The organism is Streptomyces acidiscabies, assembly GCF_020010905.1.
Lineage (GTDB): Bacteria > Actinomycetota > Actinomycetes > Streptomycetales > Streptomycetaceae > Streptomyces > Streptomyces acidiscabies.
Genome location: NZ_JAGJBY010000002.1, coordinates 2,475,459 through 2,533,129 on the forward strand (window position 1 = coordinate 2,475,459; position 57,671 = coordinate 2,533,129).

43 protein-coding genes and 1 pseudogene (2 of these 44 cut by a window edge) are annotated in these 57,671 nt (G+C 72.9%); 29 read left to right on the forward strand and 15 right to left on the reverse strand.

All coding sequences use genetic code 11. The features are described 5' to 3' along the window. A protein-coding gene (locus J8M50_RS37845) for a hypothetical protein (RefSeq protein WP_029184058.1) crosses the window boundary here: on the forward strand, positions 1-782 show its 3' portion. 331 nt of this gene lie to the left of the window's left edge; 782 of the gene's 1,113 nt are visible here — the last part of the coding sequence; its start codon lies off the left edge, out of view; the stop codon is at positions 780-782. Here the strand turns inward: J8M50_RS37845 and J8M50_RS37850 are convergent. Then, positions 763-1,971, reverse strand: a complete 1,209-nt coding sequence (locus tag J8M50_RS37850) for a pyridoxal phosphate-dependent aminotransferase (protein WP_010355152.1) — start codon at positions 1,969-1,971, stop codon at positions 763-765. The two genes, J8M50_RS37845 and J8M50_RS37850, sit on opposite strands and share 20 nt — an antisense overlap. A gap of 81 nt (positions 1,972-2,052) precedes the next feature. Between J8M50_RS37850 and J8M50_RS37855 the strand changes: the two genes are divergently transcribed. Continuing rightward, positions 2,053-2,679: a winged helix-turn-helix transcriptional regulator gene (locus J8M50_RS37855; RefSeq protein WP_010355151.1), complete on the forward strand. Its 627-nt coding sequence runs from the start codon at positions 2,053-2,055 to the stop codon at positions 2,677-2,679. A 58-nt stretch (positions 2,680-2,737) separates the two neighbouring features. On the opposite strand, the gene J8M50_RS37860 is transcribed toward J8M50_RS37855, so the two are convergent. The 3 genes from J8M50_RS37860 to J8M50_RS37870 are packed head-to-tail and all read right to left on the reverse strand — an operon-like array spanning position 2,738 to position 6,334. Continuing rightward, complete coding sequence (locus J8M50_RS37860; protein ID WP_010355150.1) at positions 2,738-3,526, reverse strand: hypothetical protein; 789 nt, start codon at positions 3,524-3,526, stop codon at positions 2,738-2,740. Further along, the gene (locus J8M50_RS37865; RefSeq protein WP_010355149.1) at positions 3,526-4,788 is read right to left on the reverse strand and encodes a VWA domain-containing protein; all 1,263 of its coding nucleotides are present in this window, start codon (positions 4,786-4,788) and stop codon (positions 3,526-3,528) included. The genes J8M50_RS37860 and J8M50_RS37865 overlap by 1 nt, the downstream gene beginning before the upstream one ends. Before the next feature lie 55 nt (positions 4,789-4,843). Beyond that, positions 4,844-6,334: an IucA/IucC family protein gene (locus J8M50_RS37870; protein WP_010355148.1), complete on the reverse strand. Its 1,491-nt coding sequence runs from the start codon at positions 6,332-6,334 to the stop codon at positions 4,844-4,846. Between the two features lie 109 nt (positions 6,335-6,443). Here J8M50_RS37870 and J8M50_RS50455 point away from each other — a divergent pair. From J8M50_RS50455 to J8M50_RS37890, 4 genes and pseudogenes are all read left to right on the forward strand, one after another. Then, positions 6,444-6,656: pseudogene (locus J8M50_RS50455) on the forward strand (IucA/IucC family siderophore biosynthesis protein); the annotation flags it as partial. Positions 6,657-7,178: 522 nt separating this feature from the next. Continuing rightward, a complete protein-coding gene (locus J8M50_RS37880; protein ID WP_373865703.1) occupies positions 7,179-8,675 on the forward strand; it encodes an IucA/IucC family protein in 1,497 nt (498 codons plus the stop codon). A 20-nt stretch (positions 8,676-8,695) separates the two neighbouring features. Then, on the forward strand, positions 8,696-9,604 hold the full coding sequence (locus tag J8M50_RS37885) for a HipA family kinase (protein WP_029184057.1): 909 nt from the start codon (positions 8,696-8,698) through the stop codon (positions 9,602-9,604). Continuing rightward, the gene (locus J8M50_RS37890; protein ID WP_010355144.1) at positions 9,601-9,882 is read left to right on the forward strand and encodes an Rdx family protein; all 282 of its coding nucleotides are present in this window, start codon (positions 9,601-9,603) and stop codon (positions 9,880-9,882) included. Before J8M50_RS37885 ends, J8M50_RS37890 begins: the two co-directional genes overlap by 4 nt. 3 nt (positions 9,883-9,885) lie before the next feature. Here the strand turns inward: J8M50_RS37890 and aceB are convergent, their stop codons facing one another. Together aceB and J8M50_RS37900 are read right to left on the reverse strand one after the other, a co-directional pair. Then, entirely contained in the window at positions 9,886-11,511 is a 1,626-nt protein-coding gene (gene aceB / locus J8M50_RS37895) for a malate synthase A (RefSeq protein WP_010355143.1), read from the reverse strand. Positions 11,512-11,593: 82 nt separating this feature from the next. Continuing rightward, complete coding sequence (locus J8M50_RS37900; RefSeq protein ID WP_010355141.1) at positions 11,594-12,199, reverse strand: nucleotidyltransferase family protein; 606 nt, start codon at positions 12,197-12,199, stop codon at positions 11,594-11,596. A gap of 162 nt (positions 12,200-12,361) precedes the next feature. Here J8M50_RS37900 and J8M50_RS37905 point away from each other — a divergent pair, with 162 nt between their 5' ends. Continuing rightward, on the forward strand, positions 12,362-12,670 hold the full coding sequence (locus J8M50_RS37905; RefSeq protein ID WP_010355139.1) for a DUF5955 family protein: 309 nt from the start codon (positions 12,362-12,364) through the stop codon (positions 12,668-12,670). 4 nt (positions 12,671-12,674) lie between these two features. Here J8M50_RS37905 and J8M50_RS37910 read toward each other — a convergent pair whose 3' ends face one another. Next, complete coding sequence (locus J8M50_RS37910) at positions 12,675-13,088, reverse strand: DUF6304 family protein (protein ID WP_010355138.1); 414 nt, start codon at positions 13,086-13,088, stop codon at positions 12,675-12,677. 92 nt (positions 13,089-13,180) lie between these two features. After that, positions 13,181-13,975, reverse strand: a complete 795-nt coding sequence (locus J8M50_RS37915; protein ID WP_010355137.1) for an IclR family transcriptional regulator — start codon at positions 13,973-13,975, stop codon at positions 13,181-13,183. 228 nt (positions 13,976-14,203) lie between these two features. Between J8M50_RS37915 and allB the strand changes: the two genes are divergently transcribed. The 3 genes from allB to J8M50_RS37930 all read left to right on the forward strand — a co-directional run bounded on the left by allB (position 14,204) and on the right by J8M50_RS37930 (position 17,308). Next, the gene (gene allB / locus J8M50_RS37920) at positions 14,204-15,544 is read left to right on the forward strand and encodes an allantoinase AllB (protein ID WP_010355136.1); all 1,341 of its coding nucleotides are present in this window, start codon (positions 14,204-14,206) and stop codon (positions 15,542-15,544) included. A 33-nt stretch (positions 15,545-15,577) separates the two neighbouring features. Further along, complete coding sequence (gene alc, locus J8M50_RS37925; RefSeq protein ID WP_010355135.1) at positions 15,578-16,693, forward strand: allantoicase; 1,116 nt, start codon at positions 15,578-15,580, stop codon at positions 16,691-16,693. Between the two features lie 225 nt (positions 16,694-16,918). Continuing rightward, positions 16,919-17,308 (forward strand): ribonuclease domain-containing protein, encoded by a 390-nt coding sequence (locus tag J8M50_RS37930; protein WP_010355134.1) that lies wholly within the window; start codon positions 16,919-16,921, stop codon positions 17,306-17,308. A gap of 56 nt (positions 17,309-17,364) precedes the next feature. Here J8M50_RS37930 and J8M50_RS37935 read toward each other — a convergent pair whose 3' ends face one another. Then, a complete protein-coding gene (locus J8M50_RS37935; protein WP_010355133.1) occupies positions 17,365-17,565 on the reverse strand; it encodes a hypothetical protein in 201 nt (66 codons plus the stop codon). Between the two features lie 180 nt (positions 17,566-17,745). Here J8M50_RS37935 and J8M50_RS37940 point away from each other — a divergent pair, with 180 nt between their 5' ends. From J8M50_RS37940 to J8M50_RS37950, 3 genes are all read left to right on the forward strand, one after another. Next, positions 17,746-19,041: a sensor histidine kinase gene (locus J8M50_RS37940; RefSeq protein ID WP_010355132.1), complete on the forward strand. Its 1,296-nt coding sequence runs from the start codon at positions 17,746-17,748 to the stop codon at positions 19,039-19,041. A 64-nt stretch (positions 19,042-19,105) separates the two neighbouring features. Continuing rightward, complete coding sequence (locus tag J8M50_RS37945; protein WP_010355131.1) at positions 19,106-19,777, forward strand: response regulator; 672 nt, start codon at positions 19,106-19,108, stop codon at positions 19,775-19,777. A gap of 66 nt (positions 19,778-19,843) precedes the next feature. Then, entirely contained in the window at positions 19,844-21,070 is a 1,227-nt protein-coding gene (locus J8M50_RS37950; protein WP_010355130.1) for a cytochrome P450 family protein, read from the forward strand. 113 nt (positions 21,071-21,183) lie between these two features. Here J8M50_RS37950 and J8M50_RS37955 read toward each other — a convergent pair whose 3' ends face one another. Then, entirely contained in the window at positions 21,184-22,194 is a 1,011-nt protein-coding gene (locus J8M50_RS37955; RefSeq protein ID WP_010355129.1) for a Gfo/Idh/MocA family protein, read from the reverse strand. A gap of 129 nt (positions 22,195-22,323) precedes the next feature. Between J8M50_RS37955 and J8M50_RS37960 the strand changes: the two genes are divergently transcribed. From J8M50_RS37960 to J8M50_RS38005, 10 genes are all read left to right on the forward strand, one after another. Beyond that, a complete protein-coding gene (locus J8M50_RS37960; RefSeq protein ID WP_086014018.1) occupies positions 22,324-23,061 on the forward strand; it encodes a GntR family transcriptional regulator in 738 nt (245 codons plus the stop codon). Between the two features lie 250 nt (positions 23,062-23,311). After that, the gene (locus J8M50_RS37965) at positions 23,312-24,316 is read left to right on the forward strand and encodes a sugar ABC transporter substrate-binding protein (protein ID WP_029184055.1); all 1,005 of its coding nucleotides are present in this window, start codon (positions 23,312-23,314) and stop codon (positions 24,314-24,316) included. Next, positions 24,313-25,341 (forward strand): ABC transporter permease, encoded by a 1,029-nt coding sequence (locus tag J8M50_RS37970; protein WP_010355126.1) that lies wholly within the window; start codon positions 24,313-24,315, stop codon positions 25,339-25,341. Before J8M50_RS37965 ends, J8M50_RS37970 begins: the two co-directional genes overlap by 4 nt. After that, positions 25,338-26,132 (forward strand): ATP-binding cassette domain-containing protein, encoded by a 795-nt coding sequence (locus tag J8M50_RS37975; RefSeq protein ID WP_010355125.1) that lies wholly within the window; start codon positions 25,338-25,340, stop codon positions 26,130-26,132. The genes J8M50_RS37970 and J8M50_RS37975 overlap by 4 nt, the downstream gene beginning before the upstream one ends. A gap of 91 nt (positions 26,133-26,223) precedes the next feature. Next, entirely contained in the window at positions 26,224-27,369 is a 1,146-nt protein-coding gene (locus J8M50_RS37980; RefSeq protein ID WP_010355124.1) for an ROK family glucokinase, read from the forward strand. After that, positions 27,366-27,959, forward strand: coding sequence for a hypothetical protein (locus tag J8M50_RS37985; RefSeq protein ID WP_010355123.1), 594 nt, complete (start codon positions 27,366-27,368; stop codon positions 27,957-27,959). Before J8M50_RS37980 ends, J8M50_RS37985 begins: the two co-directional genes overlap by 4 nt. Before the next feature lie 108 nt (positions 27,960-28,067). Further along, positions 28,068-30,857: an SCO1167/SCO6262 family helicase gene (locus J8M50_RS37990; RefSeq protein WP_059042553.1), complete on the forward strand. Its 2,790-nt coding sequence runs from the start codon at positions 28,068-28,070 to the stop codon at positions 30,855-30,857. 1,922 nt (positions 30,858-32,779) lie between these two features. Then, positions 32,780-34,873 (forward strand): SWIM zinc finger family protein, encoded by a 2,094-nt coding sequence (locus tag J8M50_RS50460; RefSeq protein ID WP_443729205.1) that lies wholly within the window; start codon positions 32,780-32,782, stop codon positions 34,871-34,873. Between the two features lie 160 nt (positions 34,874-35,033). Next, entirely contained in the window at positions 35,034-36,539 is a 1,506-nt protein-coding gene (locus J8M50_RS38000; protein ID WP_010354995.1) for an argininosuccinate lyase, read from the forward strand. Continuing rightward, entirely contained in the window at positions 36,536-38,812 is a 2,277-nt protein-coding gene (locus tag J8M50_RS38005) for a pyridoxal-phosphate dependent enzyme (RefSeq protein ID WP_010354996.1), read from the forward strand. Before J8M50_RS38000 ends, J8M50_RS38005 begins: the two co-directional genes overlap by 4 nt. 103 nt (positions 38,813-38,915) lie before the next feature. On the opposite strand, the gene J8M50_RS38010 is transcribed toward J8M50_RS38005, so the two are convergent. The 5 genes from J8M50_RS38010 to J8M50_RS38030 are packed head-to-tail and all read right to left on the reverse strand — an operon-like array spanning position 38,916 to position 44,200. Further along, positions 38,916-39,941, reverse strand: a complete 1,026-nt coding sequence (locus tag J8M50_RS38010; protein ID WP_010354997.1) for a MupA/Atu3671 family FMN-dependent luciferase-like monooxygenase — start codon at positions 39,939-39,941, stop codon at positions 38,916-38,918. Positions 39,942-39,976: 35 nt separating this feature from the next. Continuing rightward, positions 39,977-41,005, reverse strand: a complete 1,029-nt coding sequence (locus J8M50_RS38015) for an isocitrate/isopropylmalate dehydrogenase family protein (protein ID WP_010354999.1) — start codon at positions 41,003-41,005, stop codon at positions 39,977-39,979. Further along, entirely contained in the window at positions 41,002-41,601 is a 600-nt protein-coding gene (leuD, locus tag J8M50_RS38020) for a 3-isopropylmalate dehydratase small subunit (RefSeq protein WP_010355000.1), read from the reverse strand. Before leuD ends, J8M50_RS38015 begins: the two co-directional genes overlap by 4 nt. Before the next feature lie 14 nt (positions 41,602-41,615). After that, positions 41,616-43,016, reverse strand: a complete 1,401-nt coding sequence (leuC, locus tag J8M50_RS38025) for a 3-isopropylmalate dehydratase large subunit (RefSeq protein WP_010355001.1) — start codon at positions 43,014-43,016, stop codon at positions 41,616-41,618. Continuing rightward, positions 43,013-44,200 carry a LeuA family protein gene (locus J8M50_RS38030; protein ID WP_029184034.1) on the reverse strand — a complete coding sequence of 396 codons (1,188 nt, stop codon included), beginning with the start codon at positions 44,198-44,200 and terminating at the stop codon, positions 43,013-43,015. The genes leuC and J8M50_RS38030 overlap by 4 nt, the downstream gene beginning before the upstream one ends. 326 nt (positions 44,201-44,526) lie before the next feature. On the opposite strand from J8M50_RS38030, the gene J8M50_RS38035 reads away from it, so the two are divergent. From J8M50_RS38035 to J8M50_RS38060, 6 genes are all read left to right on the forward strand, one after another. Continuing rightward, positions 44,527-45,408: an ArsR/SmtB family transcription factor gene (locus J8M50_RS38035; protein WP_050987262.1), complete on the forward strand. Its 882-nt coding sequence runs from the start codon at positions 44,527-44,529 to the stop codon at positions 45,406-45,408. Between the two features lie 80 nt (positions 45,409-45,488). Further along, positions 45,489-47,276: a fatty acyl-AMP ligase gene (locus tag J8M50_RS38040; RefSeq protein ID WP_010355004.1), complete on the forward strand. Its 1,788-nt coding sequence runs from the start codon at positions 45,489-45,491 to the stop codon at positions 47,274-47,276. Then, on the forward strand, positions 47,273-48,970 hold the full coding sequence (locus J8M50_RS38045; protein ID WP_010355005.1) for an acyl-CoA dehydrogenase family protein: 1,698 nt from the start codon (positions 47,273-47,275) through the stop codon (positions 48,968-48,970). Before J8M50_RS38040 ends, J8M50_RS38045 begins: the two co-directional genes overlap by 4 nt. Continuing rightward, entirely contained in the window at positions 48,967-50,679 is a 1,713-nt protein-coding gene (locus tag J8M50_RS38050) for an acyl-CoA dehydrogenase family protein (protein ID WP_010355006.1), read from the forward strand. The genes J8M50_RS38045 and J8M50_RS38050 overlap by 4 nt, the downstream gene beginning before the upstream one ends. Before the next feature lie 25 nt (positions 50,680-50,704). Then, positions 50,705-50,983, forward strand: a complete 279-nt coding sequence (locus J8M50_RS38055) for an acyl carrier protein (RefSeq protein WP_010355007.1) — start codon at positions 50,705-50,707, stop codon at positions 50,981-50,983. Between the two features lie 33 nt (positions 50,984-51,016). Then, positions 51,017-57,671: the start of a non-ribosomal peptide synthase/polyketide synthase gene (locus tag J8M50_RS38060; RefSeq protein WP_010355008.1), read on the forward strand. 18,467 nt of this gene lie beyond the right edge of the window; 6,655 of the gene's 25,122 nt are visible here — the first part of the coding sequence; it begins with the start codon at positions 51,017-51,019; its stop codon lies beyond the right edge, outside the window.

Here is a 57,671-nt window from a genome sequence, read left to right on the forward strand (position 1 = left end):
TCCACCGGGACACGGTCACCCCTGCATGGATGGTCGCCGCAATTGGGGGTCTCTGTATCGTCTCCATCCTGCTCGTGGCTGCCGACCAGCGAGCCGTGATGGCCTCCGACCCCGCAGGAGAGGTCGCCGAAGATGCCTTCATCTTCCTGGAGTTGCTTCTTGTGACCGACCGGTCGACCCACGGATCCGCGCAGGAGAACCACCGTGCGGCATTCAGTCGGCTCTGCCGGTCGCTGCGAGCCCAGACGCGGCACATGAGCCGTGGAATGCCGCGCGAGGGCCGAAAGAAGCTGTCGGGCACCACGGATCGCCTGATCGCGGCGCTCTCCGATGCCGACCACCGCTACCTGTTCACGGAAGGGGGCGACCGCGAAGCCGCCGTGCAGGACCTGTCCCGGCTGGTGTCGGACGTCATGCGCCGTAGCTGCGAGTCACGCGCCACGCGCACCAGCCTGGTGATCGTTGATGACAGTCTCACCGCCGGCACCCCGGCCCCGGACCCGACGGAAACCGTAACCGAACCGCTCGTGCGCCGTCTGCTGGCTGGCGTGGGCAGACTCGTGGTCGCGGCGGGATTGTTCGCCGGGGCGTACGTTCTTCTCAACGGAGGTGTCGCGTCGGGGTTGTTGGCGACCGCAGGTCTGGTGGTGCTGGCCTCTGCCTACCGGCCCTTGTGGGATGCTCTGCCCTTGGTCGGGCGGTTGTTCTCGGCCGGAACCCAGCAGGCACCCGCCGAGGTTCCGGCTCCAACCGTCCCCACCCCTACTGCCGATACCCGCTGAGGAACCGCCCGATCCGCCCGATCGCCGCCTCCAGATCGTCCGCGTGCGGCAGCGTGAGGATGCGGAAGTGGTCGGGCGTGGGCCAGTTGAAGCCGGTGCCCTGGACCACCTGGATCTTCTCGCGGAGCAGGAGGTCGAGGACGAATTTTTCGTCGTCGTGGATGGGGTAGACCTTGGGGTCCAGGCGGGGGAAGGCGTAGAGGGAGCCCTTGGGGCGGACGCAGGAGACGCCGGGGATTTCGTTCAACTTGCGCCAGGCCACGTCGCGTTGCTCGTAGAGGCGGCCACCCGGCGCGGTGAGGTCGTTGATCGACTGGCGTCCGCCGAGGGCGGCCTGGATGGCGTACTGCGCGGGCGCGTTGGCGCACAGGCGCATGGACGCCAGCATCGTGAGGCCCTCAAGGTAGTTCTTCGCGTGCTGAGTTGGACCCGTCACCACCAGCCAGCCCGAACGGAATCCCGCGACGCGGTACGTCTTCGAGAGGCCGCAGAACGTCAGGACGACCAGGTCGGGCGCGAGCGCTGCGGCGGAGTGGTGGACGGCGTCGTCGTACAGGATCTGGTCGTAGATCTCATCGGCGAGGACCATCAGGCCGTGGCGCCGGGCGAGGTCGAGGATGCCCTCGATGATCTCCTTCGGATACACCGCGCCCGTCGGGTTGTTGGGGTTGATGATCACGACCGCTTTCGTACGGTCGGTGATCTTCGACGCCATGTCCGCGAGGTCGGGGTTCCAGTCGGACTCCTCGTCGCAGACGTAGTGCACGGCCTTGCCGCCCGCGAGGGTGGTGACGGCGGTCCAGAGGGGGAAGTCCGGTGCGGGGATGAGGATTTCGTCGCCGTCCTCGATCAGCGCCTGGACGGCCATCGAGATCAGCTCGGAGATGCCGTTGCCCAAGTAGACGTGGTCCACGTCGACTTCGAGGCCGAGGTTCTGGTACCGCTGCGCGACCGCGCGCCGCGCGGAGAGGACGCCGCGCGAGTCGGTGTAGCCGTGCGCCTGGGGGAGCATCCGGATCATGTCCTGGACGATCTCCTCGGGCGCCTCGAACCCGAAGAGCGCGGGGTTGCCGGTGTTGAGGCGCAGCACACTGTGCCCCGCCTCCTCCAGCGCGTTGGCGTGCTCGATCACCGGCCCGCGGATCTCGTAGCAGACCTCGCTGAGCTTGTTCGACTGCCGGAACTCCATGCGTCCCTCCGGGAACTTGTGTTGCTTGGTTTTACCAAGTGTGAGCTTGGAAAGTCCAACAACTTGTTTAGACTGCGTCGCATGTCACCTCGCCGAAGCTACGACCAGTACTGTTCCGCCGCTCGTGCGCTCGACGTCGTCGGCGACCGCTGGACCCTGCTGATCGTCCGGGAGCTGCTCGCCGGCCCGCGCCGCTACACCGACCTGCACGCCGACCTCCCCGGCGTCAGCACGGACGTCCTCGCCTCCCGGCTGAAGGACATGGAACGCGACGGCATCGCGGGCCGCCGCAAACTGCCTCCGCCCGGCGCGGCGTACGTGTACGAACTCACCCCGCGCGGACGGGAGTTGCTCCCGGTCCTCCAGGCACTCGGCGCGTGGGGGGAGCGGGAACTCCAGGACCGCCGCCCCACCGACGCGGTCCGCGCCCACTGGTTCGCCCTGCCCCTGGCCCGCGCCCTGGAGGGCGAGGGAGTCGTCCAAGTGCGGCTGGACGAAGGGGAGTTCCACCTGTACGTCGGTGAGGTGACGGGACCTGTGTACGGCGACGGCGTCGCCCCCGTCGAGGCGGACGCCGGTCTGGTCCTCGACACGTCGACGTGCATGGCCATAGCGCAAGGGGAGTTGAGTCTCCTCGACGCCGTACGCGCGGGCCGCGTCGAGGTGAGCGGCGAAGGAGCCATCGCGAAGGCGTTGCGGGAGGCGTAAAAGGAAGATGCTCACCGCCCTTGGGCAGTGAGCATCTTGACGATCCATCAGGCGGGCATCACGCCCCCGGCGGCACCCGGGAGGGCCGTCCCGTCCCCCGGGTCAGCGTATAGCCGCCGACCCCCGCGAGCGCGGCCAGGATCGCACCGACTCCGGTCCACACCCAGCGACTTGACCACCAGCCGGAGTCCCACCCGTCCTCGGGTTCCAGGCTGAACAGCGAAGCCTTGGAGTCGTCCTTCGACTTGGTGACCGCGATGCCGGGCACCAGCGGCTCGGAGAGCGAGCCGTCGACCGCCGCCGCACCGCCGATGTCCTTGGAATCCACGCGGAGTTCGGCCGAGACCGGCAGCCCGAGGTCGGCGGTCTTCACGCCGACGGCCGTGAGGCGGACGTAATACGTGCCGGGCAGCGGGTCGTTGGCCCACGGCTCCGACCAGGACCTCACCGTCCGCAGCACGCAGGCGAGTTCGAGGGAGCCGGTGCCCTGCGCGGCGGTGTGCGTCTGCGCGCCGTACTGGCAGGCCTGGCGGCGCCGCAGACCGTCGTACACGTCGAGCTGCCAGGTCTGGCCCGTGTGGGCCTGGGGGAGCTTCAACGTGGCCTTGACGGTGGGGCGTTGGCCCGCGTCGGCGGGGAACGACCAGTACATGTAGTCACCGGTCGAGCCGCTGGCCGTGGCCGTCTGCCCCTGCTCGATCTCGGCCGCCGTACGGAACGACGTGCCCGCCGAGGTCGGCACCTTGACGTCGCCGGACGGGCTCGGGGAGGGGGAGTCGGCGGCGGCCGGAGCCGCGGCGAGGCCCAGCGTCAGCAGGGCGGCACTCAACACTCGTACGACACGCATCAGTTGGTCCTCCAGACCGCGAGACGCCAGCGGGACAGCCAGCCCCAGAGCAGACCCGCCAGGAAGCCGACGAGCACCAGCACACCCAGCAGCCACCAGCCGCGGCCGAGACCGAACGAGGCGACGTCGCTCGCCTGCGACGGCGCGTCCACGACGTCCACCGTCAGCTCCAGCGGCAGACCGGGAGTCGTCTTCACCCCGGCGGCCGGGGAGAACGAGGTGGTGACCTGGACACACACCGTCTCGGCCGGTGCGTCGTCCTCGTCGCTGTCCTCCTTCGGATAGCGAAGTCCCGTGGACAGGACGTCCGTTCGGCCCGTGCCCGACGCCTCGCCGCGCACGATCTCCCGGCCGCTGCGCGTCACCGCCCGCACCAGCAGCCCGTAGTTGGGGTCCACGGCCCGGTCGGCCGAGACGCTCACCGAACTCCGCAGCTCCTGGCCCGGCTTGACCTCGACCTTGTACCAGCGCTGCTGCGCGAACTCCGTACGGTCCGTGTACAGACCGGACTTGAGGACCGGCGCGCTCGCACAGGTCGCCCCGCCCGTGGTGGCCACCGGCGTCACCACCGGCGCGGCGGCACGGTCCACCAACTGGTTGACCTTGTCGGTGAGTTCGGTGGTGTGCTCGACCGACGTGTACGTCCCGCCGGTCGCCTCCGCGATGCAGCTGAGCTGCTGGCGCATCTTCGTGTTGGGCACCAGGCCCAGCGTGTCGATGGTCAGCCCGATGCCCTTGGCCGCGATCTCCCGGGCCACCACACAGGGGTCGAGCGGCGCGCAGGTGTCCTCGCCGTCGCTGATCAGCACGATCCGCTTCGAACCGGTGCCGCCCTCCAGGTCGTCCGCCGCCGCGAGCAGCGCCGGGCCGATCGGCGTCCAGCCGGTCGGGGAGAGCGTCGCCACCGCCGTCTTCGCCTCGGTGCGGTCCAGCGGGCCGACCTTGTAGAGCTGCGAGGTGTCCTTGCAGCCCGTCTTCTGGTCGTCGCCGGGGTAGTTGGCCCCGAGGGTGCGGATACCGAGCAGGACGGTCTCCGGGGTCGCGTCGAGCACCTCGTTGAACGCCTGCTTGGCCGCGGCCATCCGCGTCCCGCCGTCCATGTCCTTCGTCCGCATGGAGCCGCTGACGTCGAGCACCAGGTCGACCTTGGGCGAGAGAGCGGTGGTTTCGTCGGCCGCCGCCGCGGTCGGGAACGTGAGCCCGACCGCGAACGAGGCGAGCAGGGCGCAGACTCCCGCCGCCAGCCGTTGTGTTCTGATCATCGACGGATCTTATGGACCGGGGACGCTCCGCTTCAAAACGAGCCCCGACAGGCGGTCAGTTCTTCAACGGGTTGGGCAGCAGCGCCCATTGGTCCCCGCTCACCCCCGGCGACAGCCGCATCAGCGTCAACGCCTTGGTGGGGAGCGGCTGTTCACGCAGTGCCGCGAGGTCCTCCGTCGGCGATACGTCGGGTACGGCCGCCTCCAGCGCCTCCGCCAGCGCCGTACGGCTCCCCGCCGTCGAGCCGAGCGCGCCCGCCACCAGCGAGCCGAACAGCTTGCTGCGCAGGGCCGTCACGTCGTCCGTGAGGATCCGCTCGGGGAGGTCCGGGAGGGGGATTCCGTGCCGGGCCAGGCGAGTTGGACTGACCCTGATGTCCGCGAGGTCCCGGTAGACCAGCCGCACGGGGGTGCCGTCCTGCGACAGGACGACCAGGAGGTTCTGGCCGTGCGCCTCCAACGCCACGCCCAGGTCGAGGAGTTGCAGGCCGACCGTCAGGCAGAGGCGGGCGAGGTCCGCCAACCAGCCCGGGCGGGACGGGAGTCCGGTGACCGGGAGCGCCGCCACCGGGACGATGCGCTCGCCGAGGGCCGCGTACCGCTGCGGCGACTCGCGCCAGACCGCCGCGAGGTCGGGGGAGTTGGCCGTCGCCGCGCCCGGGGTGCGGGTGACGTGCAGGAGGCCGTCCGTGCGTGCGGCGACCGTCTCCGCGAACGCCGAGAGGGTCGCCGAGGCGAGGACCGAGCCAATCGAGATGTCCCGCACGGAGGAGGTGAGGCGGGCGCTGAGCGCCGTCTTGACGTGCGGGCCGCCGTCGGGGAGGGCGAGGGTGCGCAGGGACATCAGGGGGTGCGCTGTCAGGCCCGCGTCGGTCGTGCGCTTCAGGACGTGCTGGGCCTGCCAGGGGTGTGCCGGGATCAACAGGCGTGCGCCGTCCCGCAATTCGTCCGGCCACTCGCCGGACACGAGGCACTCCTCGACCGGGACGGGGACCAGGCTCAGCCGTACGTCCGGGCGGTGCTCCGGGCCGTACGCGAGCTGCTCCGCCACCGAGAAGCCGGGCCGGGAACGGCAGTTGGGGTGGTACGGGTGACCGTCCACCACGCGCTGCTCCCACTCCCAGTCGGAGGCGGGCCAACCCTCGCCGGGCGCCTCCTGGTTGGCCCGGGACAGGGCCAACGACGCCGTGCTGTGCGCGAGTTCGGCCGCGAAGCCCGTTGCGTGCGGGACGCCCAGGTCCGTCATCAGGCGCGCGGGATCGTCGTATCCGGCACCGTCCAGATGCACGACAGTGACATATCCGTCCGTCGCGAACGGGTCCGGGGACGGGCCGTGCAGGCGGCGGCCGTCCGCGAGGCGCAGCGTCCCGGCCGGCTCGTGGGCGGTGATCCACGGGAGGGGCTCGTGGGTGAGGGCGCGCCACAGCCGGGTCAGGACGGCGGCGCGCGCACCGGGCAGCTCGGCCGCGTACCGGGGGCCGAGGTCCGGCCGGTGGACGGCCAGTTCGGCCGCGATCGCGGCCTCGGCGGCGGGGGGACGGTGCACGGACGGGCTCCTTGGGGCGAGTTCACCGGTGGCGGGCGATACGGACGGAAGCGTACGGAGGGTGTCATGGCAGGCTGTACCGACGGCGATACTGATCGCTCCCGCCCGCATGGACCGTAGAGAACGAGTGCACCGAGTGACTGCCCACCCCCCGACGGCCGACGCGTACGCCGCGACGCCACTGCTGAACTGCCTGCTGCGGGAGGTCGCGGAGCCGACGCCCGAACCCGGCGTGCACCGTCTGCCGAGCGGTCGGCTGCTGAGGGTGAGAGGCGAACGGAGGCCGACTGAGCCGGAGTTGGTGGGGGGCGGTGGCTCGCGGCTTGGGGAGGGCGCGGATTGTGAGCTGGGCGGTGGCTCGGAGTTGGTGGTGGGCGGGGAGTCGGACGGCGGCTCGCGGCTTGAGGAGGGCGCGGATCTGGAGCCGGGCGGCGCCCCCTGCCTCAGCAGGCGGGAGGATCTGGAGGAAGGCGGCGACTCCGGTCTCGGCAGGCCCGCCCCCGCTCTCGGCAGGCTCGCGGACCCCGGATCGGGTGGCGGTACTCATCTGGACCGGCCTGTCGGCCCCGAGCCGCATGCCGGTGGCCGTCTCGGTAGGCCCGTCGGCTCCGAGCCCGACGCCGGTCGCGGCCCCGGCAGGCGCGAGGATCTGGGGGAGGGCGGCGACTCCCGCTTCGGCGGGCCCGACGCTGGTAGTCGGCCCGGTGGGTGCGCGGTGCCCGGAGCGGGTGACGGTGCCCGCCTGGACCGGCCCACCGTTCCCGAGCCGCATGCCGGTGGCCGTCTCGGTAGGCCCGTCGGCTCCGAGCCCGACGCCGGTTGCTGCCCTGGCAGGCGCGAGGATCTGGGGGAGGGCGGCGACTCCCGCTTCGGCGGGCCCGACGCTGGTAGTCGCCTCGGCGGGTGCGCGGTGCCCGGAGCGGGTGACGGTGCCCGCCTGGACCGGTCCGCCGTTCCCGAGCCGCATGCCGGTGGCCGTCTCGATATGCCCGTTGGCTCCGAGTCCGATTCCGGTCGCCGCCTTGGCAGGCCCGCAGCCCCCGGAGCGGGCAGCGGCCCTCAGCTCAGTAAGCACGCCGCCCCCGCCCGCCCCCTCGACCACCCCGCCCTCGTAGCCCTCGTCGCCGAAGAACTCCGTCTCCACACCGGCCTCGACAACCCCGACCTCCCCGCCGAGATGCTCGACAGCCGCGAGGTCGTCGCCGCGATTCTCGGAGCTCGCGCCCTCGCCGCCCCGCCGCAGGACCCATACCGCCGCTCCGAGCAGTCCCTCGTCACCGGTCACCCCTACCACCCCGCCCCCAAAGCGCGCGGCGGCGGACCGGCCGCGAGGTGGCTGCCGTACGCCCCCGAGGCGTACGCCGCCTTCCCGCTCATCCTGCTCGGGGTGCGCGAGGACCAGGTCGTCGAGGAGGGGGACGTCTCCGCGCTGGACGAACTCGGCGAGGCGCCCCCGGGTTACCGCCTCCTCCCCGCGCACCCCTGGCAGCTCGACCTCCTCGGCGGGGCGTTGCAGCAAGCGGTTGCAGAAAAGTGGCTGATCCAGCTTGGTACCACCACCCCCGACGCCTGGCCGACCGCCGCGATCCGCACCGTCTACACCCCCGCGCACGACCTGTTCCTCAAGTTCAGCCTGGACGTCCGCATCACCAACGACATCCGCCGCCTCTGGGCCCACGACCTGCGTAAACTCCGCCGCACGGACGAGGCCGCGGCCCGAGCCCTCCCCGGCGTCTGGCTGAGCGACCGCGGCTACCGCACCGCCGCCTTCGCCTTCGAGGAACTCGCCGTCCTGGTCCGAGACGGCTTCGGCGACCTCACCGCGACCCCCCTGCTCGCGGCGGCCCTCGCCGAGGGCTTCGACGGCAACCCCCTCGCCGCCACGACCGACCCCGAGGGCTGGTGGACGGCGTACCTCAGGGCGGTCGTACAACCCGCAGTAACCGGTTTCACAAAAGGCGTCGTACTCGAAGCCCACGCCCAGAACACCCTGATCGTGGTGGACGCCGAAGGCACCCCCGTACAGGCCCTCTACCGCGACGCGGAGGGCGTCAAGCTCCTCACGGACGTCGACCGTGCGGCCGGCTGGGAACGCCTCGTGTACACGCTCGTCGTCAACCACCTCGCCGAGACCGCAGCGGCTCTCGCCGAACACCACCCCGGTTTCGCCCCCTGGCCCGCCGTACGAAGGGAGTTGGAGCGCTACGACCTCCCCGAGGCGAAGGCACTCCTGTCGGCCCCGACGCTCCCCGGCAAGACGAACCTCCTCCTGCGCTGGACGAGAGCGGACGGCGCGGACGCCCGCTACCTCCCGCTCCCCAACCCGCTGGCCAGCCCCTGACCTGCCTTAGGCTGGCCCCTGTGCTGCGCGAAGTGACTGCCGTCCGATACGTGACCCCCCTCAGGTCGGGCGGTTCCGTGCCCGGTGTCGTCGAGGCCGACGACCTCGGGACGTACGTCGTGAAGTTCACCGGCTCCGCGCAGGGCCGTAAGGCGCTGGTCGCCGAGGTGATCGTCGGCGAGCTGGCGCGGGCGCTGGGGCTGCGGTTCCCGGAACTGGTGCTGGTCCACTTCGATCCCCTGATCGCGGACGACGAACCGCACCAGGAGGTCCGCGACCTGCACGCGGCCAGCGCCGGACTCAACCTCGGCATGGACTACCTGCCGGGCGCCCGGGACTTCACGCCGGATGTTGCACAAGCGTTTGCTGTCGATTCTCTGGAGGCCGGCCGCGTCGTCTGGCTGGACGCCCTCACCGTCAACGTCGACCGCACCGTCCACAGCTCCAACCTGATGGTCTGGCCCACCCTCGGCACGGTCCCGCCCCGCCTGTGGCTCATCGACCACGGCGCGGCCCTCGTCTTCCACCACCGCTGGAACGCCTCCGAGCCTCAGAAGGCGTACGACTTCCGCCACCACGCGCTCGGCATGTACGCCCCGGACGTCCGCGCGGCCGACGCCGAACTCGCCCCGAAAGTAACGGAAGACCTGCTCCGCGCAATCGTTGCCGAGGTCCCCGACGCATGGCTCACCGAGGACTTCGCGACGCCCGCCGAGGCCCGCGAGGCGTACGTCGCGTACCTGCACGCCCGCGTACGTGCCTCCGCGCAGTGGCTGCCCACCGACTTCCCCACCCGGGACGAACTCGCCGCCGAGAACGCCCAGCGCACGGCGGCGAACCAGAAAGGACGCCCCGCGTGGCTCAAGCAGGTCCCCGACCTGCACGGCAAGCCCGCGGCCGAACAGGATTGGTCGGTGCACCTCGGATGAGTGGCCGTGTCGAGATCGAGTACTGCACCCAGTGCCGCTGGCTGCCGCGCGCGGCCTGGCTCGCACAGGAGCTACTCACCACGTTCGAGGGCGAGTTGACGGAACTCGCGCTGAAGCCGGGCACGGGCGGGGTGTTCATCGTCCGGGCGAACGACGAGGTCGTGTGGGACCGGCGTGAACAGGGGTTCCCGGAGCCCACGGCCGTGAAGAAGGCCGTACGCGACCGAGTGGCCCCGGGAAAGACCCTGGGCCACTCGGAACGGCCGACTCCCGCGTGAGGCTCAGCCCTTGAGCTGCTCGTAGGCGGGCAGCGTCAGGAAGTCCGCGTAGTTGTCGTCGAGTGCGACCTGGAGCAGCAGGTCGTGAGCCTGCTGCCAGTGACCGGAGTTGAACGCGTCCTCGCCCAACTCGGCCTTGATCGCGGTGAGTTCGTCGGCGGCGATCGTCCGGACCAGGTCCGCGGTCGCCTTCTCGCCGTTCTCGAACTCCACGCCCGCGTCGATCCACTGCCAGATCTGCGAGCGGGAGATCTCGGCGGTGGCCGCGTCCTCCATGAGGTTGAAGATGGCGACCGCGCCGAGTCCGCGCAGCCACGCCTCGATGTAACGCACGCCCACCTGAACGGCGTTGACGAGTCCGTCGTACGTCGGCTTCGCGTCGAGCGAGTCGATCGCGATCAGGTCGGCGGCCTCGACGCGGACGTCCTCGCGGAGCCGGTCCTTCTGGTTCGGCTTCTCGCCGAGGACCCTGTCGAAGGACTCCAGCGCGATCGGGACCAGGTCGGGGTGGGCGACCCAGGAGCCGTCGAAACCGTCGTTCGCCTCACGGTCCTTGTCCGCGCGGACCTTCTCGAACGCGACCTTGTTGACCTCCGCGTCCCGGCGCGACGGGATGAACGCCGCCATGCCGCCGATCGCGTGCGCGCCGCGCTTGTGGCAGGTGCGGACGAGGAGTTCGGTGTACGCGCGCATGAACGGGGCCGTCATCGTGACCAGGTTGCGGTCCGGGAGGATGAACTTGGCGCCGCCGTCACGGAAGTTCTTCACGATGGAGAACAGGTAGTCCCAGCGGCCCGCGTTCAACCCCGAGGCGTGGTCGCGGAGTTCGTAGAGGATCTCCTCCATCTCGTAGGCCGCCGTGATGGTCTCGATCAGGACGGTCGCGCGGATCGTGCCCTGCGGGATGCCGAGGTAGTCCTGCGCGAAGACGAACACCTCGTTCCACAGTCGGGCTTCGAGGTGCGACTCCGTCTTCGGGAGGTAGAAGTACGGGCCCTTGCCGAGGTCGATCAGGCGCTGCGCGTTGTGGAAGAAGTACAGGCCGAAGTCCACGAAGGCGCCCGGAACTTGGCCGCCGTTCTCGTCCACGAGGTGGCGCTCGTTCAGGTGCCAGCCGCGCGGGCGCATCACGACCGTGGCGAGTTCGCCGTCCGGGCGCAGGGCGTAGGACTTGCCGGTGCGCTCGTCCGTGAAGTCGATGCTGCGCCGGTAGGCGTCGGACAGGTTCAGCTGGCCCAGGACCACGTTCTCCCACGTCGGCGCCGAGGCGTCCTCGAAGTCCGCGAGCCAGATCTTCGCGCCCGAGTTGAGGGCGTTGATCGTCATCTTGCGGTCGGTGGGGCCGGTGATCTCGACGCGGCGGTCGTCCAGGGCGGCGGGGGAGGGGGCGACCCGCCACGACTCGTCCGCGCGGATCGCCGCCGTCTCCGGGAGGAAGTCCAGCGTCGAGGTGCGCGCGATCTCGGCGCGGCGCTCCGCGCGCCGGGCGAGGAGTTCGGCGCGGCGAGGGGTGAAACGCTTGTGCAACTCCGCCACGAAAGCGAGCGCCGCGTCCGTCAGGACCTCCTCCTGCCGGGGCAGGGGCTCGACGTCGACGAGGGTCAGCGGGGACGGCGCCGGTGCGGACATGAGCGGTCACTTCCTTATGCGGGGGTGCGCTGCGGGGGGCGAGATTCTGTGCAATGGATAATAGTTTCCTCATCGTGGAACTTCAATGCTCTGTTGATTCCAGCCGCCCCAGATCCGCCTCCACGTCGATGTCGTACGCCTCCGCCACGTCCCCGCACTCCACGAGCCGCACCCGATGCCCCCGGAGGTACTCCCGGGCCCCCTGATCCCCCGTGGCGGCCTCCACGATCCCCGCCCAGTGCGCCGACCCGAACAGCACGGGGTGCCCGCGTACCCCGTCGTAGGCGGCCGACACCAGCGACCCCTCACCCTCGTACGCCTCCACCACCCGCCGCACCGCCTCCGGCCCGATCCCCGGCTGGTCCACCAGCGACACGAGCACCGCACGCGCGCGCGTGAGGGCGACCGACTCCAGCCCCGCCCGCAGCGACGACCCCATGCCCTCCTCCCACGCCGGGTTCTCGACGAGCACGCAGCCGTCGAGGCGCGCGGTGCGCCGTACGGTGTCGGCGGCGGCGCCCAGAACGACGTGCACGCGCGCGAGACCGGCCGTACGGAGTGTCGTCACGGCGTGTTCGACCAGCGGGCGGCCTCTGTGCGGGAGCAGCGCCTTGGGGCGTCCGCCGAGGCGCCGGCCGCCGCCCGCAGCGAGCAGCAGAGCGGCTACCTGGACTTCGTTGTGCGTCATCCCTCCTGCATACCTGGACCGGCCCTCCCGCGCGTGCGTGCGGGGGGCTGATTTTCCGTCCTTTGTGTGGCGCCGCGCCGTACGGGTGGCGTTTACTGGCCCGCGTCCTGAGGCGGGCCCGACCGCCGCCCCGGGGCGTCATGGCGCGAGGGGGGAGACGCGGTGCTGCGGAGCGTGGGGCAGAGGGAAGTGACCGACGAGGATCCCAGAGTCACGGAGTTACGTACGGCCGTCGCGCGTCTGCGCCGCGAACTCGCCACGCATCCGGCGGAGTTCCCGGACCGGGCCATCGCCGAGGACGAACTCGCCGCGCTGGCGGCGATGACGACGCACGGCACGCCTGAGATTCCGCGCCTGCGTAATTCGCTGCTCGCGCTGGCGGGGGCGATCGGGTCGGTGAGCGCGCTGTCGCGGGGGCTGTCGGAGGTGCGGGCGGCGGTGGAGTTGTTCGGAGGGCCGGGGCGGGGGTGAGGGGTCAGCAGAGCTTCGGCGCGGGGAAGGCTCCTCGGTACCCGGGGTCGCCCACCCGCTGCTCGAACTCCCCGCACACCCACGTCTCCTGCACGAACTCCGTCAGCAGGTCCCAGCACGCGAAGATGCCGTCCGGGCCGTGCTTGCCGCTGACCCGGCGGTACGCGTCCTTCGCGTCCCGGAAGCACGCGAGGCTGCCCATGAGCCCGCTCCCGGCGGGGCTGTAGTCGGACCACGCGCACGCTACGCACGCCTTGAGGCGCGTACCGGACGGCAGGTGACGCTGGATGTCGTGGAGGGCGCTCTCGATGTCGTGGAGGCCCTCGGAGGCGTGATGGTCGTGTCCGTCGAGTCGCAGGAAGACGCTCAGGGACTGTTCGTCGACCGCCGCGTTCCCCGGTCCGGTGGGGGCTCCCATCCGCAACGTGCAGTGCAGCGCGCCCGTCGGAGACGAAGACGACCGCCTTGCGCCCGTGCCGGTCCACGTAGTGGCCCGGCCAGTACCGCATGTCAGCCGGCGTTCTGGCTGGCCAGTGAGACGGACAGTTCGCGCGCGACCTGCTGGAGCACCGGGACGATGCGCTCGGTCGCCTGTTCCGTGACGCGCCCGGCGGGCCCGGAGATGGAGATCGCGGCGGCGGTGGGGGAGTTCGGCACGGAGACGGCGAGGCAACGGACGCCGATCTCCTGCTCGTTGTCGTCGACGGCGTACCCGAGGGCGCGTACGGCCTCCAGGGCGGCCAGGAAGGCGTCGGGGGTGGTGATGGTCTTCTCGGTGGCCGCGGGCATCCCCGTGCGGCCCAGGAGGGCGCGTACGTCCCCGTCGGGGAACCCGGCGAGGAGCGCCTTGCCGACGCCGGTGGAGTGCGGCAGGACGCGCCGGCCGACCTCCGTGAACATCCGCATCGAGTGCTTGGACGGCACCTGCGCGACGTACACGATCTCGTCGCCGTCCAGGAGCGCCATGTTCGCGGTCTCCCCGGTCTCCTCGACGAGCCGCGCGAGGTGGGGCCGCGCCCAGGTGCCGAGCAGCCGCGACGCCGACTCGCCGAGGCGGATCAGGCGGGGGCCGAGCGCGTAGCGCCGGTTCGGCTGCTGGCGGACGTACCCGCAGGCCACCAGCGTGCGCATCAGGCGGTGGATCGTCGGCAGCGGCAGCCCGCTGCTCGCCGACAGTTCGCTCAGCCCGACCTCGCCCCCCGCGTCCGCCATCCGCTCCAGGAGATCGAACGCGCGCTCGAGGGACTGGACTCCTCCGCCTGCGGACTTGGCGGACTCGGAGGTGCTGGCGCTGGACGGCGGCACGGCGCGTTCCTTTCGGCAGGCAGGAGCCAGCAGCCTACCCGTGGCGTGTTGACTCCTCGGTGGCGCGTCGTTACGTTCTGGTAGGTGAAAGCATAATTCCGCGATCCGGAAAGTGCTAGGCCGGAGGGGTGGGCTCTTGACGCTCCGGAGGGGCTGAGTGAAGACTCCTTCAACAGAAAGTTGAACTTCGTTACGGGGATGTAAACCCAGGTCAGAGAGGGGTCCCGCGTGTCCGAGGCCGAATGGGTCCTGCGCTCCACGCGCGTGGTCACGCCCGAGGGCGAACGAGCCGCCGCGATCGCGGTCGCGGGCGGCGTGATCACCGCCGTCCTGCCGTACGACGCTCCGCTCCCGCCCGGCGCGCGAGTGGAGGACGTCGGCGACCATGTCGTACTGCCCGGCCTCGTCGACACGCACGTGCACGTGAACGACCCCGGCCGCACCCACTGGGAGGGCTTCTGGACCGCCACGCGCGCGGCGGCGGCCGGCGGCATCACCACCCTCGTCGACATGCCCCTCAACTCCCTCCCGCCGACGACGACCGTCGAGCACCTCGACGTGAAGCGGAAGGTCGCCGCCGACAAGGCGCACATGGACGTCGGCTTCTGGGGCGGCGCCCTGCCCGACAACACGGCCGACCTGCGCCCCCTGCACGACGCCGGGGTCTTCGGCTTCAAGGCGTTCCTGTCGCCCTCCGGGGTCGACGAGTTCCCGCACCTCGACCGCGAGCACCTCGCGCGCGCACTGGAGGCGATCGCCGCCTTCGACGGCCTGCTGATCGTCCACGCGGAGGACCCCCACCACCTCGAAACCGCCCCCCAGCAGGGCGGCCCGAAGTACGCCGACTTCCTCGCCTCCCGCCCGCGCCACGCCGAGGACACGGCGATCGCGCACCTCCTGGAGGAGGCGAAACGCCTCCACGCGCGCGTGCACGTGCTGCACCTGTCCTCCAGCGACGCCCTCCCGCTGATCGCCCGGGCCAAGGCGGACGGCGTCCGCGTCACCGTCGAGACCTGCCCGCACTACCTGACGCTCACCGCCGAGGAAGTCCCCGACGGCGCCAGCGAGTTCAAGTGCTGCCCGCCCATCCGCGAGGCCGCCAACCAGGACCTCCTGTGGCAGGCCCTCGCCGACGGGACGATCGACTGCGTGGTCACCGACCACTCGCCCTCCACGGCCGACCTGAAGACCGACGACTTCGCCACCGCGTGGGGCGGCATCTCCGGCCTCCAGCTCAGCCTCTCCGCCGTCTGGACGGCCGCCCGCGCGCGCGGACACACGCTGGACGACGTCGTGCGCTGGATGTCGTCCCGTACGGCCGCCCTGGTGGGCCTCGACGGCCGCAAGGGCGCGATCGCCCCCGGCCACGACGCCGACTTCGCCGTCCTCGCCCCCGACGAGACGTTCACCGTCGACCCCGAGGCCCTCCAGCACCGCAACCGCGTCACCGCGTACGCGGGCCGGACCCTGTACGGCGTCGTCAAGTCCACCTGGCTGCGCGGCGAACGCATCCACGCCGACGGCAAGTTCACCGCCCCGAAGGGCCGCCTGTTGACCCGCGACCACTGACACCCGCACCGGCCACTCCCGAAAGGCACCCCCGTGACGGCGATCCCCCGTTTCACCGGCGACGCGCAGCCCTACCAGGGCGGCGATCCGTACGCGGACCACCGCGCCGCCGACCTCCCCTTCACGCACCTCGCCGACCTCGCCGACCGGCAGCTCGGCGCCGGGGTGATCGCCGCGAACGACGAGTTCTTCGCCCACCGGGAGAACCTCCTGCTGCCCGGGCGCGCGGTCTTCGACCCCGAGCACTTCGGGCACAAGGGCAAGGTCATGGACGGCTGGGAGACCCGCCGCAGGCGCGGTGCCTCGGCCGAACACCCCTGGCCGACGGCCGACGACCACGACTGGGCGCTGATCCGCCTCGGCGCCCCCGGCGTCGTCCGCGGCATCGTCGTCGACACGGCCCACTTCCGGGGCAACTACCCCAAGGCCGTGTCCGTGGAGGGGACTTCGGTACCCGGCTCGCCGTCCCCCGAGGAACTCCTCGGCGACGACGTCAAATGGACCACCCTCGTCCCGCGCACCGAGGTCGGCGGCCACGCCGCGAACGGCTTCGCCGTCGACGTCGAACAGCGCTTCACGCACCTGCGCCTGAACCAGCACCCCGACGGCGGCATCGCGCGCCTGCGCGTGTACGGCGAGGTCGTCCCCGACCCCGAGTGGCTCGCCGTCCTCGGCGCCTACGACGTCGTCGCTCTGGAGAACGGCGGCGCCGCCGAGGACGCCTCCAACCTGTTCTACTCCCCGGCGTCCAACACCATCCGTCCCGGCCGCGCCCGCCAGATGGACGACGCCTGGGAGACACGCCGCCGCCGCGACCAGGGCAACGACTGGATCCGCTACCGCCTCGCCGCCCAGTCGGAGATCCGCGCGGTCGAGATCGACACCGCCTACCTGAAGGGCAACAGCGCCGGCTGGGCCTGCGTCGCGGTCAGGGACGGCGAGGAGGGCGACTGGCGCGAGATCCTCCCGCGCACGCGCCTGCAACCCGACACGAACCACCGCTTCGTCCTCCCGGAACCGGCCGTCGGCACGCACGCGCGGGTGGACATCTTCCCGGACGGCGGGATCTCCCGGCTGCGGCTGCACGGCGCGCTCACCGGGAAGGGCGCGGCCGACCTGGCGGCACGTCACCGGGAACTCGGCGGCTGATCCGTACCGGATGAACCGATGAGTTCCGCGCGCGGGGCGGGGTCCGGCCCGACGGCAACGGGCCCCGCCCCGCGCCGTGGAGCCCGGGAACCCCGTCGCCTCGCGGCCGAACTCCCGGCCTATGCCCAGCCCCAGGTTAACTTCCTGAAAACGCTTCGGACTTGCCGGGAAAATCTTCGGACTTGTCGTTGACATGCCATCATCTACGCGCGTCATCATGGAGCCATGAGATTCCCCCCACGCATCACCCGAGTCGGCGCCGCTGCCGCCGTCCTGTCGGCCCTCCTGGTCGGCGGCACCGTCGCCACCGCGTCCCCGGCCGCTGCCGCGGTCGGCAGCATCTGCTACGGCGACCTGCCGTCGCAGGCGCACACCACCCTGAACCTGATCGACCAGGGTGGCCCGTTCCCCTACTCGCAGGACGGCGTCGTCTTCCAGAACCGCGAAGGCGTCCTGCCGAGCCGGTCCAGCGGCTACTACCACGAGTACACCGTGATCACCCCGGGCTCCTCGACGCGCGGCGCGCGCCGCGTCGTCACCGGGCAGCAGTCCCAGGAGGACTACTACACCTCCGACCACTACGCGACCTTCGACCTGATCGACTTCTCCTGCTGAGCCACCCCCACGCTCGGCCCTGAGGACAGGCGCCCCCACCCGGAAGCCCGGCTGCATCAGTCGGGCTTCCGGCGTTCCGCCACGGCGAACAGCGCGCACCCGAGCACCACGAGCGCGATGCTCGCGTACACCTCCGCCCCGTCGAGGAAACCGACCTTCTGCACGAGACCGACGTCCCAGCCGGCGAACTCGTGCAGGAGCCCCATCCCGCCCTGCACGAGGATGAGAAAACCGAGAACCTCCAGCAACTGCTTCATGCCTGCGAGTCTCGCCGCGCGGACCCCCCTCGCACATCGGCCGCAGGGCGACACCGGTTCTACGGAAGGAGCCGGTCGGGCCGGGTGCGGTCGCCGAAAGTCGGTTCCGCCGCGACTTAGGTAGCCGATCACCCGCACAGGACGGTCAGGGGCCATGAGGGCGGCATAGATTTGTCGGCTGTGAAGACCGTGACGCAAGACCGGGGGACACGGGCGTTCGCAGGGCCGCGCTGGCTGCTGCCGTCCGCTGTCGTCGCGGAGCTGGAGACCGACACCGACACCGACACCGACACCGACACCGACCCCGCGCGGGTGCGCGGGCGGCCCCGGCGCACCGCGCGCGACTGGTTCGTCGACTTCACCGCGTTCTTCCTGGCCGTCCTGGTGGGGCTCCTCGCCGCCGACAGCCTCCGTAAGGAGGCCGACCTCCCGTACTCCTTCGCCGTCCTCGACCAGGTCCTCGGAGCGCTGTCCTGCGCCGCCGTGTGGGTGCGCCGGCGCTGGCCGGTCGGGTTCGCCGTCGCGCTGATCCCCGTCAGCCTGCTGTCCGCCACCTCGGGCGGCGCCGGGCTGATCTCCATCTTCACCCTGGTCGTCCACCGGCCCCTCAAGCAGTCCGGCTGGATCAGCGCCGCCTCCCTGGGGGTGATGCCGTTCTTCTACTGGATGCGCCCCGACCCCGACCTGCCGTACCTGGGCACGCTCGTCCTCGTCACCGTGCTCGGCGCCGCCGTCGTCGGCTGGGGCCTGTTCGTCCGCTCCAAGCGCCAGCTCATGCTCAGCCTGCGCGACCGCGCGCACCGCGCCGAGACCGAGGCGCAGTTGCGCGCGGAACAGGCCCAGCGCCTCGCGCGCGAGGCCATCGCGCGCGAGATGCACGACGTCCTCGCGCACCGGCTGACCCTCCTGAGCGTCCACGCGGGCGCGCTGGAGTTCCGCCCCGACGCGCCGCAGCAGGAGATCGCCCGCGCGGCCGGGGTGATCCGGGAGAGCGCCCACGAGGCCCTCCAGGACCTGCGCGAGATCATCGGCGTCCTGCGCGCGGGCGACCCCGACGACAAGGGCCGCCCGCAGCCCACCCTCGGCGGTCTGGACGCGCTCGCCGCCGAGTCCCGCGAGGCCGGCATGAAGGTCACCCTCGATCAGCGCCTCACCGACCCCGCCTCCGTCCCCGCCTCCACCGGCCGCACCGCCTACCGCATCGCCCAGGAGGCCCTCACCAACGCCCGCAAGCACGCCCCCGGCACCGAGGTGTCGGTCACGGTCACCGGCGCCCCCGGCGACGGCCTCACCGTCCTCGTCGTCAACCCCGCGCCCGAGGGCGACGTCCCGCACGTCCCCGGCTCCGGACAGGGCCTCATCGGCCTCACCGAACGCGCCGCCCTCGCCGGCGGCACCCTCACCCACGGGCCCCTGGACGACGGCGGGTTCGAGGTCCGCGCCTGGCTGCCGTGGCGGACGGAGGGGGCGCGGTGAGGCGTACGCGAGAGGCATCGGGACGGGGTGCGGGAGGGGCGGCGGGACATGGTTTCGTAAGCCCATGACTACGACGATCAGACTGCTCCTCGTGGACGACGATCCGCTGGTGCGGGCCGGGCTGTCCCTGATGCTGGGCGGCGCCGACGACGTACGGATCGTCGGGGAGGCGGCCGACGGCGCCGAGGTCGAGGCGCTCGTCGAACGGACGCGGCCCGACGTCGTCCTGATGGACATCCGGATGCCCGCCGTGGACGGCCTCACCGCCACCGAACACCTGCGCGCCCGCGCGGACGCGCCCCAGGTCGTCGTCCTCACCACCTTCCACGCCGACGAACAGGTCCTGCGCGCCCTGCGCGCGGGCGCCGCCGGATTCGTCCTCAAGGACACGCCGCCCGCCGAGATCCTCGACGCCGTCCGCAGGGTCGCGGCCGGCGACCCCGTCCTGTCACCCGTCGTCACCCGCCAGCTGATGGCCCACGCGGCCGGCACCGCCGCCGACACCCGCCACGCCCGCGCCCGCACGCGCATGGCCGAACTCGGCGACCGCGAACGGGAGGTCGTCGTCCGCGTCGGCCGCGGCATGAGCAACGCCGAGATCGCCGCCGACCTGTTCATGAGCGTCGCGACCGTCAAGTCCCACGTCTCCAAGATCCTCGCCCGGCTCGGCCTCAACAACCGCGTCCAGATCGCGCTGCTCGCCTACGACGCGGGGCTGCTCGACGAAGAGGCGTAGCCCGGCGGGCACTTCACGCCGCCGCCGTCCGTTGTCTGGGGTGACGGGGCGACGGGAGGGAAGAGCATGGGTGACGTGGTCGATCTGTGGGGGTCCGGCGAGCGGGGAGTCGTCGACCTGACGGACCTGGGGGAGGAGTTCCGGCGCGACCCGCACCCCGTGTACGCGCGCCTGCGCGAGCGGGGCCCGGTGCACCGGGTGCTGCTCGGCGGAGCCGACGGCGCCTGGGAGACCTGGCTCGTCGTCGGGTACGAGGAGGCGCGGGCCGCGCTCGCCGACGGCAGGCTCGCCAAGGACCAGCGCGGGCTGGCCGCCGGCGACCCCGACGAGTCGGCGATCAGCCGTCACCTGCTCGGCACCGACCCGCCCGAGCACACCCGCCTGCGCTCCCTCGTCACCCGCGCGTTCACCGCGCGCCGCGTGCAGGGCCTCGCCCCGAGGGTCCAGGAGATCACCGACGGACTCCTCGACGCGATGGTCCCGCGCGGGCGCGCCGACCTCGTCGACGCCTTCTCCTTCCCGCTGCCCATCACCGTCATCTGCGAGCTGCTCGGCGTCCCCGAACTGGACCGCGCCGCCTTCCGCGCGATGTCCACCGAGGTCGTCGCGCCCAGCGGACCCGGCACCGGCCCCGAGGCGTTCGCCCGCCTCTCCGGCTACCTGACCGAGCTGATCGAGGACAAGCGCTGCACCGCGCCCACCGACGACCTGCTGAGCGACCTGATCCGCACCACCGCCGAGGACGGCGACCGCCTCTCCCGGGCCGAACTGCGAGGCATGGCCTTCCTGTTGCTCATCGCCGGCCACGAGACGACCGTCAACCTGATCACCAACACCGTGCACACGCTCCTGACCCGCCCCGCACTCCTCGACGCCCTGCGCGCGGACCCCGGCCTCCTGGACGGCGTCATCGAGGAGACCCTGCGCTGGGAGGGTCCGGTGGAGAACGCGACGTACCGGTACGCCGCGCAGCCCCTGGAGATCGGCGGCGCCCGGATAGCGAAGGGCGCCTCCGTGGTCATCGGCCTCGCCGCACCCAACCGCGACCCCGCGCGCTACCCCGACCCCGACCGCTTCGACCCCCGCCGCGACACCCGGGGCCACCTCGCGTTCGGGCACGGCATCCACTACTGCCTCGGCGCCCCGCTGGCCCGCCTGGAGGCGCGTACGGCCATCGCCTCGCTCCTGGAGCGCGCGCCCGGACTCGCCCTCGACGGGCCGGCCGGGGAGTGGCTGCCGGGGATGCTGATACGCGGGGTGCGGAGCCTGCCGGTGCGGTGGTCGACAGGGTGAGCCGGGCGCCGCGCGGGGACGGCCGTGTCCCTGCCGGAAGCGGCGGTGAAACCGGTCGGTCGGCCCGCCAAGCTGACTCGGGTTCGCATTTATGCGCGCGCGTACGGCCCCGTCTACGCGTGCGCCCCCGGAAGCTCCCCCAGATACACCGGTCTGCGCTCCCGCAGGGACACGGCGCACGCCTCCGCGATCCGCTGCGCCTGGAGCGCCTCACGGCCGTCACAGGGGTTCGCGCGCTCGCCCCGGACCACTTCGACGAACGCGTTCAGCTCGGCCTCGTAGGACGGCGCGAAACGCTCCAGGAAGCCGCTCCAGGGCTTGTCGGCGGCGGGCGGGCCGGTCGGCTCGGTGGAGGCGATGGGCGTCCGGTCGTCCAGCCCGACGACGATCTGGTCCAGCTCCCCGGCCAGCTCCATGCGCACGTCGTACCCGGCGCCGTTCATCCGTGTCGCCGTGGCCGTCGCCAGCGTGCCGCCCTCCAGGGTCAGCACCGCCGCCGCCGTATCGACGTCGCCCGCCGCGCGGAACATCGGCGGCCCGGCGTCCGAGCCCGTGGCGTACACCTGCGTCACCTCCCGCCCGGTCACCCAGCGCAGGGCGTCGTAGTCGTGCATCAGGTCGTCCCGGAAGATCCCGCCGGACACCGGCAGCCAGTCGGCGGGCGGCGGCGTCTGGTCGGACGTCACCGTCCGCACCGTGTGCAGCCGCCCCAGGCGGCCCGCACGGACGGCCTCGCGGGCGCCCAGGTAGCCGGTGTCGAAGCGCCGCTGGAAGCCCATCTGGAGCACCGTCCCGGCCGCCTCCACCTCGGCGAGCGCGTGCAGCGTGCCCGGCAGGTCGAGCGCGATCGGCTTCTCGCAGAAGACCGGCAGCCCCGCCCGCGCGGCCCGGCCGATCAGCTCGGCGTGCGCCGCCGTGGACGCGGTGATCACCACCGCGTCCACGCCCCAGCGGAAGATCTCGTCCACCCCGGGCGCCGCCGTCTCGCCGAGCCGCAGCGCTGCCTCCTGCGCCCGCGCGGGGTTCGCGTCGGTCAGGATCAGGGAGCCGACCTCGCGGTGCCGCCTCAGTGTGTTCGCATGAATCGTGCCGATGCGGCCCGTCCCGATGACGCCGATACGCATGAGGACAAAGTGAGGTCGCGGGCCGCACCCTGTCAATCCGAATGTCCGGACAATCTGACTGCGCAACTTCCCGTCGACGGACCCCACGGCTACGCTCGGGCCGTGCCGAAACCAGAAGTGGACCCGACCGTGCAGCTCGAACTCCGCGTGGACAGAAGCTCTCCGGTGCCGTTGTACTTCCAGCTGTCGCAGCAGCTGGAGGCGGCCATCGAGCACGGCTCGCTCACCCCCGGCAGCCTCCTCGGCAACGAGATCGAGCTCGCCGCGCGTCTCGGCCTGTCCCGCCCGACCGTCCGCCAGGCCATCCAGTCCCTCGTCGACAAAGGGCTCCTCGTGCGCCGCCGGGGCGTCGGTACCCAGGTCGTGCACAGCCAGGTCAAGCGGCCCCTCGAACTGAGCAGCCTCTACGACGACCTGGAGGCGGCCGGCCAGCGCCCCGCGACGACCGTCCTGGTCAACGCGGCCGTCCCCGCCACCGCCGAGGTCGCCGCCGCGCTCGGGGTCGCCGAGGGCAGCGAGGTCCAGCGCGTCGAACGCCTGCGCCTCGCGCACGGCGAGCCGATGGCGTACCTGTGCAACCACCTCCCCGCCGGGCTCCTCGACCTCGACACCGGCCAGCTGGAGGCCACCGGCCTCTACCGCCTCATGCGCGCGGCCGGGATCACCCTCCACAGCGCCCGCCAGTCCATCGGCGCGCGCGCGGCGACCGCCCCCGAGGCCGACCGCCTCGCCGAGCCCGAGGGTGCACCCCTGCTCACGATGCAGCGCACCACGTTCGACGACACCGGCCGCGCGGTCGAGTTCGGCGACCACATCTACCGCCCCAGCCGCTACTCCTTCGAGTTCCAGCTCCTCGTACGGCCCTGAGGGCGCCGTAGCCGTCGGGGCCCGCGCGGGACGACCTGCGCGGGCCTTTCCGTGATCCCTTCTCGCGCTCCCGCGCGCGTGTCGGAAGGGGCATCCGTCCTGATGTCCGGACAATGCGACCGAGTCGCGGTCCCCGGCCGCGCGTCCGGGGACCCCCCTGTTCGATACTGGGGCGTTTGCGTCCGGTGAGCGGTCACCGGGCGCGGACGGACGACAGAGCACGGCAGGACGGCAAGAAGGGCACGGCCTCGTGGCACGTTTTCGGACCTGGGCAGGGATCGCGGTGGCGGGGGCGCTGTGCGTGTCCCTCGCGGGATGCAGCAGCACCGGGGGCAAGCGCGCCGAGGACGCCCGCAAGGCCGCGTCGGCCCAGGGCAGGGCGGCGGTGAACACGCCCCGCTGGACGTTCGCGATGATCACCCACTCCGGCGACGGGGACACCTTCTGGGACATCGTCCAGAACGGCGCCAAACAGGCCGCCGTCAAGGACAACATCAACTTCCTGTACTCCCACGACGACGAGGCCCAGCAGCAGGCCCAGCTCGTCGACGCGGCCGTCGACAAGAAGGTCGACGGCATCATCGTCACCCTCGCCAAGCCGGACGCCCTGAAGGCCTCCCTCGCGCGCGCGGTGAAGGCCGGTATCCCCGTCATCACCGTCAACTCCGGCTCCGCCGAGTCCAAGGCGTTCGGCGCGCTCGCCCACATCGGGCAGGACGAGACCGTCGCCGGCGAGGCCGTGGGCGAGGAGCTGAACAAGCGCGGCAGGAAGAAGGCGGTCTGCATCCTGCACGAACAGGGCAACGTCGGCCACGAACAGCGCTGCGCGGGCGTCGCCAAGACGTTCACCGGCAGCGTCCAGAACCTGTACGTCACCGGCACCAACATGCCCGACGTGCAGTCAGCGATCGAGGCCAAGCTCCAGGCCGACACCTCGGTCGACGCCGTCGTCACCCTCGGCGCGCCGTACGCCGACACCGCCGTCAAGGCGAAGCAGGGCGCGGGCAGCAAGGCCGAGATCGACACCTTCGACCTCAACGCCAAGGTCGCCGAGGGCCTCTCGAACGGCTCCCTCGGCTTCGCGGTCGACCAGCAGCCGTACCTCCAGGGCTACGAGGCCGTCGACCTGCTCTGGCTGTATCGATACAACGACGACGTCCTCGGCGGCGGCAAGCCCGTCCTGACCGGCCCTCAGATCATCACCAAGGACCAGGCGGCCCGGCTCGCCCAGTACACCGAGCGGGGCACCCGATGACCGCCACGACCGACGAACGCCTGCTGGAGACCTCCCCGCTGCGCCGCCTCCTCGGCCGGCCCGAACTGGGGTCCGTGGTCGGCGCGATCGCCGTCTTCCTGTTCTTCGCGGTGATCGCCGACAGCTTCCTGCGCGCCGCGAGCCTGTCCACCGTCCTGTACGCGTCCTCGACGATCGGCATCATGGCCGTCCCCGTCGCCCTGCTGATGATCGGCGGTGAGTTCGACCTGTCGGCGGGCGTCATGGTGACGTCGTCAGCATTGATCTCATCCATGTTCAGCTACCAGATGACGGCCAACGTCTGGGTCGGCGTCGGTGTGTCCCTGCTGGTCACGCTCGCGATCGGCGTGTTCAACGGGTTCGTGCTCACCCGCACCAAGCTGCCCAGCTTCATCGTCACGCTGGGCACGTTCCTCATGTTGACCGGGTTGAATCTCGGGTTGACCAAGTTGATCGACGACACGGTGTCCACCAAGACCATCGCCGACATGGAGGGCTTCCCCTCCGCCCGCGACCTCTTCGCCTCCACGTTCACCATCGGCGGCGTCGACTTCAAGGTCACCATCCTGTGGTGGTTCGGCCTCGTCGCCCTCGCCTCCTGGATCCTGCTGCGCACCCGCGCGGGCAACTGGATCTTCGCCGTCGGCGGCAACGAGGACGCGGCCCGCGCGGTCGGCGTCCCGGTCGTCCGCACGAAGATCGGCCTCTACATGGGCGTCGCCTTCGGGGCGTGGATCTCCGGTCAGCACCTGCTGTTCAGCTACGACGTCGTCCAGTCCGGCGAGGGCGTCGGCAACGAGTTGATCTACATCATCGCGGCCGTCATCGGCGGCTGCCTCATCACCGGCGGCTACGGCAGCGCCGTCGGCTCGGCGGTCGGCGCGCTCATCTTCGGCATGACCAGCAAGGGCATCGTCTTCGCCGAGTGGAACCCCGACTGGTTCAAGTTCTTCCTCGGAGCGATGCTGCTCCTCGCGACCCTCCTCAACACGTGGGTCCGCAAGCGCGCGGAGGCGACCAAGTGACCCTCGTCGAACTGACCGACGTCAGCAAGCACTACGGCAACATCCGCGCGCTGGAGGGCGTCTCGCTGGCCGTCAACGCGGGCGAGATCACCTGCGTCCTCGGCGACAACGGCGCCGGCAAGTCAACATTGATCAAGATCATTGCCGGACTGCATCAACATGACGGCGGCACGCTCAACATTGACGGTGAATCAACCCATCTGACCTCCCCGCGCGACGCCCTCGACCGCGGCATCGCCACCGTCTACCAGGACCTCGCCGTCGTCGGCCTCATGCCGGTCTGGCGCAACTTCTTCCTCGGCTCCGAGCCCCGCGTCGGCAAGGGCCCCTTCAAACGCCTCGACACGGACTTCATGCGCCGCACGACCCACGCGGAACTGCTCCGCATGGGCATCGACCTCCGTGACGTCGATCAACCCATCGGCACACTGTCGGGCGGCGAACGCCAGTGCGTGGCGATCGCGAGGGCGGTGTACTTCGGCGCGAAGGTCCTGGTCCTGGACGAACCGACGGCGGCGCTGGGCGTGAAGCAGTCGGGCGTGGTCCTCAAGTACGTGGCGGCGGCGAGGGACGAGGGCCTGGGCGTGGTCTTCATCACCCACAACCCGCATCACGCGTATCTGGTGGGGGACAGGTTCGTGCTGCTGAAGAGGGGGGCCATGGCGGGCAACTACGCGCGGGACGAGATCACGCTGGACGAGCTGACCAGCCAAATGGCGGGTGGAACAGAGCTGGACGCTCTACGCCACGAGCTGCAACGAACCCAGGGGCGCGGGGAACTGCGCGAGTAACCACGATGCACCCGCAGACGGCGATGCACAGAACCCCCCACCCCCTGCCCCGCTCGGCGCCCTACACGCGCGTGCGGCAGAATCAAGCCCGATGAGCACCTACGGCACCTTCACCGCCCCCATCGGCTCCCGCCGAGCCCCGGTCCTGCGCACCGTCGGCACCCGCGAACGCCGCTCACACCTGACGGCGCCCCGCGTCCCGACGGTCGGCATCGACATCGGCGGCACCAAGGTCATGGCGGGCGTGGTCGACGCCGACGGCAACATCCTGGAGAAGCTCCGCACGGAGACCCCGGACAAGTCGAAGAGCCCGAAGGTCGTCGAGGACACGATCGTCGAACTGGTCCTGGACCTCTCGGACCGCCACGACGTGCACGCGGTCGGCATCGGCGCGGCCGGCTGGGTGGACGCGGACCGCAACCGCGTCCTGTTCGCCCCGCACCTGTCGTGGCGCAACGAGCCCCTGCGCGACCGCCTCTCGGGCCGCCTGTCGGTGCCGGTCCTGGTGGACAACGACGCCAACACGGCGGCGTGGGCGGAGTGGCGGTTCGGCGCGGGCCGCGGCGAGGACCACCTGGTGATGATCACGCTGGGCACCGGCATCGGCGGCGCGATCCTGGAGGACGGCCAGGTCAAGCGCGGCAAGTACGGCGTGGCGGGCGAGTTCGGGCACATGCAGGTCGTCCCCGGCGGCCACCGCTGCCCGTGCGGCAACCGCGGCTGCTGGGAGCAGTACAGCTCCGGCAACGCGCTCGTGCGCGAGGCGAAGGAACTGGCGGTGGCGGACTCGCCGGTCGCGTACGGGCTCATCGAGCACGTCAAGGGCCAGATCGACGACATCACCGGCCCGACGATCACGGAGCTGGCCCGCGAGGGCGACGCGATGTGCATCGAGCTGCTCCAGGACATCGGCCAGTGGCTCGGCGTCGGCATCGCGAACCTGGCCGCCGCCCTCGACCCGTCGTGCTTCGTCATCGGCGGCGGCGTGTCGGCCGCCGACGACCTGCTCATCGTGCCCGCGCGGGACGCGTTCAAGCGCCAGCTCACCGGCCGCGGCTACCGCCCCGAGGCGCGCATCGTGCGCGCGCAGCTCGGCCCCGAGGCCGGCATGGTGGGCGCCGCCGACCTGGCCCGCCTGGTGGCCCGCAGGTTCCGCCGCGCGAAGCGGCGCCGGGTGGAGCGGTACGAGCGCTACGAGCGGTTCGCCGAGACACGCCGTACGCAGGACTCGGCGTGACCGCGGCGCTGCCCCGGCAGGCGGCGCCCCCGGACGAACCGTCCCGCCCCCCGGAGGACCGAGGGCACGTGATCCGGCGCAGGGCGCTCACCCTGCTGATCATCGTGCTGCTGATCGGCGTACCGGCGGGTTATCTGGTGATCTCCGCCGCGCAGAGCCGGGACAGCGGCAAGGACAAGGAGGCGAAGTACTCGGCGACCGGCCTCAGCAAGGGCTGGCCGTCGAAGGTGCAGCGCCGCCTGTACGACGTACCGGTGCCGCACCCCTCGGTCAACGTCGCGTACTACGAGACCAACAACTGGCGCACCAGCCGCCTGTACGTCCAGTTCCAGACGACGAACGCCGGGCTGGACGAGTTCCTCGCCGACCTCGGGCTCACCCGCGCCGACCTGGTCAAGGGCGAGATCGCCGTCAACGCGCGCGATCAGGGCATCACCGGCTGGAACTTCACCGGCCCGGGCGCCCGACCCGGCGACAACCTCGGCCTCGTGAAGGAGCAGAAGAACCCCAAGCCGACCCTGGACGTCGTCGTGAACACCTGGAACACCGACAACCCGTTCGTGTACGTCGTCTCCCGCACCAGCCCCTGAGACCCCGTGACAGGCGGCCCCGGCCGGTCTCCGGGACCGATTGTCAGACCCCGCCCGTAGAGTCGGAGACGACCGGATCCGAGACACGGGCGGAGGTGGACGAAGCGCATGGACGAGCAGGTGGTGGAGGTGCCCTCGCGGCTGGCGGCCGTCTTCCTGCCCGCCCCGCTGCCCCGCGCGGGCCGCGTCGCGTTCTGGGACCCCGCGGACGGCCCACTGCCCGCCGGTGACGTCACGGACCTGACGGTCGTACGGCCGCACGGCGCGGCCGGGGCCCGCCGTCGGCAGGCCCCGGCGCTGTCGCTGCCCCTGGAGCGCGCCCTGCCCCTCCTGGTGCGCGCCCGCCGCGACCCCGCCGCCCACCCCGCCACCGCCTGCTGGGGCGCCGCCGCCCTGCACGCGCTGCGGCTCGTCGCGCGCGGGCGACTGCTGCCGGGCCTGACCCCCGCCGGGGACGACGCCTGGCGCGCGGGCCCGCTCGACCCCGAGGACCTCGCGCACCTGCGCGCGATCGCCGCCGCCCTGCCGTACGAGGGCCACGCGGTACCGCTCCCCGGCGCGGGCCCCCTGCGCCTGCCCGACCCCGAACCGCTGGTGCGGGCCTTCCTGGACGCCGTCGCCGACACCCTCCCGCGCACCCCCGCCGCACCCCACACCGTCGGCCGCCCCTTCGCCGACCAGCGCCCCCAGCGCCTCCCCGGCGCCCGCGACTGGGCCGCCGAGGTCGCCGCCGGGCGCGACGCGGGCGTACGGATCTCGCTGCGCCTCGACCTCTCCGCGTCCGCCGTGTTCGACGACAGCGAGGACGCCGCCCGCGCGGGAGCCGCGATCGTCCAGGTCCACAGCCTCGCCGACCCGACGCTCGTGACCGACGCCTCGGCCCTGTGGACGGGCGCCGCCGAAGCCGCGTTCGGCCCCCGCGCGCGCGTGGACGCCGCGCTCGCCGTACGGCGCGCCGCGCGCGTGTGGCCCCCGCTGGCCCGCCTCGCCGAGCGGGACGCGCCGGACGCGCTGGCCCTCTCCGAGGAGGAGCTGACCGACCTCCTGGGCCGCGCGGGGGCCCGGCTCGCGCAGGCCGGAGTCGCCGTCCACTGGCCCCGCGACCTCGCGCAGGACCTCACCGTCACCGCCGTCGTGCGCTCCGCGCCCGGCTCGGCGACGGACGGCACCGGGTTCTTCGAGGGCGAGGAACTCCTCAAGTTCCACTGGCAGTTGGCGCTCGCCGGTGATCCGCTCACCGAGGCCGAGATGGACGTCCTGGCCGAGGCCCACCGGCCCGTCGTACGGCTGCGCGACCAGTGGGTCGTCGTCGACCCGGAGCTGGTCCGCAAGGCCCGCAAGCGCGAACTCGGCCTCCTCGACCCCGTCGACGCGCTGTCCGTCGCGCTCACCGGCAGCGCGGAGATCGACGGCGAGACCGTCGAAGCCGTCCCCGTGGGCGCGCTGGCCGCCCTCCGTGACCGGCTCACCGCGGGCGTACGGCCCGCCGAGCCGCCGGCCGGGCTGACGGCCACCCTGCGCGACTACCAGCTCAAGGGCCTCGCCTGGCTGGACCTGATGACCTCCCTCGGCCTCGGCGGCTGCCTCGCGGACGACATGGGGCTCGGCAAGACCGTCACCCTCATCGCCCTGCACCTCAAGCGCGCCCGCCCCGAGCCCACCCTCGTGGTCTGCCCCGCCTCCCTCCTCGGCAACTGGCAGCGCGAGATCGGCAAGTTCGCCCCCGGCACCCCCGTACGCCGCTTCCACGGACCGGACCGCACGCTGGACGACCTCACCGGCGGCTTCGTCCTCACGACGTACGGCACGCTGCGCTCCGCCGCGACCGCGCTCGCCGGCCGGCCCTGGGACATGGTCGTCGCCGACGAGGCGCAGCACGTGAAGAATCCCCACTCCGCGACCGCCAAAGCGCTCAGGACGATTCCCTCGCCCGCGCGCGTGGCGCTCACCGGCACGCCCGTCGAGAACAACCTCTCCGAACTGTGGGCGCTCCTCGACTGGACGACGCCCGGGCTCCTCGGTCCCCTCAAGGCGTTCCGGTCCCGGCACGCGCGCGCGGTGGAGAACGGTGAGGACGCGGAAGCCGTCGAACGTCTTGCACGTCTCGTGCGGCCGTTCCTGTTGCGGCGTCGCAAGTCCGATCCCGGGATCGTGCCCGAGCTTCCGCCCAAGACCGAGACCGACCATCCTGTGCCGCTCACCCGTGAACAGGCCGCGCTGTACGAGGCGGTCGTGCGTGAGTCGCTGCTCGCCATCGAGACGTCCGACGGGATGGCCCGGCGGGGGCTCGTTCTCAAGCTTCTCGGGGCGCTCAAGCAGATCTGCGACCATCCCGCGCTCTATCTCAAGCAGGACCCCGGTGCGCCCGGACGTTCCGGCAAACTCGCCCTTCTCGACGAGCTGTTGGACACGGTTCTCTCCGAGGACGGGTCCGCGCTCGTCTTCACGCAGTACGTCGGGATGGCTCGGCTCGTCACCGCCCATCTCGCCTCCCGCGCGGTTCCTGTCGAGCTGCTGCACGGCGGTACGCCTGTCGCCGAGCGTGAGCGCATGGTCGACCGGTTTCAGGACGGGGCCACGCCTGTGCTCGTCCTGTCCCTCAAGGCTGCCGGGACCGGGCTCAACCTCACGCGTGCGGGGCATGTCATCCACGTCGACCGGTGGTGGAACCCTGCTGTCGAGGAGCAGGCCACGGACCGTGCGTACCGCATCGGGCAGACCCAGCCCGTCCAGGTTCACCGGCTCATCACCGAGGGGACCGTCGAGGACCGGATCGCCGAGATGCTGGAGAGCAAGCGGGCGCTCGCGGACTCGATCCTCGGGGGCGGGGACGCGGCACTGACGGAACTGACCGACCGGGAGCTGTCCGACCTGGTGTCGTTGCGGAGGGAGGGGTGATGGGGGAGTCGATGAGCCCTGCGGAGGCGGTTCGGCGGGCGTTGCGGAAGGCGCGGGGCGCCGGGTCGGGCGGCGAGGGGGCGGACGGGAGTGGGGAGGTGCTGAGCGTGGGGGCGGTAATGGCGGAGTGGGTGGGTGCTGTTGAGGGGGCGGATCGGGTGGGTGGGGAAGAGGTGGGTTCCGGGCGGGCGGTTGAGGAGGGGGCGGTGCTGGAGGGTGGTTCGGGGCGTTCGGCGGCAGTGGGGGGCGAGAGGGTGGTTGGGGAAGAGGTGGGTTCCGGGCGCGCGGGCGGAGAGGGGGCGGTGCTGGAGGGTGGTTCGGGGCGTCCGGCGGCAGTGGGAGGCGAGAAGGTGGCGCGGCCCGGGGATGCGGCTCGGGCTGCGTTGCGTGAGGCGTTGGCGGCGCGGCGAGGGGGCGCTGGGCGGGAAGAGGTGGGGGAGGTCGGTGCTGGTGAGGGGGCTTCTCGTGGTGCGCGGGGTTCTGAGGGGGATGTTGCTTCCGGGGGCGGGCTGCGTGTGGCTGGGGAGGGTGAGCCTGAGGGAGGGGCGTCCGGCGCGCGTGGGGGTTCGGCGGACCTTGATGCCGGTTCCGCTGGTGGGGCCGTGGACGCTGTCGACGTACCCCGGCCCGCCGACGTCGCTCGGCAGGCGCTGAGGGCTGCGCGGGCGCGGAGGCGGGAGGAGGACGAGGCTGCGGCTCAGGGCGGGCGGAAGTCGGGGCGGGGTGGGGCGGCGCGAGGTGCGGCTGTGCCGGGGGTTCCCGTCGCGGGTGAGCGGGCGCGGGATCTGAAGAGTTGGCTGGCGGGGGCTTTTCGGATGCCTTCGGAGGATGAAGGGGAGGAGACGGAGGGTGGGGGTGTGCGGGATGCGGAGGCTTGGGCGGGTGGGGAGGGGGGTCTGTCTGCGGAGGGGGTGCGTGTTGCGGACGAGGGTGACGAGACCGGGGTGACGGCGTTGCCGGGGGCGGGGGCGGACGTAGCGCTGCCGTGGGTCGGGGCGGACGCGTTGTACGCCACCCGGGGGCAAGGGCAAGGGCAAGGGCAAGGGCAGGGGTCGGGTTCGGCATCGGAGCTGCGCGCGGGTTCGCCGACGGAGTCGTACCGGTCGGCCTTCCAGGAGCTGTCCGCAGCCGCCGACCTGGCCCGCCCTGCTTCGGCTCGCGGCCCGGCCAGCCCCGTTTCGGCCCCCGGCCCGGCTCGCCCCGTTCCGGCTCCCGGTCCGGCTCCGGCTCATGACTCGGTATCGGCTTCGGGCTTGGCCGGGGCTCACGACCCGGCTTCAGGTTTGACCTCGGCCACCCCAGGAACCTCGGCCTTCGACCAGCCCCAATCCCCGGCTGCGCCCCAGCCCTCCGCCCAACTGGACGAGCCCTCGGCCGGACAGCCTGTCTCTCCCGGGGCCGGGGACCAACCCGCGCTCTCGGACGACTCCGGGACCGTACGGGATGCTTCCGGCCGGCATCAGCCCGCGCTGGCCGACGAGCCCTCAACAGAGGCACATGCTTCTCCCCGGGCTCGGTCTGCGCCCTCCGATGAGCCCGACGCCGGACCGCATGCTTCCTCCGGGGCCCAGTCCGCGCTTGCCGATGAGCCTGACGCTGCCTCGGATGCCTCTTCTCGGGCCAAGTCTGCGCGCTCGGGTGAGCCCTGGGGCGTGCCGGTTGCTTCTTCTCCGGCGGGGTCCGTGTTCGCTGATGAGTTCCGAGCTGTGCCGCAGGTTCCTCCCGGGTCTCTGCTTGCGTCCTCCGGCGAGCCCGACGCTGGAGCGCATGCTTCCCTCCGGGCCCAGTCCGCGCCCGCCGATGAGCCTGACACTGCCTCGGATACCTCTCCTCGGGCCAAGTCTGCGCGCTCGGGTGAGCCCTGGGGCGTGCCGGTTGCTTCTTCTCCGGCGGGGTCCGTGTTCGCTGATGAGTTCCGAGCTGTGCCGCAGGTTTCTCCCCGGTCTCTGCCTGCGTCCTCCGGCGAGCGAGACGCCGGACCGTATGCCTTCCCCCGGGCCCAGTCCGCGCCTGGAGATGGGTTTGACGCTGCCTCGGATGCCTCTTCTCGGGCCAAGTCTGCGCGCTCGGGTGAGCCCTGGGGCGTGCCGGTTGCTTCTTCTCCGGCGGGGTCCGCCCTTGCTGATGAGTTCCGAGCCGCGCCGCAGGTTCCTCCCGGGCCTCAGCTTGCGTCCTCCGGCGAGCCTGACGCCGGACCGCATGCTTCCCTCCGGGCCCAGTCCGCGCCTGGCGATGAGCCTGACACTGCCTCGGATACCTCTTCTCGGGCCAAGTCTGCGCGCTCGGGTGAGCCCTGGGGCGTGCCGGTTGCTTCTTCTCCGGCGGGGTCCGCGTTCGCTGATGAGTTCCGAGCTGCGCCGCAGGGTTCTCCTCGGCCTCGGCCTGCGTCCTCCGGCGAGCCCGACGCTGAACCGCATGCCTCTCTCCGAGCCAAGTCCGCGCCCGCCGATGAGTCCGACGCTGCTTCGCATGCTTCTCCCCGGGCCGAGTCCGCGCTCGCCGATGAACCTGACGCTGGAGCGCATGCCTCCCCCCGAGCCCAGTCCGCGCGCTCCAGTGAGCCTCGGGCCGTGCCGCCTGTTTCCCCCCGGGGCGAGTCCGGGGTCTCCGACGGGTCCAGGGAGGCGCCGCATGCCTTCCCCCGGTCTCACCCCGCGCTCGCCGACGACCCCCTGGCCACACCGGATTCCCCGGCTCAGCCCGCGACCCCGTTCCATCCCTCCGTCGAACCCCGCGCCTACGTCCCCCGAACCATGGCCTCCCCCTCCCGCGACGGCGATCTCCGGCGTACCTTCTCCGCCCTCCCCGTCCAGGGTGCCCCCTTCGCGCGTACCTGGTGGGGTGTGGCGTGGGTTTCCGCGTTGGAGGGTGGGGCCTTGGATGCGGGGCGGCTCGTGCGGGGGCGGGGGTATGCCGAGGGCGGGCGGGTGGACGCGATCACCGTGACGCCCGGGTCCGTGCTGGCGTACGTGCAGGGGAGCCGGCCGAGGCCGTACCGGGTGCAGGTCAGGCTGCGGACGTGGGCGGCGGAGGACTGGGAGCGGTTCCTGGGTGCGGCGGTGGAGCGGCCGGGGCAGATCGCCGCGCTGCTGGACAAGGAGGTCCCGCCGGCGCTGGCGGCGGAGTGCGGGGTGCCGTTGCTGCCGGTGGCGGGGGAGCTGGAGCCGCAGTGCAGCTGCCCGGACCGGGGCCACCCCTGCAAGCACGCGGCAGCCCTCTGCTACCAGACCGCGCGCCTGCTGGACGCCGACCCGTTCGTCCTGCTCCTGCTGCGCGGCCGGGGCGAACGCGACCTGCTGGACACGCTGGCCCGCCGCAGCGCCGCGCACGCGGCCCGCGCCGCGAGGGACGGCGAGAGAGCGGACCTGCCCGGCGTCCGCGCCGCCGAGGCGATCGTCCGGCGCGACCAACTCCCGCTCCCGCCCGCCCCGTTGCCCGTGCCGCCGCACCCGGAGCAGCCCCCGGCGTACCCGTCCGTCCCCGACGGCCCGGACGCCTTCGCGCTGGACCAGCTCGCCACGGACGCCGCCGCCCGCGCGCACGCGCTGCTCGCGACCGGCGAGGACCCGATCGGCGGACTCTCCCTGTGGCAGGACGCCGTACGCCTGGCCGCCGCCCGCCCCGGCTCCGGCCTCACCGCCACGACCCGCGCCCTGTACTCCTCCCTCGCCGCCGCCACGGGCCGTACGTCCGGCGACCTCGCCCGCGCGGTCGCCGCGTGGCGGCAGGGCGGGCTCGACGGGCTCGCCGTCCTGGAGGACCCCTGGGACCCGCCCGCCGGCCGCTTCGACCGGGCCCGCCCCCTCCTCCTCGCCACCGGCCGCCCCGCCTTCCGCCCCTGGCGCAACCACCTCACCCACCCCGTCGGCCACGTCCAACTCCGTTACGGCCAGGACGGCTTGTGGTACGCGTACGAATCGGAACCGGGCGACGAGGACTGGTGGCCCCGGGGCACACCCGCGTACGACCCGATCGACGCACTGACGACCGTGGACCCGCCACAGCATGGAACATGACGGTCGAAAGTGACCTGAAAGGCCAATTCCGGGCCACCCGAACAGGCCCTCCGAAAGGGGGGAGCGAATCACGTTGACACTCTCGTCGGCCCCGGGCGATCTTTCCCGCGCCGGGAGAACACGCCGGGAGCACACACCGACCACCGAAAGCGAAGTCAACGTGACGGACAACGCCGGTCCAGCACCCCTCAGCGGCCGGGTAGCGGGCAGCCCCAGCGCCCTGTGGCACGAGGAGGTGCTCGGCCCGCACTTCCAGTACGAGGTCACCCATCTGCTGCCCTGGTACATCGTGATCGAGAAGGTACTGGCCGCCGAGTACGCGCGGCTGGGCGTGGTCACCGACGCCGAGGCCCGGGAACTGGGGCAGGCCCTGCACGGCGCGGACGCCGAGGCGCTCGTGGCCGATCCCTCGGCCAACATGTCGGACATCACGTTCGCCCTGGAGCGGTACGTCGAGCAGCGGCTGACCCACCCGATCCCCGCCTGGCACGTGGACCGCAGCCGCAACGACCTCCAGGCCACCGCCCAGCTGATGTCCGGACGGCATGAACTGACCGGCGTCGCACGCAGACTGGCGGAGTTCGGCACGGCCGTGCACCGGCTGGCCGGGGCGAGCCGCGAGCTGCCCATGCCGGGGCACACGCACTTCCAGGCGGCGCAGATCATCAGCCCCGGCTACTACCTCGCGGCCGTCTCCGAGCAGGTCCTGCACACGCTGCGGCGCCTGCTGTCGACGTACGACGGCCTGGACGCCTGCCCGCTCGGCTCGGGCGCCATGGCCGGCCAGGAACTGGCCTGGGACCGGGACCGGATGGCCCGGCTGCTGGGGTTCCAGCGGGCCCAGCCGGTCGCGCTGACCGGCGTGGCCTCACGCGGCTGGGTGGCCGAGGTGACCGCGGACATGAGCACCCTCGGCATCGCGCTGAGCCGGTTCGCCACCGACCTGCTGACCTGGGGGAGCGGCGAGTTCGGCTTCATCGACCTGCCGGACGAGCTGTGCGGGATCTCCTCGGCCATGCCGCAGAAGAAGAACTTCCCGGTGCTGGAACGCATCCGGGGCCGTACGGCGCACCTGTCGACCTACCACCTCGACACGGTGCTCGGGCAGCGCAACACCCCGTACACCAACCTCGTGGAGGTGGGGAAGGAGGCCGGGGCGAACCTGGCGACCGCCTACGCCACCCTGCACAGCGTGCTGCGGCTGTTCACGGAGGTCGTGGACCGGCTGACCTTCCACGACGACCGGATGCGGGCCGCCTGCGAGCGCGAGTACCTCGGCGGCTTCGCCCTCGCCAACGCCCTGACGCTGCGCGAAGGCGTGCCGTGGCGGCGCGCGCAGGTGGTGGCCGGGGCGTACATCGTCGCGGCGATGGAGGCCGGCCTGTCCCCGGCCGAGCCCGACGCGCAGCTGCTGCGGAAGGTCGCCGACGAGCGGGGGTTCACCCTCGCCGACCCCGCCGCGGCGCTGAGCACGATCCGGGACGCCGACGCGGGTCTGCGGCGCCCCGCGTCCGCCGGCTCCGCCCACCCGGACGCCACCGCCGCCGTCCTGCGCGAGCAGGAGCGCGAGTACGAGCGGCTGCGTACGGAATGGGACCTGCGCACAGCCCGGGTCGCCGCCGGCCTGGCGGAGACGGACCGCCTGCTGACGGGAGGGACGGCGTGATCTACGGCAGCATGCACGAGGCGATCGGGCGGACCCCGCTGGTCCGGCTGCGGCTGGACGCGCCGAGCGGCGTCGAGGTGTACGCCAAGCTGGAACTGGCCAACCCGTTCGCCATGAAGGACCGGGTGGCCCGCCACATCATCCTCAGGGCCCGCAGCCAAGGGGTGCTGCGCCCGGGAGCCCCGATCGTGGAGAGCTCCTCCGGCACCATGGCGCTCGGTGTCGCGCTGGTCGGCAGGGCGCTGGGCCACGAGGTGCACATCGTCACGGACCCCCGGATCGACGCGGTCACCCGGGCCAAACTGCGCTCGCTGGGCTGCGAGCTGCACGTGGTGGCCGAGATGACGGCACAGGGCTGGCAGGGCGCCCGGCTGGAGCGGCTCGACGCACTCATGCGCGACCTGCCCGGCGCCTTCTGGCCGCAGCAGTACAGCAACCCGGACAACCCCGGCGCGTACCGGGAGCTGGCCGACGAACTCCGTGCCGACCTCGGCAGGATCGACACCCTGGTGGGCGCCGTCGGCTCGGGCGGCTCGCTGTGCGGTTCGGTACGGGCGCTGCGCCGTACGCTGCCGGACCTCTGGGCGGTCGGGGTGGACTGCGTGGGCAGCGCCCTGTTCGACCAGCCCGACGAGCCGAGACGTCTCCAGAGCGGGCTCGGCAACAGCCTGCTGCCGAAGAACCTCGACCGGCGGGTCATCGACGAGGTGCACTGGCTCAACGACCGGGAGGCGTTCGAGGCGGCCGTCGCCCTCGCGGGCGAGCAGCAGATCTTCGCGGGGAACACCTCAGGGTCGGTGTACCGCGTCCTCGGCGACGTCGCCGCGCGGGCCCGGCCGGGCAGCCGCGTCGTGGGGATCTTCCCCGACCGCGGCGACCGTTACGCGGACACCGTGCACGACCCGGACCACTGGGCCGCGCACCGGCTCGACGAGCTGGAGTCGTCCCTGGCACCGGAGGCGGTCGACTACGGCACGACCGTCCGCTCGTGGTCGCGGGCGGTCTTCAAGGGCAGTGTCGACAAGGACAGGCACCTGCTGTTCATCGAGTCCAACACCACCGGGACCGGCATGATGGCCCTGCGCTCTTCGGCCGCGCTCGACCTCAGGCCGGTGCTGCTGACCGGCGACCCGGACCGCTACGCCGGACTCGACGGAACCGGCTGCGAGGTCCTGCGGTGCGACACCAACGACGCGGTCGCGCTGCGGTCGGCGATCCAGGAGCGCTTCGCCCGCGAGGAGATCGCGGGGGTCACCACCACCAGCGACTTCTACGTCCCCGCCGTGGCCGACGTCGCGGAGTGGCTGGGGCTGCCCGGCAACCCCGTGCGGGCCGTGACGCTGTGCCGCAACAAGGCGCTGCTGCGCGCGGCGCTCGCCGAGGCCGGGGTGGGACAGCCGCGCTTCGCGGTCGTGACCGGCCCGGACGAGGTGGCGGACGCCGTCGCCGAGGTGGGCCTGCCTTGCGTGGTCAAGCCGGCCGACGACTCGGGCTCCAACAACGTCCTGCTCTGCCGCACCGTGCGGGAGGCCGCCGCGCAGGCCGAGGTGATCCTCGGCATCCACACCAACATGCGCGGCATGCCGACCGCCAGGACCGTGCTGGTCGAGGAGTTCGTGGACGCCCCCGAGTTCAGCGTGGAGATGTTCAGCCGCGACGGGGTCGCCGCATGCGTGGGCGTCACCGCCAAACAGGTCGGCGGCGCACCGTACTTCGTCGAGAGCAGGCACCTCTTCCCGGCCGGGCTGCCCGCGCGGGACCGGGCCGCGCTCGTCGACGCCGTGACGGCGGCGCTGACCGCCTGCGGGGTGGCACTCGGCCCCACGCACACCGAGGTCAGGCTGACCGCGAACGGCCCGGTGATCATCGAGATCAACCCGCGGCTGGCCGGCGGGATGATCCCGGAGCTGATCCGGCTGGCCACCGGAGTGGACCTGCTGGAACAGCAGCTGCGGGCGGCGGTGGGCCAGGCACCGGTCCTCACGCCCACCCGCGAGGGGTACGCGGGCATCCAGTTCCTGATCCCCGGCCGGGAGGGCGTACTGGCCCGGGTCGACGGCGTACCGGCGGCCACCGCCGTCACCGGGGTCGACCGGGTGACGGTCACCGGGCGGGCCGGGGCCCGGGTACGCCCGGCGCGCAACGCCTACGACCGGCTGGGCCACGTGATCGCGAGCGCGCCGACCCCCGCAGCGGTGGACGGCGCCCTGGACACCGCCCTCGCCGCCGTACGGCTGGAGATCGAGGACGAACCGCCGGCCGGCGGCCGGTGACGGTCGGGTACGGACGCGCGCCCCACGCGTAAAGGCTCCCGGTGGACGGCCCCCCTTCGCGGGGGTGGTCCACCGGGAGCCTTCCGTGGTGGGGCGGCCGGGGTCAGGCCCAGGCGCGGCGCAGTGCGTCCAGGTGCTCCAGGCCGCCCAGTACGGTGTCCGCGTCGTCGATGAAGTCGATCAGGCACGCGACCTCGTCGACGCCCGCGTCCCGTATGCCGCGCAGCAGCTCCGCGTTGTCCTCGACGGTGCCGAACAGGCCGCCCGTGTCGAAGTACCGCTCGAAGCCGAGGGAGACCAGGAAGTCGACGTCCTCGGGGGTGAGGTCGTCCGGGTCCAGGTCGGGCATGATGTCGCCGGCGGCCTTCAGGAGCAGCCCGAGCGAGGTGCGCAGATAGGCGCTGAACGGTTCGCGCACGATCTCGCGCACCTCGTCCCGGTCGGTGCCGAGGAACGTGTGGAGCATCAGCACCACATGGCCGGGGTCGCCCTCGGGCAGCGCCGCGCGGTAGACGGCGATCTTCTCCGCGAGCTCACCGGCCGACTGCCCGAGCAGGTGGGTGAGCACCCCGGCGCCCGTCTCGCCCGCCTCGCGGAACGTCTCGGGGTTGCCCGCAGCCGTCAGCCAGACCGGCAGTTCGGCGCGTACCGGCTCCGGGTAGGTGCGCAGTTCGCGCTTCTCGCCGTCCCCGTCGGTCACGGCCAGGGCGCCGCCGCGCCACAGCTCCCGTACGTCGGCGATGGTCCGCGCCAGCACCTCCTTGCGGTCGGCGTAGTGGTGCGGGGCCAGGGCGAAGTCCGCGGCGTGCCAGCCGGACGCGAAGGAGAGGCCGACGCGCCCGCCGGACAGGTTGTCGACGACGGACCACTCCTCGGCGATCCGCAGGGGGTGGTGCAGCGGTGCCACCACGCTGCCCGAGCGGATCTGGACCCGCTCGGTCACCGCCGCCACGGCCGCGCCGGTGACGGCGGGGTTGGGGTAGGAGCCGCCGAAGGGGTGGAAGTGCCGCTCCGGCGTCCACACCGAGGTGAAGCCGTGGGTGTCGGCGAAGCGGGCTCCTTCGAGCAGCAGGCGGTAGCCGTCCGTGCCGGCCGAGTTGTTGGCGAAGTAGAACAGGCCGAAATCCACGGGCTTCCTCTGGTGTGTGGGTGGCTGATGTGCGGTCAGGACAGTTCGCCCAGGACGGCGGTGCCCGTCTGCGCGGTGCTGAGCGAGCCGCCGAGGTCCGGGGTGCACCGCCGCTTCGCGATGGTCCTGCCGACCGCGTCCCGTACCGCCGTGGCCTGCGGGCCGCGCCCGGCGCAGTCCAGCAGCAGGGCGGCGCTGAGGATGGCCGCGAGCGGGTTCGCCGTACCGGATCCGGCGAGGTCGGGGGCCGAGCCGTGGACCGGTTCGCACAGGGCGAAGCCGGTGTCCGGGTTGAGGTTCGCCGAGGCCGCCGTCCCCATGCCGCCCGCCAGTTCGGCGGTGAGGTCGCTCAGGATGTCGCCGTGCGCGTTGTTGGCGACGATCACGTCGAAGGCCGTCGGGTCGGACACCAGGTGCATCACCGCCGCGTCCACGTAGAGATGCCGTACGGCCAGGTCGGGCCGGCGGGCCGCCACCTCGCGGAAACAGCGCTGCCACAGCGCGCCGTTGTTCGGTACGGCGTTGGCCTTGTCGACCAGGCACACCGAGGTGGTGGCGCGGGCGAACGCGAACTCCAGCGCCCTGGTGACCCCGCGGCAGGTGCTCACCTCGGTGTCGATGGCCGTCTCGTGCTCGGTGCCGGGGCGCAGCCGGCCGCCGACGCCCACGTACAGGCCCTCGGTGTTCTCGCGCACCACCGTGCAGTCGATCGCCCTGAGCGCGGGGTCGCGCAGCGGGCTCAGCCGGTCGTGCAGCAGCTTCGCCGGGCGGTGGTTGACGTAGAGGTCGAGGTCGAACCGCAGGCGCAGCAGTACGTCGCGGGCGTAGGCGGGGTCGGTGACCCGGGGGTCGCCGATGGCGCCCAGGAGCGCGCCGTCCGCCTCGCCGACCCGGGCGAACTCCTCGTCGGACAGGGCGGGCCCGCCGGCCAGGAAGCGGTCGGCGCCCACCTGGTCCAGGACGTCGGTCTCCAGGTCGGGGGCGACCTCCTTCAGCACGCGCAGGGCCTCGGCGGTGACCTCGGGCCCGATGCCGTCCCCGGGCAGGACCGCCACGCGCTTCACGCCGCGCTCCCGGAGGGCCTCGGCAGCCAGCGGGGCCTGGTCCGCTCGTACGCGGCGATGGCGTCCTGGGACCTGAGCGTGACGTCGATGTCGTCCAGGCCCTCCAGCAGGAGCTTGCGGGCCCGGGCCGCCACCTCGAACGGCCACTGCCGCTCGCCGTCGACGACCCGCTGTGCGCGCAGGTCGACGGTGAGGGCGTAGGAGGCCGACGCCTGGGCGCGGTCCAGCATCCCGGCCACGGCTTCCTGCGGGAGCTGTACGGCGAGCAGCCCGTTGCGTAGCGCGTTGCGCAGGAAGATGTCGCCGAAGCTGGGGGCGATCACGGCCCTGAAGCCCCAGTCCCGCAGCGCCCACACCGCGTGTTCGCGGGAGGAGCCGGTGCCGAAGTGGGGGCCGGCCAGCAGGATGCTCGCCCCGGCGCGCGCGGGCTCGTTCAGGACGAACCCGGGGTCCTCGCGCCAGCGGGCGAACAGGGCGTCCTCGAAACCCGTCTTCGTGAGCCTGCGGCAGTGCCGGGCCGGGATGATCTGGTCGGTGTCCACGTCGCTGCGGCGCAGCGGCACACAGGTACCGGTGTGCTCGGTGAGCGCGTCCATGGTTCGGTCCTCGTTCAGTCGAGATCGGCGGGGGCGGCGAGCCGCCCGGCGACGGCCGTGGCGGCGGCCAGGGCGGGAGAGACCAGGTGGGTCCGGGCTCCCGTGCCCTGGCGGCCCTCGTAGTTGCGGTTGGAGGTGGAGGCGCAGCGCTGGGCGGCCATCAGCCGGTCGGGGTTCATGCCGAGGCACATCGAGCAGCCGGAGAACCGCCACTGCGCGCCCGCGTCGGTGAACACCTTGTCCAGCCCCTCCGCCTCGGCCGCCCGGCGGACCTCCATCGAGCCGGGGACGACGAGCATGTCGACGCCGGGGGCGATCGTCCGCCCCCGCAGCACGTCGGCGGCGGCCCTGAGGTCTTCGAGGCGGCCGTTGGTGCAGGAGCCGAGGAAGACGGAGTCGACGGCGATGTCCCGCATCGGGGTGCCGGGCGTCAGGCCCATGTAGTCCAGCGCCTTGCGGGCGACGGCCTGTTCCACCGGGTCGGCGAGCGCCTCGGGGTCGGGGACGAGGTCACCGATGCCCACGGCCTGGCCCGGGTTGGTGCCCCAGGTGACGTACGGGGTCAGGGACGCGGCGTGGATCACGACCGTGCGGTCGAAGGTGGCGCCCTCGTCGGTGCGCAGGTCCCGCCAGGAGGCCGCCGCCTCGTCCCAGTCGGCGCCCCGCGGGCTCTCCGGGCGCCCGCGCAGGTAGGCGAGCGTCGTCTCGTCCGGCGCGACGACGCCGGCCCGGGCGCCCGCCTCGACGCTCATGTTGCACAGGGTCATCCGGCCCTCGACGCTCAGCGCGCGCACCGCTTCGCCGCGGTACTCCAGCACGTGCCCGTGCGCCCCGTTGGCGCCGAGTTCGGCCAGCAGCGCCAGGGCGAGGTCCTTCGCGGTGACGTCCTCGCGCGGGGTGCCCACGAACTCGGCGGCCATCGTGCGGGGCCGCTGGAGCGCGAGCACCTGGGTGGCGAGCACGTGCTCGACGTCGCTGGTGCCGACGCCGAACGCCAGCGCGCCGAACGCGCCGTGCGTCGAGGTGTGGCTGTCCCCGCAGACGACGGTCATGCCGGGCAGGACGACCCCCAGCTCGGGGCCGACCACATGGACGATGCCCTGCCGGTCGTCACCGTGGCGGAAGAGCCGGATCCCCTGCTCGGCGCAGTTGCCGCGCAGGGTCCGCACCTGGAGGGCGGCGACGGGATCGGTGATGGTCAGGGAGTCGGTGGGGACGTTGTGGTCCTCGACCGCCAGGGTGAGATCGGGGCGGCGGGCGCGGCGGCCCGCCTGGGTGAGTCCGTCGAACGCCTGCGCCGAGGTGGCCTCGTGGACCAGGTGGAGGTCCACGTAGAGGAGGTCGGACCCGTCCTCCTCCCGCTTGACGACGTGGGCGTCCCACAGCTTGTCGACGAGTGTGGAGGGAGTGTTCACGACGACTTCGCCGCCTCGGTGAAACGGCCCGCGATCCGCTGCGCCAGGTCGCTGAGCTCGTCGCACTCGCCGGGCGGGCGCGAGGCCACGAACTCCTCGTAGAGCCCCTCGACCAGTTCCTGCTCGGCGGGGACGCCCATGCGGTCGAGCAGGTAGCGCAGGATCGACCGGCCGGAGTGCCGTCCGACCAGCAGCGACCGCTCGCGGCCGTACAGGTGCGGATTCAGGTATTCGTAGTTGATCGGGTTCTTCAGAATTCCGGCCTGGTGGATTCCGGCTTCGGTCGCGAAAGCGTTGACGCCGAAGACCGCTTTGTTGCGGGACGGAGCCAGCGCGATCGTCTCCGAAAGGAGGAGATAGGCCGGGTAAAGTCCGTCCAGCTGGATGTCTATGCTGGCGCCGAATTGATCGCCCTTGTGCCGCAGTACGGACGCGAGTTCTTCCAGCGGCGTGTTTCCGGCGCGTTCACCGATTCCGCCGAGGGTGGCCTGCACCTCGTCGGCGCCCGCCTGGATTCCGGCGAGCGCATTGGCGAGGGAAAGGCCCATGTCGTCGTGGCAGTGCGTGGACAGGACGACGTCGTCCGGAATCCACGAGCGCACGGACGCGCAAAGGTCCCCGTACTCCTGCGGGGTGGCGCAGCCGGTCGTGTCGGCGAGGATCACCGTGGTCGCGCCGTCCTCGACGGCGGCGGTGACGAGCGCCTCGATGTGGTCCTTGCTGCCCCGGCTGGCGTCCTCGACGCCGAAGGAGATGTCGGCCGCGCCGAGGTCGACGGCGAGCCGGATCGCGTCGCGCACCTCCTGCACGGACTCGGCGCGCGTGATGCCCCGCTTGTGCTCCAGGTGCAGGTCGCTGCCGGTGCCGCAGATCTGCACCTGGTGGTTGGAGCGGGCCCCGCCGGCGGCCATGGAGGCCCGGACGTCGTCGGTGGACGCGCGGTTGAAGGTGGCGAACCGGGCGGTCGTCAGGGACTCGGCGATCAGCCGGGTCGCCTCGGCGTCCGCCGGGGACGAGCCGGGGAATCCGGCCTCCACGATGTCCGCGCCGTACGCCTCGGCGGCCAGCGCCAGCGGCAGTTTCTGCTGCGGCGACATCGCATTGCCGGGCGCTTGTTCTCCGTCGCGCAAGGTGGCGTCGAATACGGAAATCCGGCGTCGGCGGTATGTGCGGTCGATAGTCACCTGGTCGCCCCCTGGACGGTGTCGAGTCCCGGGGAGACTAATTCGGCGGGGAGGGGTGCGGGCAGGGTTTCATGCTCGGTCGAAACTCCCTGCAATGCAATGTACCGGTAATGGTGACTCTCCGGAATCGATCGGTGACGGTGTGTGCATTGAGGGTGTGGAGGGGCACCGTCATTCGCGTTGATCTGAAACTCATTGCGGCCCGGCAGGGGCCGGACCATACTCCGGGAGCCACGTCGATCTTGCCGACTTGGCCGAGAATTTTGTCCATGATCTGGGGGAGATCAGTGCAGCGGATTCATTTCACCGTGCAGGATCTGACGCGCATGACCATCGCGTCGACCGGTGATCCGGCGGTGGAGACGGCACTGGCCGCCGACCTGCTCCGCCGCCGGAGCGGAGGCGCGATCTTCGGGCGCTGGCGGGACCTGGTGAGCCAGGCGGCACCCCTGCGCCTCCCGTCGAGACCCTCGGTGCCCGACCACCTCACCCTGCTCGCGCAGGCCAGCGGCGCCGCCGTACTGCGGGACTGGACGGGTGGCCGCGACTCCGCCGCCGACAGCGACTTCTTCGACCACGTGCTCGCCCCGTACTGGGAGCGCGTCAACGCCTACCTCCGCGCCGACGCCGAACACCGCAGCCGGATCTTCCTCGGCGGCGGGGTGGAGGCCCTGCTGGGCACGCTGCACGCACGCATCGAGTGGAACTCCCCGGTGCTCGAACTGGACAACGGCCTGGACGGCGAGTTCCATCCGCGGGGCGCGAGCCTGACGGTCGTGCCCTCGCTGTTCCTGCACAGCAGACCCGTGGTGTACACGGGCGGCACCTCGCCCGTCCTGGTGTACCCCGTCCCGCTGGACGCGGTGACGGCGGCGGCCCTGTGGGACGAGCCCGAACAGCAGGACCGGGCCCTCGGCGCACTCATGGGCCGCACCCGCGCGAGCGTCCTGCTCGCCCTGACGGAGAACTGCACCACCACCGAACTCGGCCGGCGGCTCGGCATCTCGGCCGCGGCGGCGAGCCAGCACACCACGGTGCTGCGGGCCGCCGGACTCATCACCAGCAGCCGCAGGCTCAACGCGGTCGTGCACTCCCTCACCGACCTGGGCCTGACCCTCCTCAGGGAGGGCGAGGAATTCCCCCGGGACGGCGAAGAACTCCCCGGGGCGGACGCGGAGTGCCCCCCCGAGTGCCGCCGCGCCTCGTGACGTCCACCCCCTTCTCCGGCCGTCCGCACGCGCACAGATCCCTGACACACCCATTCCCCGCACGTCCGGAGAGGCATTCCGTGGGCTACGACATGATCGAGAACATCACCGCCGCGCCCTCGTTGGGCGCCCTGCTGCGCGACCACGTGCGCGACCGCGCCGGCCAGGACGCCGTGGTGTTCGTGCGCGACCCGCAGACCGACGACGCGGACACCCTCACCTACGCACAGCTGGACCGCCGGGCCGGGGCCGTCGCCGACGTCCTGCGCACCCACGCCGCGCCCGGCGACCGGGTGCTGCTGCTGTACCCGCAGAGCACCGAGGGCGTCGCGGCCTTCGCGGGCTGCCTGTACGCCGGAACCCTCGCCGTGGTCGCCCCCATGCCGGGCAGCTACCAGCAGGACCGCAAGCGGGTCACGTCGATCGTCTCCGACGCCGGGATCTCCGTGGTCCTCACCGACAGCGCGAACCTCGAAGCCGTCCAGGAGTGGGCCGGCGCCGCCGCACTGCCCGGCCTGCGCGTCCTGGCCAGCGACACCTTCGACGACGCCGAGGGCCACCTCGCGGCGCTCGCACCGGCCGGCCACGAGACGCCGGCGATGCTCCAGTACACCTCGGGCTCCACCAGCGAACCCAAGGGCGTCACGATCACGCACGGCAACCTGCTGCACGACATCGCGGCGTTCGTGTCGTCGCTCGGCGCGGAAGAACCGGTCAGGACGGGCGGCTGGGCGCCGCTCTACCACGACATGGGCCTCATCGGGCAGACCCTCGCGCCGCTCGCCATGGGCAGCACGGTGGTCCTGATGTCGGCCGTGACCTTCGTGAAGCGTCCGGTCCAGTGGCTGCGCCTCATCGACCGGTACGACCTGCGGTTCTCCGCCGCGCCGAACTTCGCCCACGACCTGTGCGTCGCGAAGGTCACCGACGAGCAACTGACCGGCCTCGACCTGTCCCGGTGGCGGTACGCCCTCAGCGGCGGCGAGCCCGCACAGGCGTCGACCATCCGCAGATTCACCGAACGCTTCGCCGCGGCCGGCCTCGACCCCGACGCGTTCGGCGTCTGCTACGGCCTCGCCGAGTGCACCGTCTTCGTCGCCGGCTCACCCGAGCGCCCGGCGGTCGTCACCGACCTGGACCCGGCCCTGCTCGAACAGGGCCTCCTGCGCCGGGCGACCGACGGCACCGAAGGGCGTCCGGTGCCCGGCAACGGCGCCGTGCACGGCGTGGAGGCCCGGATCGTCGACCCCGGCACCCGCGAGGACCTGCCCGCAGGCAGCGTGGGGGAGATCTGGCTGCGCGGCCCGAGCGTCGCCCGCGGCTACTGGGAGAACCCGCAGGCGACCGCCGAGACGTTCCAGGCCCGCACCAAGGACGGCGACGGCCCGTTCCTGCGCACCGGCGACCTCGGCGGCTTCCTCGACGGGGAGCTGTACGTCACCGGACGACGCAAGGACCTGATGATCATCAACGGGCGCAATCTGCACCCGCAGGACGTCGAACACGCCCTGCGCGACCGGCACGACGAGCTGGACGGACTGCCGGGCGCGGTCTTCTCCGTACCGGTGGACGGCGCGGGCGGCGCGAACGAGGAAGCGCTCGTCGTCATGCAGGAGGTGCGCGGCCGTCCCGCGCCGGACGACGCCCAGGTGCTCGTCCGCGCCATGCGCGACACGGTCTCCCGGGAGTTCGGGGTACGCGCGGCGGGCGTCCTGCTCCTGCGCCGGGCCGGCGTCCGGCGCACCACCAGCGGCAAGATCCAGCGCGCGGCCATGCGCGACCTGTTCCTCTCCGGCGCGGTCGAACCGCTCTTCGCGGAGTTCGACGCCCGGCACGCCGCCCTCGCCGGACAGGGGCGCACGGCATGACCGCCTCCCTGACCGGGCTCGGCACCGAGGCCCTCGACGCACTGCTGACCCGCGCCTCCGTCCCCGGCGGCGCCTTCGACCCCGCCGAACTCGCCCGGCTGGACGAGGCCGAGGAGTTCCCCGAGGCCGCGCACCGGCTGCTCGTCGACGCCGGCCTGGGCGCGCACTACGTCCCCGAGCGCCACGGCGGCCTCCTGCACGGCCTGGACGGGGCGATGGCCGCCCTGCGCACCGTCGCCCGACGCGACCTGACCGTCGCCATCGCCCACGGCAAGACCTTCCTCGGCGCGATGCCCACCTGGGTCGCCGGCGACGACCGGCAGACCGAACTGCTCTCCCGGGAGATCCGCGCCGGCGCCGAGGTGTGCTGGGCGCTCACCGAGCGCGGCACCGGCAGCGACCTCCTCGCCGGCCGGCTCAGCGCCCGCCCCGTCCCCGGCGGCCTCGCCCTCGACGGCGAGAAATGGCTGATCAACAACGCCACCCGGGCCCGGTTCGCCTGCGTCCTGGCCCGCACCCGGCCGGGCGGCGGCCCCCGCGGGTTCCGCTTCGTCCTGGTCGACAAGGACGCCCTCCCCGAGGGCGCCTGCCGCACGCTCCCCAAAGAACCCACGCACGGCATCCGCGGCGCCGACATCAGCGGCATCGCCCTCCAGGACGCGACGGTCGCCGACTCGGCGGGCATCGGCCCGGACGGCTCCGGCTTCGAAGTGCTCCTCACCTCGCTCCAGCTCACCCGGATCTGCGCCACCTCGCTCTCCCTGGGCGCCGCCGACCACGCGCTGCCGATCGCCGTACGCTTCCTCACCGACCGCCACCTGTACGGGCAGCGGCTCGCCGACCTGCCCCGCATCCGCAGGGCCCTCGGCGACGCCGCCTCGGCGCTGCTGCTCGCCGAGGCCGTCGCCGTACTGGCCGGGCGCAGCGCCCAGACCCTGCCCCGGGAACTCGCGGTGACCGCCGCCGTGACGAAGGCGTTCGTCCCCACGACCGTGCAGCGCTCCGTGGACGCCCTGGCCGAACTCCTCGGCGTCCGCGGCTTCCTCACCGGGGTCCTGGAACACGGCGCGTTCGCCAAGCTCGACCGCGACCACCGCATCGTGGCCGTCTTCGACGGCAGCACCGCCGTGAACCGGCACGCCCTGATCACCTCCTTCCCGCTGCTCGCCCGCGCGCACGCCGCCGACGTCCACGACGCACCGGGCCTGCGGGCGGCGGCCGGCCTCGGCGCCCCCCAGCCGCCCCTGGACCCGCGCCGGCTCACCCTGATCAGCGACGGCGGATCCAGCGTCGTCCAGTCCCTGCCCGAAGCGGCACTCCTCGCCGCCCGCCGGGGCCGCGCGGACGTCGCCGCCGACGCCCGCACCCTCGCCGCCGAGTCGCTGCGCCTGCACCAGGAGATCGCCGACGCCCACGGCGCCTCCGCCGAGGCGTTCGCCCTCGCCCAGCGCTACGAACTCGTGTTCGCGGGAGCGGCCTGCCTCGCACTGTGGCTGCACACCGAACCCGCACCCGGCGCCCGGTGGTGGCGCGACGCCCTGTGGGTGCGGGCCTGCCTGAGCGTCGTCCTGCGCCGGCTCGGCCTCGAACCGGCCGCCGGACCCGACGCCCGCGACCTGCTCTGCGCCGAACTGCTGCGCACGGACCTCGCCGAGGGGGAGTTCTCCCTGCTGTCCGGACTGGAGACCCCATGACGAACGACCCCTCCCGCGTCGGGGAGCTGGAGCGCCGCCTCGGCGACCCCTTCGACGACACCAACCCGGCCGGCTTCGCCGCGCTGCTGGCGGCCGACGAACGCGCCGAGATGCCCGCCGGAGCCGAACAGGCCCTGGACGACTACGGCTTCAACGCCGAGTTCGTGCCCGTCGAACTGGGCGGCCGGCTCTCCCGCCTCGACGACGTCGTCGCCGCGCTGCGCTCCCTGTACCGCCGGGACCCCTCCCTCGGGCTCGGCTACGGCATGAGCTCGTTCATCGCCTCCGTCAACGTCTGGCTCGCCGGCGACGACCGCCAGCGGCGCACCGCCGCCGACCTGATCCTCGGCAACCACCGCCTCGCCGCCGCCTACCACGAACTGGCCCACGGCAACGACCTGACCGGCGCCGAGTGCGCCCTCGTCGACGTCGACGGCACCCCCGTCCTGCGCGGTCGCAAGGAGGTCGTCACCAACGTGCGCCGCGCCCGGGGCATGGTCCTCTTCGCCCGCACCGACGAACGCCCCGGCAGCCGCAGCCACTCGCAGATCCTGCTGGACAAGCGCACCCTCGACCCGGCCCGCCTGCGCGACCTGCCCCGCTTCCCCAGCTCGGGCATGCGCGCGGTGCAATTGCACGGCATCGAGTTCGAGGACTGCCCGCTGCCCCCGGACAGCATCCTGGGACGCGGTCGCGGCCTGGAGACGGCGATCCGCTCGTTCCAGATCACGAAGACCGTCACCCCCGCCGTCATGTGCGGACCCGTGGAGACCGGACTGCGGGTGGCGCTGCGCCACCTCACCACCCGGCCCCTGTACGGCGCCACCGCCGCCGACCTGCCCCACGTACGCTCCGCACTCGCCGGCGTCTTCGCCGACCTGCTGCTCGTCGAGTGCTTCGGCGCGGCGGCGATCCGGGCCGTCCACGTGCTGCCGGACGAGGCGAGCGTGCTGTCGGCCGTCTACAAGCACTTCGGGTCGGCGGTGCTGCTCGACGCCATGAACACCCTGTCCGAACTCCTCGGCGCCCACTTCTACCTGCGGACCGGCCCCACGGCGATCTTCCAGAAGCTGCTGCGCGACGTCCGCCTGGTCGGCTTCGGGCACGCCGCCCGCGCCGCCTGCGAGTCGATCGTCCTGCCGCAGCTCCCGGTGCTCGCCCGCCGCTCCTGGTCGGCGCCGCACCCCGAGGACGCCCCGGCCGGACTGTTCGACCTCGACGCCCCCCTCGGCCCCCTGGAGTTCCAGCGGCTGGGCCTGTCCTGCGGCGGACGCGACCACCTGACCGGCTCCCTCACCGCGTCCGTCGCCCGGCTCACCGGGCCCGCCGCCGCCCTCGGAGAGCTGTTCCTCGCGGAGCACGCCGCGCTCACGCGCGCCTGCCGTGACCTCGGACCGGCGGACGTCACGGTCACGGCGGGCGCCGACGCCGCCGGCCTGGTGACCCGCCTCGGACACGTGCACGCGGCGGCCTCCGTCCTCGGCCTGTGGCGCCACAACCTCGGCGGGGGCGGCCTCCCCGACGCCCCCGTCTGGCCGCACGCCCTGCTGGCCCGCCTCCACGGCCGCCTCACGGGCCGGCCCACCGCGCTGCCCCCCGCCGCCGAGGAAGCGCTGCACTCCGAACTGCTCGACCGGTTCCACACCGGTCGTTCCTTCGACCTCGCCGTGCGGCCTCTGCCCGACGGGCAAGGGGCGGCGAGAACGTGACCCCACCTCAGAGAAGGAGACCACCATGCCGGGTACCACCGGACAGCGGACCGAGTCGCGGCAGGCCGCGCTCCAGGACTGGCTGACCACCGAGATCGCCCAGCTCCTCGGCACCGAGCCGCAGGACATCGACCGCTCCGCAGCGTTCGGCGAGTACGGCCTGGAGTCCATCTCCGGCCTCACCCTCGCCGCCGCCATCGAGGACCACCTCGGCATCGAGGTGGACCCCACCGTCGTCTGGGACCACCCCAGCATCGACGCACTCGCCACCCACCTCATCGAGGCCCAGGCCGCCACGTCCTGACGGCCCCGCCGACGCCGACCTGGAGCACGCACTGTGAACACACGCCGCACGGGCTTCGTCCCCCTGCCCGCCACGGCCGCGCAGCGCGGCGTCCGCGTCGCCGAGCGACTCGACGCGGACGCCACGGCCTTCCACTGCGCGGCCGTACTCGACCTCCCGGGCACCATCGACCCCGGACTGCTCGGCCGGGCCGTGGCACACGCGGTCGACGACGCCGAAGCCCTGCGGGTACGGTTCACCGAGCACGACGACCGGCTGACGCTGCACGTGCGGCCCCCCGAGGAGGCCCGGACCGCGCGTGAGCTGACACCGGTCGACCTCAGCGCCCACCCCGACCCGGCCGCCGCAGCCGACGCCTGGGCGGCGGCGCGGCAGGCCGAGGCCCCCACGATGCTGGGAGCACGGCCCCTCGTCTCCCACGCGCTCCTGCGGCTCGGCGCCGGGCACCACCGGCTCTTCCTGAGCTACCACCACGCCCTGCTCGACGGCTTCGGCCAGAGCCTGCACACCGCGCGGATCGCCGAGATCTACACGGCGCTGGAGGCCGGGAAGCCCGTCCCGCCGTCCAGAGCCGGCACCCTCGCCGCCCTCGTCGACGAGGACACCGCGTACACCACCTCCGGCGCCTTCGAACGCGACCGGCGCTACTGGCGCGAGACCCTGAACGGCCTGGCCACCCCCCAGGCACGCCCGCACGGCGACCCCACCGCGCCCCTCCACAGCCACGGCCCCCTCGGACCGGAACAGACCCGCCCCCTCCTGGACGCCGCACGGGCCGCCCGCGTGCCGTGGACGGTCATGGCGATCGCGCTCACCGCCGCACACCGCAGGATCACCACGGGCGAGGACGAGATCGTGTTCGGCCTGCCGGTGGCCGCCCGGCAGAGCCGCACCGCGCTCACCACCCCCGGCATGCTCGCCAACGAACTGCCGCTGCGCCTCACCGTCAGCCGCTGGACCACCCTCGGCGACCTCGTGGACGAGGTACGGCGCGCGGTCGGCTCCCTCCTGCGCCACCAGCGCTACCGGGGCGAGGACCTGCACCGCGACCTCGGCCGGGCGAGCGGCACCGGCGGGTTCGGCGGCCTCACCCTCAACGTGATGGCCTTCGACCGCACCCTGCGCTTCGGCCAGGCCGAAGCGGTCACCCGCCAGCTGTCCACCGGGCCCGTCCGCGGACTGGCCGTCAACCTCCAGGGCCGCACCGACGGCGAGGGCGGCCTCGCCCTGGACCTGCACGCCGACGGCGCCACCCACGACGCGGACGACCTCGCCGGCCTCCGCGCCGGCCTCGTCCACTACCTCCAGCACGCCCCCGCCGACCTCGGCCGCCGCGTCGGCGCCGTCGACCCCCACCCCGCCGGCACCCGCACCGCACCGCTGCGCGGCGAGCCCACCGCCCGCCCGGACCGCCCCGGCGGCCTCGCCGGAGCCTTCGAGGAGCGCGCCGCGCACACCCCCGACGCGGTCGCCCTCGTCAGCGGCGCCCACACCATCACCACGGGCGAACTCAACGCCGCCGCCAACCGGTTGGCCCGCCACCTGCGCGCACAGGGCGCGGGCCCCGAGTCCGTGGTCGGCCTCCACCTGCCCCGCTCACCGCAGCAGGTGACGGCCGTCCTCGCCGTCCTCAAGGCCGGAGCCGCCTACCTGCCGCTCGACCCCGCCTACCCCGCCGAGCGGACCGCGTACGTCCTCGACGACGCCCACCCCGCCCTCGTCATCACCACCGCCCGGCTCGCCGCAGCCCTGCCGCCCGGCCCCGCCCGGGTCGTCGTCCTCGACGACGCCGACGTGACCCACGCCCTGTCCGCCGCGCCCGCGACCGACCTGGCCGGACCCGAACGCCCCACCGTCACCGCGGACTCGGCCGCCTACGTCATCCACACCTCCGGCTCCACCGGCCGCCCCAAGGGCGTGGTGGGCCTGCACGGCGGCGCCCTCAACCGCGTCGACTGGTTCGCCGCCGCCCACCCCCTCCCGCCCGGCCGGCCCGTGCTGGGCAAGACCTCGCTGAGTTTCATCGACGGCACCACCGAACTGTTCGGCGCCCTCCTGCACGGCGCCCCCCTCGTCCTCGCCTCCGACACCGCGCTGTCGGCCGCCGAGGACGTCGTCGACCTCGTCGACCGGCACCGCGTCGGCCGGGTGAGCCTCGTCCCGAGCCTGCTGTCGGCGCTCCTCGACAGCGACCGGGCCCACCTGCTGCGCACCTGCGAGACCCTGGTGAGCAGCGGCGAGGCACTGCCCGCCGACCTCGCCGCCCGGGTCGCCGAGACCCTGCCGGACACCCGCCTGCTCAACCTCTACGGCTCCTCCGAGGCCACCGGCGACAGCCTGGCCGCCGTCTGCGCCGGCCCCGACGTCAGCCTCGGAACGCCCGTCCACAACACCACGGTTCTCGTCCTCGACGAACTGCTCCTGCCGGTACGCCCCGGCGAGGCGGGCGAACTCCACCTGGCCGGCGCGGGCCTCGCCCGCGGCTACCTGGGCCGCCCCGCCCTGACCGCCGAACGCTTCGTCGCCGGCCCGGACGGCACCCGGATGTACCGCACCGGCGACCGCGTACGCATCCGCCCGGACGGCAGCCTCGCCTACCTGGGACGCACCGACTCCCAGGTCAAACTGCGCGGCAACCGCGTCGACCTCGCGGAGGTCGAGGCCGCGCTCAGGAGCGCGCCCGGCGTCGGCGAGGCGGTCGCCGTGGTCCACGGCGCGGACGGCGAAGGGCAGTTGGCCGGGTACGTCACCCCGGCGGCCGGCCGGCCCGACCCGGCCGAGGTCAGACGCCACGCGGCCACCGTGCTGCCCGACTACGCCGTCCCCGCTGCGGTCGTGGTGCTGGACGCGTTCCCGCTCACCCCCAGCGGCAAGGTCGACCGGCGCGCGCTGCCGGCCCTCCGGTTCACGAGCACCTCCGGACGGGCCCCCGTCGGCCCCCGGGAGACGGCGCTGTGCGCCCTGTTCGCCGACGTCCTCGGCCTCGACTCGGTCTTCGCCGAGGACGGCTTCCCCGACCTCGGCGGGGACAGCATCAAGGCCCTGCGCCTGGTGGGGCGGGCCCGCAAGGCGGGCATCGTGCTCAGCGCCCGCGACGTCTTCGAGCACCGCACCCCCGCCGCGCTCGCCCTCGTCGCCGCGGGCAACTCCGCCGAGGAGCCCGCCGCCCCCGCCGCACTGCGCAGCCCGCTGCCGGACGAGGAGGCGGCCACGCTCCTCGCCGAGCGCGGGGCGGGCGAGATCCTGCCCGTGACCCCGCTCCAGGAGGGCCTGCTGTTCCTCGGCCTCCTCGACGGCCCCGACACCTACGTCATCCAGAGCGCCCTGGACCTGGCCGGCACCCTCGACCCCGACCGGATGCGCGCCGCCGCCGACCGGCTCCTGGACCGCCACGCCAACCTGCGCGCCGCGTTCCTCCACGAGGGCCTGAGCGCACCCGTCGCCTTCTGCGCCCCCGGCGTGCCCGTCCCGTGGCGGCACAGCGACCTCTCCGCCCTCCCCGCGCCCGAGCGCGAGGACGCCGCGCACCGCGCCGCCGACGAGGACCGCACCGCACCCTTCGACCCGGCGCTCCCCCCGCTCCTGCGGATGCGCCTGGTCACCCTCGACGCCACCCGCCACCGGCTGGTCCTCACCTACCACCACCTGCTGCTGGACGGCTGGTCCCTGCCCGTCCTGCTGCGCGAACTCCTGCACCTGTACGCCGCCGGCGGCGACACCTCCCGGGAACCCGCAGCGCCCGTACCGTTCAGCGAGCACCTGCGCCTGCTGGGCGCCAGGGACCGGGAGGCCGGCCTCACCGCCTGGCGCGAGGCCCTCGCCGGACCCGTCGAGCCCACGCTCGTCGCCCCCGGCTCCACCGGCGCCGAGCACCCGTCCGAACTCGCCGAGAAACGGCTCTCCGCCGAGCTCACCGAGCGGCTGGAGCAGCGGGCCCGCGCCGCCGGACTGACCGTCGCCTCCGTGGTGCGGGGAGCCTGGGCGCTGGTCCTCGGCCGCCTCACGGGCCGCGCCGACGTCGTCTTCGGCAACACCGTCGCCGGGCGCCCCGCCGAACTCGACGGACACGAGGGCATGGTGGGCCTGTTCGCCAACACCGTGCCCGTACGCGTCGCCTGGACGCCGCGCGAGCCGCTGCTCGACCTGCTGGTGAGGAGCCAGGCCGAACAGGGCGCACTCCTGGCGCACCAGCACCTCGGACTCGCGGACATCCAGCGCGCCACCGGCGTCGAGCAGCTGTTCGACACGCTGCTCGTGGTGGAGAACCAGCCCGCCGGGCAGAGCGAACTGGCCCTCGCCGCCGACGCGGCGGGCGTCACCGTCACCGGCACCGGCTTCCGCGACTCCACCCACTACCCCCTCGCGCTGACCGTGCTGCTCGGCGAGGAACTCGTCCTCCAGCTCGAACGCCGCGCGGGCGACGACGGCCCCGCCCCGGCCGCCGTCGTCGTGGAACGCGTCGCCGACGTGCTCACCGCGATCACCGAGACGCCCACGCTCCCCCTCGGCCGCCTCGGCGTCCTCACCCCCGAGGAGCACCGCCGGGCCGTCACCGCCGGCGACAACACCGGCCACCCGCCGCTGGACCTCACCGTCGGCGAGCTGCTGGAACGGCAGGCCGCCGCCACCCCCGACGCCACCGCCCTGGCCGCCGAGAGCGAGACCCCGCTGACCTTCGCCGAGCTGGACACCAGGGTGAACCGGCTCGCCCGGCACCTGATCGCGCTGGGCGCCGCCCCCGGCACCGTCGTCGGCCTCCTCCTGCCCCGCCGCGCCGACCTCGTCGTCGCCCTGCTCGCGGTGCTCAAGTCGGGTGCCGCCTACCTGCCCATGGAGACCGACCTCCCGCCCTCCCGCGTCGAACGCCTGCTGGCCGACACCGAACCGGTCCTCGTCGTCACCGCGGGCACCCCCCACGACACCGGCGCGATCCCCGTCGTCGACCTCGACGACCCGCACACCCGGACGGCGGTCGAGCAGCAGGCCGACGGACCGGTCACCGACGCCGACCGCGCCCGCCCCCTGACCCCCGCCGACGCCGCCTACGTGCTGTTCACCTCCGGCTCCACCGGCCGCCCCAAGGGCGTCGTCATCGAACACCGGGGCGTACGCAACCTCGTCGCCCAGCACCACGAGACCCTGGCCGGCCCGCAGATCCGGCGGCCCCACGGCCGTCCGCTGCGCTTCGTCCTCACCGCGCCGCTGTCCTTCGACACGTCGTGGGAAGCCCTGATCTGGATGCTCGCCGGACACGAACTGCACCTCCTCGGCGACACCACCCGCCGCGACGCCGCCGCCGTCGTCGGCTACCTCCGCGCCACCGGCGCCGACGTCCTCGACGTCACCCCCTCCTACGCCGAGGTCCTCCTCGAAGAAGGGCTGCTCGACGGCCCCGCGGCCCCGTCGATCCTGCTCCTCGGCGGCGAGGCCGCGGGCGAACGGCTGTGGACCCGGCTGCGGTCGGTGCCCGGACTGGAGGCGCACAACCTCTACGGGCCCACCGAGTTCACCGTCGACGCCCTCGCCGCCGACCTCGCGGACGCGGCCCGCCCGGTGATCGGCCGCCCGGTGCGCGCCACCGGCGCCCACATCCTCGACGACGCCCTGCGCCCGGTGCCCGCCGGAGTCCCGGGAGAGCTGTACCTGGCCGGCGAGGGCCTCGCCCGCGGCTACCTCGGCCGCCCCGACCTGACCGCCGAACGGTTCGTGGCCTGCCCGTTCGGCCCGCCCGGCGCCCGCGCCTACCGCACCGGCGACCTGGTGCGCCGCCGCGCCGACGGGCTCGTCGAATACCTCGGCAGGGCCGACAACCAGATCAACGTACGCGGCTTCCGCGTCGAGCCCGGCGAGGTCGAGGCCGTCCTCGGCGAGCACCCCGGAGTCGTCAGGGCGGGCGTCACGGTACGGGGCGAGCGGCTGGTCGCCTACGTCGTCGTGCGCGAGGACGGCGCCCCGGGCCCCGAGGAACTGCGCGCCCACGCCCTGCGGACGCTGCCCCGGCACGCCGTACCGCAGGCGTTCGTGACCGTGGCCGAACTGCCGCTGTCACCCAACGGCAAGCTCGACCTGAAGGCCCTGCCCGCCCCCGAGGCCGAGGCACGGCCCGAGGGACGGGCGCCGCGCGGCCACCACGAGGAAGCCCTGTGCGCCCTGTTCGCCGACCTGTTCGGCGTGGACACCGTCGGACCCGACGAAGGGTTCTTCGACCTGGGCGGCCACTCCCTGATGGCCACCCGCCTCGTCGGCCGCGTCCGCGCCGCCCTCGGCGTACGCCTCAGCGTCCGCGACGTCTTCGACGCCCCCACCCCGGCCGCGCTCGCCGCCGTCCTGGCCCGCGCCGAGACCATGGACGCGGCGGCCCCGCACCTGCCCGCCGAACGCCCCGAGCGCGTCCCCATGTCGTACGCCCAGCGCCGCCTGTGGTTCCTGCACCAGCTCGAATCGTCCCGCAGCACCTACAACATGCCGATGGCGCTGCGCATCGCGGGCGACCTGGACACCGCCGCCCTCGCCGCCGCCCTCGCCGACCTCGTCGCCCGGCACGAGATCCTGCGCACCGAGTTCGCCCAGGACGCCGACGGCCCTCACCAGACCGTCCGGCCGCACACCCCCGGGCCCCTGCCGCTCACCCCCGTCGACGTCGACGCCGCACACCTCGACGACCGGCTGCGCGAAGAGGCGCTGCGCC

What these genes read in the sequence shown, in the direction of transcription:
- leuD (WP_010355000.1), bottom strand. Translation starts at nt 41,601, where the DNA reads ATGGACGCGCTCACCGAGCACACCGGTACCTGTGTGCCGCTGCGCCGC.
- J8M50_RS38045 (WP_010355005.1), top strand. Translation starts at nt 47,273, where the DNA reads ATGACCGCCTCCCTGACCGGGCTCGGCACCGAGGCCCTCGACGCACTG.
- J8M50_RS37855 (WP_010355151.1), top strand. Translation starts at nt 2,053, where the DNA reads ATGTCACCTCGCCGAAGCTACGACCAGTACTGTTCCGCCGCTCGTGCG.
- J8M50_RS37930 (WP_010355134.1), top strand. Translation starts at nt 16,919, where the DNA reads ATGAGATTCCCCCCACGCATCACCCGAGTCGGCGCCGCTGCCGCCGTC.
- J8M50_RS38055 (WP_010355007.1), top strand. Translation starts at nt 50,705, where the DNA reads ATGCCGGGTACCACCGGACAGCGGACCGAGTCGCGGCAGGCCGCGCTC.
- J8M50_RS37860 (WP_010355150.1), bottom strand. Translation starts at nt 3,526, where the DNA reads ATGCGTGTCGTACGAGTGTTGAGTGCCGCCCTGCTGACGCTGGGCCTC.
- J8M50_RS37970 (WP_010355126.1), top strand. Translation starts at nt 24,313, where the DNA reads ATGACCGCCACGACCGACGAACGCCTGCTGGAGACCTCCCCGCTGCGC.
- J8M50_RS37865 (WP_010355149.1), bottom strand. Translation starts at nt 4,788, where the DNA reads ATGATCAGAACACAACGGCTGGCGGCGGGAGTCTGCGCCCTGCTCGCC.
- J8M50_RS37890 (WP_010355144.1), top strand. Translation starts at nt 9,601, where the DNA reads ATGAGTGGCCGTGTCGAGATCGAGTACTGCACCCAGTGCCGCTGGCTG.
- J8M50_RS37910 (WP_010355138.1), bottom strand. Translation starts at nt 13,088, where the DNA reads ATGGGAGCCCCCACCGGACCGGGGAACGCGGCGGTCGACGAACAGTCC.
- J8M50_RS38050 (WP_010355006.1), top strand. Translation starts at nt 48,967, where the DNA reads ATGACGAACGACCCCTCCCGCGTCGGGGAGCTGGAGCGCCGCCTCGGC.
- J8M50_RS37945 (WP_010355131.1), top strand. Translation starts at nt 19,106, where the DNA reads ATGACTACGACGATCAGACTGCTCCTCGTGGACGACGATCCGCTGGTG.
- J8M50_RS37850 (WP_010355152.1), bottom strand. Translation starts at nt 1,971, where the DNA reads ATGGAGTTCCGGCAGTCGAACAAGCTCAGCGAGGTCTGCTACGAGATC.
- J8M50_RS37950 (WP_010355130.1), top strand. Translation starts at nt 19,844, where the DNA reads ATGGGTGACGTGGTCGATCTGTGGGGGTCCGGCGAGCGGGGAGTCGTC.
- J8M50_RS38035 (WP_050987262.1), top strand. Translation starts at nt 44,527, where the DNA reads ATGACCATCGCGTCGACCGGTGATCCGGCGGTGGAGACGGCACTGGCC.
- J8M50_RS37900 (WP_010355141.1), bottom strand. Translation starts at nt 12,199, where the DNA reads ATGACGCACAACGAAGTCCAGGTAGCCGCTCTGCTGCTCGCTGCGGGC.
- J8M50_RS37935 (WP_010355133.1), bottom strand. Translation starts at nt 17,565, where the DNA reads ATGAAGCAGTTGCTGGAGGTTCTCGGTTTTCTCATCCTCGTGCAGGGC.
- J8M50_RS37955 (WP_010355129.1), bottom strand. Translation starts at nt 22,194, where the DNA reads ATGCGTATCGGCGTCATCGGGACGGGCCGCATCGGCACGATTCATGCG.
- J8M50_RS37990 (WP_059042553.1), top strand. Translation starts at nt 28,068, where the DNA reads ATGGACGAGCAGGTGGTGGAGGTGCCCTCGCGGCTGGCGGCCGTCTTC.
- J8M50_RS37980 (WP_010355124.1), top strand. Translation starts at nt 26,224, where the DNA reads ATGAGCACCTACGGCACCTTCACCGCCCCCATCGGCTCCCGCCGAGCC.
- aceB (WP_010355143.1), bottom strand. Translation starts at nt 11,511, where the DNA reads ATGTCCGCACCGGCGCCGTCCCCGCTGACCCTCGTCGACGTCGAGCCC.